This is a genomic window from Chryseobacterium sp. FR048 (genome assembly GCF_056844665.1).
Map to the genome: position 1 here is coordinate 126,397 of NZ_JBXDSE010000008.1, position 57,671 is coordinate 184,067.

Sequence of the window (57,671 nt, forward strand, 5' to 3'; positions counted from 1 at the left end):
CGCCCTTTTGCGTTAAAAACCAATACAATTAATCTTGTTGTAATTATCTAATAAGAAGCGATGTGGAAGAGAAAGACCAGAAGTTATTGAAGTACATTAAATACAAATGAAAGTATAAAACGCTACGGTCGCAAGTTTACTGATTACTTGCTTTATTTTACGATCGCAGAGGCACTTCGTTCAGCTAAGAATGCGAGCATTGCTAAGTGAAACGCCTTTGCGAGCTTTTTATAATCATTAGCCTGAAATTTCTTTGCGCCCTTTTGCGTTAAAAACCAATACAATTAATCTTGTTGTAATTATCTAATAAGAAGCGATGTGGAAGAGAAAGACCAGAAGTTATTGAAGTACATTAAATACAAATGAAAGTATAAAACGCTACGATCGCAAGTTACTGACTACATTCTTTATTTTTCGGTCGCAGAGGCACTTCGTTCAGCTAAGAATGCGAGCATTGCTGAGTGAAACGCCTTTGTGAGCCTTTTATAATCATTAGCTTGAAAATTCTTTGCGTTCTTTTGCGTTAAAAACCCAATACAATTAATCTTCAGTTGTATATCGCATTAAAGATTTTACTTTAAGAAGGCTTTTGTTTCAAGATTTTACTCTTTATTCTACTCAGATGTACTGTTGTAATACCCAGATAAGAAGCGATATAATGCTGGGGAATCCTTTTAATGATTTCCGGTTTTTCTTTAGCAAGATTGATATACCGCTGCTGAGGAGTGTCTTTAATAAAGGAAAAGAAATGTTTCATATAATCGAAAACTCTTTCAAAAAGAGCATCCATAAACAGGGTTCTGAGTTCGGGGTTTTCATACACCTCTTCCAGAAATGACTCTACATCAGGTTTTTTAACTTTATATAAAATACAGGGTTCTACGGTTTCAAAGGTGACCATGCTGGGCAAGCCTTTTTTAAAGCTTTCAAGGGAAGAAAACATGGTATTTTCCAGGAAAAACTGAAAGGTCACGTCTTTACCGTCATTATTATACCAGGCTCTTACAATTCCTTTTTCAATATAAAAAGCATTGTAAGAAATCTCTCCTTCTTTTAGCAGCAAAGTCTTGGCAGGAACTTCCATACGGTCGAAGCTGCCTAACAATTTCCGCCATTTTTCTTTTGGGAAAGGGAATCTGTTTTTGATGTGTTCAAACATTTTCGGTATAAAAAAAGAACGGAGCTTGCCCCGTTCTTTTGATGTATTTTAGATTAAAGTCTTGATTTTAGCAATAATATCATCTCCCAATTTATCGGCTTCTTCTTGTGATTTGGCTTCTGTATAAATTCTGATGATTGGTTCTGTATTGGATTTTCTAAGGTGAACCCAGTTGTTTTCGAAGTCTATTTTCACTCCGTCTACGGTAGAAACTTCTTCATTCTGGTATTCCTGTTCCATTTTGCTTAGAATAGCATCCACATCGATCTCAGGAGTCAGTTCTATTTTCTTTTTCCCCATAAAATAGCTTGGATACCCTGCTCTCAATTCGGAAACTGTTTTATTTTCTTTTGCCAGATGGGTTAAAAATAATGCCACTCCAACTAAAGAATCTCTTCCGTAGTGTAATTCAGGATAGATAATTCCTCCGTTTCCTTCTCCTCCGATCACTGCATTCTTTTCTTTCATCAGCGTAACAACGTTCACTTCTCCTACTGCACTGGCAAAGTATTCTGAGTTGTGGGCGTGGGCTACGTCTCTCAATGCGCGGCTTGAAGAAAGGTTAGAGATGGCTGCTCCGTTTTTGTTCTTCAAAAGGTAGTCTGCAACGGCAACCAATGTATATTCTTCACCGAACATTTCTCCTTTTTCATCGATCAGGGCTAATCTGTCTACATCCGGATCTACGACTACTCCCAGATCTGCATTTTCTTTTTTAACCAGCTCACAGATGTCTCCTAAATGCTCCTTCAAAGGCTCAGGATTGTGTGGAAAATGGCCTGTTGGTTCACAGTATAATTTAACAGTTTCACAGCCTAATTTATCTAAAAGCATGGGAATAGCAATCCCTCCTGTAGAATTTACCGCATCCAGTACTACTTTGAAATTCTTAGCTTTGATTGCTTCAACATCCACCATCGGCAGGTCTAAAATCTGCTGAATATGAATATCAAAGGCATCATCTCTTGTCTCATATTTTCCAAGGTCATCTACTTCAGCATAGTTGAAGTCTTCACTTTCTGCCAAAGCCAATACTTCAGCTCCATTCTCACCAGTGATGAATTCTCCTTTATCGTTCAGAAGTTTAAGGGCATTCCATTGTTTTGGATTGTGAGAAGCCGTAAGGATGATCCCTCCGTCTGCTTTAAGTTCCGGAACCATTACTTCAACGGTAGGCGTGGTAGAAAGTCCTAAATCAATAACATTGATTCCTAATCCCTGTAATGTAGCGGTCACTAAAGAAGAAACCATCTGACCTGATATTCTTGCGTCTCTACCGATCACAAGGGTCAAATCTTTTTTATTTTTATTATTCTGAAGCCAGGTTCCGAATGCGGAAGCAAATTTTACCACATCAAGCGGAGTAAGGTTATCATTTACTTTTCCGCCTATGGTTCCGCGAATTCCTGAAATAGATTTTATTAACGACATTATGCTTTTATATTTCTTTGTTAGTATAATAAATTGTCCGAAACAAAGATAATTAAAAAGACCTCAAGTTATAAAATCGGGATCTTTTTTTGAACTTTATCATAGGTGTTTTTTACAACCTTAGGAGGGGCAAAACGATAACCGATATACAGCAATCCGTATACATAGTTGTTCTGAACGGTCTGATCAGACCTTGGGTTATAGGCATAAGCACTAAAGTTCATTTTACCCCCAAACAGAAACCGGTCTGTATTGTATCCCACATGAAGCCCTCCCTCCATTCTTAAAGTCAGGTATTGTGCATTGGTTCTCGCTCCATTATCATCGATGTTTTTATAGCTGGAAAATTTTCCTCCAAGTCCGAGAGCAAATGAAGGAGCAATATTGACCTTTTTTCCGAGCACCCAATTGTAGAAGTAGCCCATATTCGCTCCAATTTTATATTGGGTTTCTTTGACGCTGTGATCATCAATCCTGTTACTGAAGAGACTCAGGTCATAGTCGATGAACGGAATCCAGCTGCCACAGCTTTTCTTCTGCCATTCTCCCTGGGTATTGATGCTTCTTGCGGAAAAGTTTTTATTCAGAATATAAGAAGTAGAACCTCCGAAACTCTGCACTCTCAGGTCCGGAAACTGCATATAAGGCTGCCCTTCCCTCCATTCGGGGAAAACTTCTTTCATATTTTCAATATAGAACCCTTTTACGTTTTTGTAATAAAGGTTTTGGATGATTCTTTTTGGGAAAAACCTGACACTGAAATCTGTGTAAGAACTGCTCCCTTTCAGTTCATTGTCTTTGTTTTCTGAAAAGAAGCGGGGTGCAAACGATAAGGTAGCACTGATGATCCTATAGTCTATGGATAAGGAGACCTTTGTTTTATTATTAATGGAAAATATCTGCTGTTTTTCTTTTCCTTCTTCTCCTTCTGAAAAGATGTAACTCTCGAGATTGGTATCAAGATTGGCACGAATCATGACCTGATTTGCGTAGGACTTGATGTCAGCAGTATCCTGTTGTGCGTTCACCAGCGTGGTAAAACATACAAATAATGAAAGAAATACGAGGCGTAAAGGATTCAAGCTGGATATTTTAAATTAAAAAAATGAAAATACTACATTTTTTTCAATTATCCATTGAAACCTATATTAAGAACAACCGCAATCTTTATCGCAATTCGTTCTTTTGGAGCTAAATCTTTTAGGTGCAAAATTCTTTTTAAGTACTTTAAACAGAGAGTAGCAGGCAAATGCCACGATCAATGCAATGAGTACGTATTGAAAAATAAGTGAAGAATCCATTACTTTAAAATTTGATATACAATCATCGACACAAAATATGCCAAACCGGTCATCATGACAACCTGAAAGCCAGTCCATTTCCAGCTTTTGGTCTCTCTGTAGACTACTGCAAGTGTAGAAACACACTGCATTGCAAATGCATAAAAAAGAAGAACGGAAATTCCTGTAGCAAAACTAAAGACTTTTTCTCCGTTGGGTTTTACGTCTCTTCTCATTTTATCGATCACCTTTACTTCCGGCGCATCGTCTTCCAAACTGTATAAAGTAGACATTGTTCCTACAAAAACTTCTCTGGCTACAAAGCTGGTAAGGATTCCTACTCCCATTTTCCAGTCGTAACCCAGCGGAGCGATAACAGGCTCTATTCCTTTCCCCATTTTTGCAAGATAGGAATGATCCAGATGAACGTCTGTCGCCACCAATTCATTTGTTTTCTGACTAGGTCCGAAGTAGCTCAGGAACCAGATAATGATACTTACGATGAATATTATTTTTCCGGCTCCGGTGATGAAGTCCCATACTTTACCTAAAACCATTTTAAAATCGTATCCGAAAAGTGGCTTTTTATAGGCTGGAAGGTCCATTACCAGGTATGTTTTTCCTTTGCTTTTAATAAATCTTTTAAGGATTGCTGCTGAGAATAGCGCAACCAGGAAGCCCAGAAGATACATTGCCATCAGAACCAGTGCTTTATATTTTATTCCCAGGAAGGTTCCTTCCGAAATAATAAGCCCGATGATGATACTGTATACCGGAAGTCTTGCCGAGCATGTCATAAATGGCGTTACAAGGATAGTCAGCAATCTCTCTCTAACGTTTTCAATGTTTCTTGTGGAAATAACGGCAGGGATTGCACAGGCTGTTCCTGAAACAAGGGGCACAATACTCTTCCCATTAAGCCCGAAAGGACGAAGCAATCTATCCATCAGGAAGACCACTCTTGCCATATATCCTGAATCTTCCAACAGATAAAGGAAGTATAATAAAATTCCGATCTGAGGGGCAAATACAACGATTCCTCCAATTCCCGGTACAATTCCGTTCGAAATCAGTGAATTGACAGGTCCTGCCGGAAGGTGCTGATTCGTAAATGCAGCGAGCCATGAGAATGTATCTTCAATCCAGCTCATAGGATATTCTGCAAGGAAGAATACGCTTTGGAAAATAATTAACAGGATCGCCATGAAGACCACATATCCCCAGAATTTATGTACTAAAACCCTGTCGAGTTTTTCGGTCAGCAGTTCTTTAAATTGTGGTTTTTTGGAAATAACATTTTCCAATATCTTATCAACGTTCTGGTACCTTCTCACAGTTTCCTGAACCTGCAGTCTTTTGGGTACCAAACTTTTAGCTTCAGCTTCATTGATCTGCTCCATCACAGATTCTATTCTTCCAAGATCTGTTCCCAATGAAAGGCTCATCCATGCTCTGTACTCATTGTCGAAGCCTTTGTGTGAAGCCAGCTTATTAATGAAATCTCTATGCTCGTTCGGAGTTTCAAAAGAAGCTTTATTGGTTTTTACAAATTCGTTGTTGTGAACAGCATTTCTTATTTCATCAATTCCAATTTGCTCTTTGGCATTGGTCTGAATGATTTTAATGCCTAACGATTCAGAAAACTTCTGAATATCAATAGAGACTCCTCTTCTTTCTGCCTGGTCAATCTGATTGACAACCAGAATCATCGGAATTCCAAGATCCTGAATCTGCTGAAACAGAAGAAGCCCTCTTTTTAGGCTTAATGCTTCAAGAATATAAACAACTCCAGCATAGTTTTTCTGCTCATCGATAAGGTATTTTGAAAATATAGCTTCATCTTCCGAGCTCGGATAAACACTGTAGGAACCTGGAAGATCAATTACTTCAATCTCCTCATTTTTATAGAGATAGTTTCCCGAATGACTGGCAACGGTAACCCCGGCATAGTTCCCTGTTTTCTGCTTTTTATTACAAAGCGAGTTGAAAACTGTTGACTTTCCTACATTGGGATTTCCGACTAAAAGTATCTGTTTTTTCTTGTTTTCCTGCATTAATTCAATTCTTCAACAATGATATAATCTCCTTCTTCCTCACGAAGAGCAATCCGGCTTTTCTCTGCGCCAAACTCCACATACATCGGCCCACTGAACGGAGCCTGGTACAAAATCCTGAAAACGGTCTCCGGTAGAAGCCCCATTTCAATGATTTTATTGGGCATTTTCAGATGGTCATTATCATATCCCAATATCTTCCCCATTTTGTTTTTAGGGAATCCACTTAATTTATGTAATCCTTTCTCTTTCAAAGCCTAATTTTTAGTGATGCAAATATACGCTATTTAAATTTAATCTAAATAACGTTTTGCCATAAAAGAAATCAACCCAGATACATTGCTGTACTTGGGTTGATTCAAAATATAATTTAGTTGATATGAATGCTTATTTTTTCTTCTTTTCTGTAACCTGATCTTTTTCAATCGGGTTATCATTGGATCCGAAGAAATCTTTTACCTGTTTTTCCAGTCTTTTCATAAAATCACCTACAGTCCCATCTGTTCCCGGCATAGGCTTACTCATATTCTCAGCAGTCATGAACGGCCTGGACTCAGCGAAAGGATCTGCTTTATACCCTTCATAGGATTTTAAAAACTTTTCCTTTGTAGTAGGTGTTACTGTATTGCTCATCATTCCCATTTTAGCATTGATCTTATCGGAATACGATAACTCGTCATAGTTCTCTATTTTTTTGTTTCCGCTTAGCTGCCATGAGTAATTTTTGTCTTCATCTTCAATTTTTACGATCAAGCCTGGAAGCCCTTTAAATTTATACGGTCCATCCTGAAAAGGAATATCTGAACTGAACCATGCAGTCCATTTTCTTCCCCCAAACTCTGTAGTTGCTTTCTGTGCGTTGTATGCTCCTATTTTCTGTTTTTCCGGTAAAATATTCCACTGCAACTTAGGGTCATCTTCATATGAGAATAAATTTCTGCTGATTCTGTCTACATACTGCTCTTTCATGTCCGGATAGTTCTTGATAATCTTGTAAGAAAACTTTGGCCATCTGATCATTTTAGTCATATCCTTAAAGGTTTTGGTTTTCTCCATTTCCTCTATCTGAACCTTAATAATCGAATCCTGAGCAGGCATTGTGTAATCCTGATATATAGATTTTTTCGGCGTAATGTCAAGGATCGTAATGATCTTATCCAATTTTGCAGAATCTTTCTTAGGCTTAAAAGTCAATTCATAAAAGAAACGGTTGGCTGTTTCTTTTGATTCCTGTGCCCCTGCGAAGGCAAAAAGAGCGATAAGAAATACTGAAAAAAGCTTTTTCATTGTATCAAGTTTATATAATTAGTACTCACATTTGTTATTTTGTTACAGTTTTTTTTAAATTTTATTTTTTACAGGATTTTTTTCTTTACTGAAGGGTAGCCCAATCTCAAAAATTATGATTCTGTTAAAACATTTTAGTTTTTAAAAATATTACCTTTAAGTTTCTAAAAAACAAAATAATATGGACACTTTATCCCAATTTAAAAATGAGTTTGAAGCCGAGTATCAGACGACCAGAAAGTTTTTTGAAGCGTATCCTGACGGAAAGAATGAGTATACTCCGCATGAAAAAAGCATGAAAATGATGCCTCTTTCCACTCATATTGCGGAAATCTTTGAATGGCCCAATACAATGCTCAGTACTTCTGAGCTTGATTTTGCCAATAATGACAATCAGCGCAAGCCATTATCTACCAGAGAAGACCTTCTGCAGGCTCTGGATCATAATTACAAATCCGGAAAAGAAGCCCTGGAAAATGCTCAGGAAGACCAACTGAATGATACTTGGGCCCTGAAACATAACGGTCATGAACTGGCAAAATGGACCAAATACGAATCTATACGCCATGCTCTGAATCAGATTACCCATCACAGGGCTCAATTGGGTGTATATTACCGACTGAATGATATTCCCTTGCCTGGAAGCTATGGCCCCTCTGCAGATCATCAAAGTTTTTAACTTATTCAACAACCTATATCTCAACAAAAAACCAATCCTGTGAGGATTGGTTTTTTGTTTTATTTGAAGTTGAATTTTACCGTAAACATAACCTGGCTTGGGCGGAGCTGAATTTTGGTATAATCATTATACGTTGCGTTGACATTATAGGTTTCGAATACTTTTCGATTAGCAATATTCATCCATTTCAATTCAAAATCGATTTTCTTTTTTGCCCATGAAAACTGATATGAAATATCATAGAATGCGTTATTATAGCTTTGGTTGATATTGCTGCTATTCACCTGATCCCAATTAAATCCTATCGTATGATTTTCCAACGGGTAGAAAAATAAGGCAAGATTATGGTTATATCCGTTTCTTTTACTTGTTCCGATAAGTTCAGGAATCAAACTTGTATTGGTTTGTTTTGTTCTGGAGATACTTCCGTTATAATCAAGACTCATCCAGCTGAAGTAAGTGTTATTTAATTTAAATCCATAAGTTTGTGCATTGTTTTCACTTGCAAAAGCTCCGCTGTTCTGATAGGCATCTGAACGGGAAGTAGTATTATTATAGCTTACAGAAGCATTTGTTTTAAATTTTGGAAAATATTTTCCAACCTCCAGACTATATACGTTACTTACTGCATGGTTATCCTGTTCGATATAATTGCCTACAATAAACCCTTGATCGTTTCGGGTTGGGCTGGAAATCAGGTTTCTTTTACTGTCACTGAAACGATAGTTCACATTAAAGAAAAGGTTATTAAGCGGGTTTCTATATTCTATTCTGGTTCCTGTAGATTTTGTATTGTTCTGAGGAATCGGGTTGGCTGGATTCATAGAGTTGATCCCGTTGGGAGACTGCATAAGAAAACCTGCATAAGCGGTGTTCACATCTCCAAAGTTATTATTGATATTTCCGCTAGCTGAAGCTTTCCAGAATGAAGCAAATGAATACTGTACAAAAATATTAGGTTCAAAAGTAACTTTATTTACCGATTTTGAAACGTTTCTTAATGGATCATCTGCTTTTATGTTATTTGAATTTACAGGAAGATTGGCAAATAACATCCATGATTCACTTTTGTAATTTACACCTAAGCTTCCGTAAGGGGTAGCTATTGAATAGGTAAGATCATTATCATATTTATCTCCATATCCAAAATACTGCCCTGCCTGAAGATTAGTCAGTGTGGAATTAAGGGTCGTTGTCTTATAATTGAATCCTACTTCCGGAGTAAATGTCCATCCTTTTGTAGAAAATCCAATATTGGCAGAATGATTGGCTTCAAAAGTTTTTAATCTGAAGTTCTGTCTTACGCTTTCAGAAATAACATCCGGCTTGAACCCCGGGATGTCCAGATAAGAAGCAGGTGTAATATCTAAAGTCTGTTTATCTGTCTGATAATTGATAAATGATTTCACGTTGACCATTTTCTCTTTCCACGGAATAATGGTGCTCAATGAGTTTTGGAAAGAAGATGTAGGAGATTCTAAAGCTTCCTCCCCATGTCTGCCTGATGTATTGGGTTTATTACTTGTCCTGTCTGCCAATGCTCTGTCAGCGTTCCAGAATTGAGAGAAACTTGTTGTATTTTTAAAGAATCCTTTTTTAGCATTTTTTGTAAAAATCAATTCTGCTTTTGCTTTGTCTGTATAAAAATTATTAAAAATATTCTGAGTTACCCTTGCAGCAGGTGTATTAGACGTTGCAAAATAATCGGTCTGTCTGTAGCTTTCTCTTTCTACAGCATTATTGGTATAATTAGCACTGGCTTTTAATTCCCATTCTTTTTTCTTATCAATATTGACTAAATAATTGGCAGACAGATAATGAACACTGTTCATTAAATATCTCCTTACAGGAAGGTCCGGTGTACTTGCGTTTTCCACATTCAGCCAGCTATTTTGCCCTGCATTGATTCTTCTTCCTTCCCATCCACTTCCAAACGCAAGAATATTCCCCTCATTTTCAACCTGTTCCCCTGTATTATTGGTTTTATAATTGACTACCCACTGGCTTTTCTGTCCGAAAAACATTGGGGTCAGTTTTACATTCCAGAGAAAAGGTTCTAAACCAACACCTACTTCACCTCTACCTGTCATGGTTACAGAGTTTTTAAGTTTAATATTGATGGCCGCCTGATCTGAAGGAACTTTATCCTGAAGGATTTTTACAGGTTGGTGGTTTTCAAGAACTTCCACTTTTTGTACGGCGTCTTTAGGAAGGGAGTTATTGATGGTTCCGTAGCCACCTTCCATCAGATCTTTTCCGTTGACGTAGAATTTATTGATTGCATTTCCCTGATATAGAATACTTCCGTCTTTGTTGACTTCAATTCCCGGAATTTTTCTCATAACGTCAGCCAGTGTTCTGTCGTTTTTATTGTTGAATGCTTTAAGGTCATAGGAAATGGTGTCGCCTCTGGCCGTGATCATTTTGGTTTTCAGTTGTACTTCCTTTATTTCTGTAGCTTCAGACTGCATTTTGAAATTCAGGGTCTGATCGCTGTTGCTTATTTGCTTCGTAAGGGGCTTCTGATTGAATGCTTTTACCTTAAGGTCTACATTGGCTTCTCCGGAGGTAAAGGTTACTTTATATTCCCCTTTTGAATTGGTAATTCCATAGGCCAGAATAGCATCTTTACCAGGTTCTTCAATGGTAACGCTTGCACTGGGTATTGCTACTCCATCATCATCTGTGATCTTTCCTGAAACCGTTTTCTGTGCAAAGGACAGCACAGTAAAAAAAAGCATCAGAAATAAGGAAATATTCTTTTTCATACTTATTATTTGCTCAATTAGTTAGTCATTATGACTTTTCGTTACACTTTTTTTAAAGATATATTTTATAAGTGAAGGTTAAATCTTCATCATACGGAGATGATATATTTTCTTGTCAGGAAAAAATCGCCTTCAAAGGCTTAAGATAATAATAAAACAGTATTTAGTAGAAATTAAGCGAAATGCTCTCCGAATGGTCACATAAAAAAAAACATACAGGTAATCAATAACTTAAATTGAAATTAAAAAAAATACAATTATTTTATTTTGTAAAAAAAATTTCTCAAGTCATTTGATTTTAAAATTATAATTTAAATTATCTCCCTATATTTTGAATTAAAATAATATATCCATTTCATATCATTGATTTTATCAACATTTATATGATTTTTCATTTGAAATAAAAATAATATTTTAGTAACAGAATGGATTATTATTCATCTAAATTTGTGTTTTTGCCCTGTAATTCTATTACAGGGCATTTTTGTTTTTATGCATAAAAAAAGGAATTATTTAAGTATACGTATAGGAATTAATATTTTTATTTAGACTAAATAATAAAAATTGAGTTGAATCAAAGATTAAAAAAAAATTAAATAAGGGTACATAAGTATTTATTTAATAATTTTGTAACATAAAATTTATAAAATGGGAATTATTTTAAAGCCTATAGATATTGTAGATGATATTTCTAAAGAAGATTTCTACGAAAAATATCTAAAGCCAAGAAGGCCCGTTGTCATCAAAAATATGGCAAAAAAATGGCCTGCTTACCAAAAATGGACGATGGAATATATGAAGGAGGTTGTAGGAGATGTAGAGGTCCCGTTATATGACAGTTCAAAAGCCGACCCTTCTGCTCCCATCAACTCTTCTGCAGCCAAAATGAAATTCGGAGATTATATAGATCTTATACAGCGAGAGCCTACCGATCTAAGAATTTTCCTCTTCGACCCGATAAAATTCGCCCCGAAACTTCTGGAAGATTATATTTCTCCTAAGGAACTGATGGGAGGTTTCCTTGACAAATACCCTAATATGTTCTTCGGAGGAAAAGGTTCGGTAACGTTCCTTCACTTTGATATTGATATGGCGCATATCTTCCATACCCACTTCAACGGAAGAAAGCATATTCTTCTTTTCGACTATAAGTGGAAAGAAAGATTGTATCAGATTCCTTATGCTACATATGCTTTGGAAGATTATGATATTGAGAACCCGGATTTCACAAAATTCCCGGCTCTGGATGGTGTAGAAGGTATTGAATGCTTCCTTGAACATGGAGATACCCTGTTTATGCCTACCGGATGGTGGCACTGGATGAAATATCTGGACGGAAGTTTCTCTATTTCTTTGAGAGCGTGGGACAAGTCGTGGGCGGTAAAAGCACATTCTTTATGGAATCTGACCGTACAGCGTAAGTTTGATGACATTATGAAGTCTAATTTCAAGAAGAAATACATGGACTGGAAAGAAAAAATGGCCATTAAAAGAGCTGAACTTGCTTTGAAAAGGGGTTTACCAAGATAAATAAAAAAGACGTTTCGGATGAAACGTCTTTTTTTATATTTACAAATTATTACAGGACTCTGTATACAGGATACTGCCTGAACGTTTTTTCTTCAAAATAAGGAGAGTGTCTGTAAATCCAATCCAACTGAGCTTCACCACTGTCAAGCAATTTTTTATCCGATGCTTTTGCTGCCTCGAAAGTTTCTTTCAGTTTTTGATCATTCTTCAGCAGTTCTGCCGCTGTATCTTCAAAAATGTATGCTGAATAATATTCTTTCTGGGCTAAAATTCCGTCGAAGAAATTCCAGTTGAAAAAAGAATCTAATGCTTCAGGTTCAAGGGTTTCAATAATATATTTTACACCGGGCTGATCTGTAGAAACCAGGTAATCTCCTGCTGAAAAGGTAAGATCTTTACGATTAGTGTCTACAGTCGTCTCATAATGCAGATAATGCCCTTCGTAAGGATTTTTGACGGTTTTAAAGTCTTTGATCTTATAAGACTCAACAGTGAAGGTACTATCCTTCTGAATCGGTCTCATTTGAATTTTATTTCTTTTAAATTCATCAATGATGCGGTATTGTGATTGCGGAATGACATAATATTTCGGAATGGTGATATATCCTGTTGGGACAGCCGTGGTAAAGAGTTTTATGTTTTTCGTGAAAGGTTTATTTCTGTCGTAGAACAGTCTTGGTTTACCGGAGATTTCACTCGGCTTGTATTTTCCTTCATAACCTTTAAAATCCATCGTAGAATATTTCGTGGAGTCTATTTTCCAACGGATTCCATATGGTTTTCCTGCCTGATATTGTTTTAGGTTGTCAAGGCGAAGCTGTTTTATTTTGCTGTATTCTTTATCTAAATTCTGAAGATTGACCAACATATATTTGTAGGTAGCATCTACTCTTTTATCATAAGGTTTCAGCATATGGGTTTCCGGAACGGTTCCCAAAGAGTTGAAAAGTGAGGTATAACCTGTAGAATATCTCGGAGAGTCTTCAAATGATGCAAAGCCAACCTCCGGAACATCGCCGTGAATGTTGACATAAGGAGTACTTTCATACCCCAGTTTCTTCATATCCTCAAGGTTTTTAGCCTGGTAGTCATTATAAAAATAAGCTCCTAACGTATTTCCCAGGCGTTCTTTAAAGGTAGAAATATAGGTAAATGTATATTGATAATCTGCCCCGTTACTTACGTGATTGTCTATGAAAACATCCGGTTTCAGCCATTGATAGATTTCCTGAAAGCTTCTGGCATTTTTAGAATCTGCCTTTATAAAATCTCTGTTCAAGTCATAATTCCTGGCATTTCCTCTGAAACCATATTGCTCCGGACCGTTCTGATTGGCTCTGGAATGTGCTCCTCTGTTCAGCATTCCGCTGACATTATAGGCTGAAATTGCTGCAATAATGAAGTTCTGAGGGGTTTTTATTTTCTTAGCGGCCAAATCACGCATCAGCATCATTGTGGCATCAATACCGTCCGGTTCTCCGGGATGAATCCCGTTATTGACAAAGAGAATGGCTTTATTCTTTCTTAGCTTTTCCAGATCTTTTTCAGGAAAAGGGTTGTAGATAACCACATAAATGGGTTTCCCGTTGTCATCTTCTCCTTTTTTAAGATATTGAATTGTATTAAAGTTTTTGGCCAGATCCTGGTAATAGGTATTCATTTCTTCATAGGTAACAGTTTGGTTACCATTTCCTTTTTCAAAAGGGGTCTGAAATGATTTCTGAGCAAACATCAGGGAAGAGCTCAGAAGCAACAGGAGGTATTTCAGTTTCATTGTTGACATAATTTTCGGGATTTAAAATTAGTCAATATGATTGGGGCAGAAAAGCAAAAGGGCAAAAATGCGGAAAAGCTTATCTGCAAATTTGTTTTTCTTCTATATGATTAGGTATGTTATAAAAACTGCTAGAGATTTCTTGCTTTAATTTCTTTATTGGCCAGATTCAGGTTCATCAATAAAGGAGCAAGGGTAACAGGCATTACAATAAACGGGATAAATGCTGCAAAAGGAAAGCCTTTGGCTCCTTTGATGGAAAGAAGTACAATAAATGCTATGATTCCGAGTATAAAAATGACTCCGAAGCCGATGGAAACGCCTTTGAGTGTATTTCTTTTTTTAATCAGTTCTTCATTGGATAATCCTTCATAGATATTTTTATTCATCCCTTCAGTTTTTTACAAATATAGGTTGTTTTCGAGATATACTCTATTATAAAATAAAACCTCATAGATTTGAGATCTTATGAGGCTGCATTTTTTATGTTCTGTTTTTGGGTCTTACATGATCATTATTTCTTCCGTTTTCATCGGGATATAAAGAGGTAAGCAGATCACTTTGCCAGTATTCTTTAGTGTCAATATCCATGATAGAAAGAGCGCCTGTAAAAGCCGCTCCTGTGTCCATATTCCAGACATTGGCTTTATGGACCGGGGTTTCCATCCCAATATATAGAGTTGGGGTATGCCCGATAAATATTTCGTTATACAAAAGCAGCCTTTTCGGATATAATTCTGATGTTTTTTTTAATTTTTTATCCATTGCTACCGCAGTTTCCCAAAGGGTTCTGTCCCAGCGGTAATTACTGGAATAGACTTCTTTTTCCGGACCGTGCATAGAAGAATATCCTGCATGGATAAACAGGCGATTTTCATCATCCACATGATAGTTTTTCATTCGCTGAAAAAATTCAAGATGGGTTTCAAGCTGGTCTAAAGAATAGTCTGCATAGCTTTCTACAGTACTTTTCCCACCATTGAAAAGCCATACATCCGGCTCATTTCCAAAAGCCAGCCAATCTTCAGTCCAGGCATCATGATTTCCTTTAATAAAAATACATTCCTGATTTTCCGATAATTCTATCAGAAACTGGATGGTCTGTGAAGATTCGCTCCAGCCGTCTACATAATCTCCAAGAAAGATCAATGTATCGTTTTGGGTGACTTCAGCCCGTTCCAATATCTGTTTCAAGGCCCTAAGCCCTCCGTGAATGTCTCCTATGACTAATGTTCTGCTCATCGGATTTTGTTTTTATCATATCTTTTGTGATAGTTCGGGCAGGATTCTGCGACTTCCAAAGCTTCTATTAAACGACAGTTCAGATGTTCTGTGATGAATTGAAAAATATAGGTAGTGTTGGCTCCTTTTGCAAAAAGCTCATCTGCTTTATCTCTGACCTTATCTTTTTCCGGAGAAAAGTTTTTTATTTCTTCATCAAACTCTTCTCTGGTCATTTTGAAATGTATTTTGCATCTACAAAATCTGTCAGCCAAACTCCGTTGGCAGATTGGTAAAACAGCAATCCATCTTCATGCATCTTTCCGGTTCTGATGGTCAGAATCACGGGTTTACCGTGTCTCATTCCCACCTTTGTAGCAGTCTCTTTATCAGCACTTAAGTGTACATGCTGACGGGTTCTTTTTTCAATTCCTTTTTCCAGAATGGAAGAGATATTGGCTTCTGCTGTTCCATGGTACAGGAAATCAGGTGGCGTCACTGTTTCCAAAGCCAGATCTATATCAATGGAATGTCCCTGGCTGGCTCTGATCATGGTTTTATCTTCGTTGAAGGCAAATCTCTTCTTATTATTGGTTTCAACCACCTCATCCAGTTCTTCTGGAGTGAAATACACTCTTCTTCCGGCTGATCTTGCTCTGAGATCTTCTACATCTGCCCAGCCGTTTTCATCCAGTTTCAAGCCAATCATTTCCGGCTGATGTCGCAGGATAAGGCTCAAAAATTTACTTATTCTTTTCTTTTCTATTTCGTTCATAATTTTTGTTCTATTTTAGATACAAGATTTTCTATGGTGGAATAATCTTTCCACAATTGATCATATATCAATAATTCATTCTCTGAAAGCTCCGCCAAAATAACTTTTTGCCGGTAAACATATTCCATATAATGTTCTTTATCAGCTTGCTTTTTTGTGTCCAGTTCAAGATACTGATTTATAATTTTATCCTCAAAGTTATAAGAGAGCAGCCTTGAATCTCTTGAAGGGGTCTTTTTCAGTGAACCTTCTTTTATCAGGGTAACAAACTCATCCATCAAATCATACTGAGCATCCGGTGAAAGATTTTCTGTATTTTTTTTATTATAAAATTCCTCCCAAATTTTTGTTGCGGCTTTCTGATTTTCAATAATTTCTTTCTGATTTTCAGCAGTTGTCTGACGATCATTCAAAATTCGCCACACTAAGTCTGCAATAATACCTTCGCCATGTTCTCCTCTATCTATTACATAATGAGCATCATAATTTCTCAGGTGGTCGAGGAATATTTTATTTTCATTGGGATAAATAAACAGGTTTCGCAAATACATTCGCAATCCAAAATGATCATATCCTCTTTTGAACTGAGTAACGATCGATTTATTTTTAATCTGTCTGATCTGATCTTCGTTCAGGTCTTCATTGATTAAAAAATAGGCCGCTTCTTCTACTGTGTTGATATTGGCGGTCTTCTTTTTCGCTATTCTGGCAAAAGTTTTTTGTTCTTCGGCAATTTCTTTAATGCTTTGTTCAATTTCTTTTTCCGTAGAATCTGTACAATCTGACTGGTCTAAATAATCGTAAGGAATCATTGTCCGGTCATTCGTTTCCAGAAAAATATCCAATCGGGTTTTAAAAAACCGTTCTTCTTTTTCCAATATCTCAAGACTCTCTTCGGTAAGATCTTCAGTCTTGCCAAAGAAGTCCAGAATTTTTATTTTATCTACGATTAAAGTATTGAAAAGAGGTACTTTATCTGTTTCTACCCTCAATTCTCCTGTATTCAAAGTTTTAAAACCGGAGATTTCATGCTCTTCGATTTCACATTGTATGAGAAACATTCCCGGATATTGCTGATGATTATCTGGTGGGATATTGACATCAAAGGTTAAAGGAAGTCCCGGCACAAATTTTTTAAATAAAGTTCCTCCGAGCTCCAGTAATTCTTTTTCTGAAATAAGTTTATATAGTGTTGTCAATGGTTTTTAGTTTTTTATAAATTTATAAAGAACTGTGAAATTGGCCACACAATTCTTCAATATCATCCTTTCTCACCAACACATCCAGCCACTCCTGAGGAATGCTTTCATATCCGTAATAAATTCCTGCCAGGCCTCCGGTAATGGCTCCCGTGGTATCTGTATCTTCCCCCAGATTGACCGCTTTTAAAACAGCCTCCGGATAAGTTTCTGAGTTTAGGAAGCACCATAGTGAAGCTTCTAAGCTGTGAAGTACATAGCCGCCAGAACTTATTTCATCTTCCTGATATTCAAAGATATTCTTATTTAAAATTCTTTCAAATTTATCCAATTCCGGCTGTGAACAAACCGGTTGATGATCTAAAAAGTGTTTTACAGACTTCTGAGTGTTTCGATAGGCTTCAAATTTTTCTTTTCCATTCAGTATTTCCAATAAAAGTTCCAGATAAATAAAACATGAAATCACGGAACGGATATGTGCATGAGTAATGGAAGATACTTCTTTAATTTTATCAAAACGTATTTCAACCGGGAAGTCTTTAATATAAAATAACAGCGGTAAAATCCTCATTAACGAGCCGTTACCATTATCAAATTCACTTGTCCCGCCACACAATTGAGGAGGAAATCCTTTACTGATTTTATAAATAGCCTGCCTTGTTGCTATTCCAATATCAAAGACTCTCCCGTGAGGAGTCCATATTTCAGCATTATACCATTGCAGAAATTTCAATGCTATATCTTCAGGGTCATATCCATTACACAAGCTGTCTGCAAGGCACAAGGTCAAAGATCCGTCATCACTCCAGGTTCCTGCAGGCTGATGATGGGTTCCCAAAGCACGCATTTTAGTAACAGGTGAGCGTTTAAGTTGCTCCCTGATTCTAAATTCTACCGGAACACCGAGAGCATCTCCTATGCAAACGCCTATTATTCCTGCCTGAACTTTATTCTTCATCACTTTTTTCAATATTGTTCTTAATATACTTTAATTAAGGCTTTTAAATAAATCCACACACAGCTTTTCAATATCATCTTTTCTTACTAATACATCCAGCCACTCCTGAGGAATGCTTTCATATCCGTAATAAATTCCTGCAAGGCCTCCGGTAATGGCTCCCGTGGTATCTGTATCTTCCCCCAGATTGACTGCTTTTAAAACGGCTTCCGGGTAAGTTTCTGAGTTTAGGAAGCACCATAGCGAAGCTTCTAAGCTGTGAAGTACATAGCCTCTGCTCTCAATTTCTTCTTCGGAATATTTTGAAATATCATTCTTTAAAACCCGATTAAAAAGCTCAATCTCTTTTGGGTTAAAATCTTGTTTTTCTGCATATTCCAAAGCTACATTCTGCATATGCGAATACGCTTCTTTTTTATTTTTCCCTTTGATCAGCTGAATGGTAAAAACCACATAGATAAAACAGGCAAATACGGAACGGAAATGTCCATGGGTAATGGAGGATACTTCTTTTACGTTAAGGTAAAGCTTTTGAATATCGTTTTCATTTTCAAGATAGAAAGCAAGGGGAAGAATCCTCATCAGAGAACCGTTCCCATTGTCTTCTGCAAAAATATTGCCTGAAAATCTGGCACTCTCTCCCTTGATCAGTCTTGCAATGGAATGTTTTGTGGTTCCGCCTATATCGAAAAGTCTTCCATGGGCAGTCCAGTGACCATATTTATTCCATCTTACAAAGCTCTGTCCTATTTCTTCCAGATGGTAACCCTTGGTAAGTTCTTCCGCAAGGCAAAGCGTAAGGGAGCTGTCATCACTCCAGGTTCCTTTGGGCTGATTCCAGGACATATACTCCAGCATTTTGGTGACCGGATTTATTTTCAGGTCTTCTCTCTTTTTGAACTCTACCGGAACACCGAGAGCATCTCCTATGCAAACGCCTACGATCCCTGCTTTTACCTTATTTCCCATCAGGCAAGATTTACCAGTTTATCAAATAACAACTTCATCCCCTGAGTCGCTGTTTCTTTCATCACAACCGCTCTCTGGCCATAGCCAAATCCTGTCTCATTAGGATTGATCACAATTAAAAGACAGTCATCTTTTATATCATGAATCAGTCCCGCTGCCGGATATACCTGTAAGGAAGTTCCGATGACCAGTAAAATATCGGATTCTTTTACGATTTCTCTCGCCGTCTGATACAGAGGAACATCTTCTCCGAACCAAACAATAAAAGGCCTTAACTGGGCTCCATCTTCGGCTTTATCTCCGATATTGATGTCGTCTTTCTGGTCATAGATCAGGTTTTTATTATTGCATGAGCATGATTTGAACAATTCGCCATGGATGTGAAGAATATTTGTAGAGCCAGCTCTTTCGTGCAAATCATCAATATTTTGGGTAATGATCTGAACTTCAAAATGTTTTTCCAGCTCTGCCAATAATCTATGGGCATCGTTAGGCTGTACTTCGTGGAGCTGACGTCTTCTCTGGTTGTAAAATTCTAATACCAGGGCTCTGTCTTTTCTCCAGCCTTCCGGGCTTGCCACATCTGTTACGTTATGATTTTCCCAGAGACCATCTCCGTCTCTGAAGGTTTGTATTCCGCTTTCTGCGCTGATTCCCGCACCGCTTAATATGGTTAATTTTTTCATTGGTTTTTATATTTTGTTTTGTACACTATGCTTTATTTTGCCACTAATGCACGAATATTATTGATCCTTAACAAAGAGGGGTTAAAAGGTTTTTATAAATTTCTTCATTTTCATCATCAAAGCATACAAAAATAACTTTCTTTAGGTGATCTGGCTGAAATTTCCTGACCTCATCTACAGCAATTCTTCCTGCTATTGTTTTGGGAAATCTATAGATTCCCGTACTGACATTGGGAAAAGCTATTGTTTTGACTCCCAGGCTGTCTGCCAGCTTTAAAGAGTTGATATAACAGTTGGATAAAAGCCCTGAGCATCTTTCTTCATCATCATTCCAGACCGGACCTACTGTATGAATGACATATTGCGCGGAAAGATTTCCGGCTGTCGTTACCACAGCTTCTCCTGTACTGCATTTTCCCTGTCTGTTTCTAATGGCTCTGCATTCTTCCAGAATCTCTGGTCCTCCTGCTCTATGAATGGCTCCATCTACACCGCCACCACCCAGTAAGGAAGAGTTGGCAGCATTAACGATCGCATCTGCAGAGATCTTTGTAATATCTCCTTTTATGATTTCAATTTCCATAAAACTGACTGTTTTTCCAATTTTCTACCTCTTTTACCCAGCCCGGAACTGTATTTTCTTCACAGCAAAGAATACTGACTCCGCCTGCCATGGCGCAGGTTGTATCTCTGTCTCCTAAAGCTGAAACGGTGTTCCAAAGGCATTCTTCAAAGTTCTTTCTGTATCTTGACAGCATCCAGATGACCAGTGGAACGGTATCCTGAGCAGTCATTTTCACTCCGTTTCCAAGTGTGCTTACCAATAATTCTACACTTGGATTTTTATCCAGATAAAGTGCTTTATTGAGCTTGCTTTTCATATCGGAGTCAGCTAATTCATTCTGAATTTTCTGAATAAATTCCTGCTGATCGAGCGTTATTAATCCTGATGCTTCCTGAACTGCAAAAGCTGCCGCCAGAGCTATTGCTTTTGTTCCTTCTATTGCTTCTCTGTTGGCATGAGTCACCTCGCAGGAAAGCTCTGCACTTTCTTTAAGCTTCTCAAAATCATCATAAAAGAAAGCTCCTATGGCCGTTGCTCTCATCGCTCCTCCATTTCCCATAGAACCCTGTCCTTCAAATTTTGAATAGGAAACTTCTTTCCAGCTTTCTCCGTCTTTCACTGCTCTGAAATACTGGTGCATGGATGGACCATAGCCCCGGTTCATATCCAGATAATAATTTTTCGTAAACTCTTCTGCCAAAAAACGCTGATCAATCTGTTCCCATTTTCTCAAAGAATTGAAAACGGCTATTGACATAATGGTATCATCAGTAAAATCCAGAGCCGTTTCGGGAAGAATTCTTTGGTGGATATAAGTCTTCATCAGACTTTCCTCTCCAAAAAAACTTTCTCCGAAAGCATCTCCTATGGATGTTCCAAGGACTGATTTTGAGGCAAGAAAGAGTTTATCATTTTTCATTGTATCTTCAGTTTTTTATTGAGATTTTCATCCTCAAATAATAAGGGTTTTTCTGCCGGAATGATCAGATTATCCAAATCGTCATTCAAAACAAACTGATATTGTTCTTTCACAAAGTCTGAAATATCTTCAATTAAAATCAGATCATCTTTAGCAAAAGATTTAATAAAATCTCCCCTTAAACCGATCTGTATTGCTCTCCGCTCGAGTTTGTTTCCAAAAGGATCATGATCCGGATCCCACTGTAATCTTACGGATGATTCTTTTACCTGATCCTGCCATTCTTCTCTGGATATTCCCAATCTTTCATTATAAGAAGAGTATACGCTGTTTTCCAGGTATTTTCTGAAGGCTTCTTTCTTTAAATGAATGGCCAATACGCATTCCTGCCCTTCTTTTGTTCCCCATCCGTTCCTGTACATCATCCAAAGAAAGTTTGGTTTGATCCAGGTCATTCTTTCAAGGCTGAAGTCTCCTCCAAAATATTGATTTTTAACGGCAAAATCACCTATTCTTTTTTTGTAAGACTGATAGACAATGATTTTCTCATCATCATATTGTGCCATGATATGGTATCCCTTTTGAGGCCATTCCAACAGCTGTTCTTTATATTTTTTTACCTTAATTTTCATTGTATTTCTTCGAATGGCTTCAGCATCTCTTCTTTCCTGGTAAGGACCGCAAAAACCACTCTTTTAAATTTGTTTTTATATTTCCCCTGAAGGTATTTTTTAAACAGTCCTGCAATCTCCTGCGGGTCGTTCTTGAATACTCCGCAGCCCCAGGCACCTAGGATCAATACTTCATTCCCCTGATGCAAAGCCAAAGAAAGCATTTTATCTGTTCTCACATCCATGGCATCCAGTATTTCACCTGCTCTTTCCGGTTCCTGCTTTTTGACAACGCCTGCATTTACGGCCGGGGAAGTGATGAAATTACATAAAACGGGCTTAGTAAGCAATTCTCCTTTATCTTTCCTGAAGACAGGAACTTTTGGGCTGTAAATCATGTTATCTGTATAAAAACAGGATTCCATAGCCCGGTGAATGGTATAATAATCCCATGCCTGAAGCAGGCTTTCATGGAGTCCTGAAGTTCTTGCCAGACTTTCTTCCTGGGCTTCTGCTCCGTTGATAAAGCCGCCACCCGGATTTTTGGCTGAAGCAAAATTCAGACACATCAGTTTCTCCTGGTCTTCTTCTTCCGCTAATTGTAAAATCGCTTTCAGTGAACTGCACTTCCAGGTTTCAAAATGGGTTTCGAAATGGGTTTCCGGCATTGCGGCTTCGGTCATTTCTGAAAGTTGTTCCGGAGAATACAAAATGGTCCCTTTTTTACTGACTTCCAGTTCGTTTTCTATATCTATTGTTTCGTTGTGTTCGTTTATATAATATTTTTTGGCAAGAATATCCAATGTATCTTTTGCCATTTCTTTATTGGTCATTGTTAGTTTTTTTATATTTAATAATAAATTCTCAACCTCATCATTTGCGGGCTTTTTGAAATCTTTTCCTATAAAGACCTTGATCACTTCAACTTTACCTACAATGGCAGCATTGAATGTATCAAGCTTTTCAGAAGGAACCCACAGCTCATTATGATTTCTCGCTCCTACATTCTGTGCAGGATATTGGATGGCTACTTCTTCCAAAACATCAAACTGCGTCACAAAACCGAGGTAATTCCCGAATTCATCTCTGGTATTCCACTTTTCGGCAATTTCAGAGGCATAGTCTTCATCGAGAACGGGATAAAAAATTGGCTGCCACTCTAATCTTGGTGGAAATCCTTTAAATCCGTTTTCTATGATCAGCAGCATTTCTTTTTCGCCCACCGGTCTGTAAAGTCTTGTTGTTTTCATTGGTTTATGTTATTATTTTTTTAAACTGTGGCTCCGATTTTCCGGGCCAGTTCATCTGATAAAGGATATACTTTTTCTACTGGCAGCAGTTTCTTTGCTTTGTCAAAGTCCCCCGATTTTGTAAAGTTGAGTATTTTCTTTACCAAAGGGGTATAATCCTCTATTTTCACAATCCATTCTTCATTGAAATCTTCTATCTATAGTCTGCCCTTATTTCAAATTCTTTCATGATTGCTCGTTTTATTCAAAATCATATACATATACCTCCACATTATTTTTAAGCAAAGTTCTTTCTATGATAGGTTCTATTTCTTCCCATTTTCCTCCTGCCAACCCACATCCGATCCGCGGCATATGAACACTGGCATTGAGTTCTGAAGCCTCATTAGCTAATGTTTCCAGACATTTCTCTATCGCATCGTATCGAACGGGAACTCCGTTGCTTCCGGTTTTGATTCCTTTTTGCCCGATCATATTGGCCACATAGATGTATTTTTCAACCTGTACGATCTGGATTTCACCCAAACCAAAATTATTTTCACTTCTGAAGCGGTGCCAGTTTCTGTACTCTTTTTCCGGAGCTTCCCATCTTTTGGAAACTGCCAGTACAAAGCCTTTGCCCCAACCTCCGATGTCATTACAGATATGGGCAATTATTTTTATACCTTTTGCCTGTGGGGACGTGGCATCTCCTTTTATATATTGTATCGTTTTCATTGTTATTCCGTTTTTTAATTCATTATCAATATTGCCCTTCTATTCCCACTCTAAATATAAAATTAATCCCTCTATCTGTGGCTATTAAGAAAGCTTTTTAAAATTTTCCGACCTCGGTGAATATGATCCGTAAAGGGTATCAAATTCTGTTGTCAGTTTTTCCGGTTCAAATTTTTCATCAGTCTGATCCAGGCAGGTTACCACCAGGTTTTTCCTGGCCGGATAAGAATAAGCACCGTCCAGTTTCAAAGCATAATTCAGCAGATCATAGTCTATTGTTCCCAGACGGAGCTCTTTCTGGTATTCATTAAATGTACAGGTTTCCTCTTCATTGTTTTTAAGACTGATTTTCTTTTCATTACTCATCCAGCCGCTTCCATGACGTGTTGCATAACTTCTGGTCACGTAATACATTTCAATGTCTTCAATCTTGAGAAGTTTACAGATCTCACAGGCATTTTTTGAGGTTGTGCTGGCATAGGTCACGTTGGGAAATACCCCATGGTCCATATCCAGTAAAATTCCCTGGCTACCCTCAAAAATAAGATGATCAAATGAGTCCAGATAGGTATAATCATCTATTTTCCAATCTATTTTATCCACTGCTTCCAAGAAAGTCTGAAGATATTCTCTGATTTCATTTTCTTCTATAAAACCATAGTAGTAAGCTATTCCTTTCAGCTTTTCTATCAGCATTTCTCTTGGAGCGATCAGGTCTATGGCAAATAGTTTATAAGGGCCCTCATTTCTTTTCATGGTGGCTCCTACTCCTTTTCCGCATGTTCCATGTTCCAGATTTCTGGCATTTGTTCTGTTTTGCCAGACATCAAAAGGGGTGGTTACTTTTGCCAACGGATGAATATGCAGTTCGATATTTCCTTTCTTTTCTTTCAGTTCTTCCTGTTCATTGAGCAGAAAAACCGGGTGAATTGTGCAATGTTCAGTAAAATAAGAAGGTAACCCGCGAAGTGCTCCACTTGCAAAACTGGAATGAACATGTTTTTGATCTCCAATCATCACGGTATGTGCTGCCTGCTGCCCTCCGGAAAACCTGATGACAACAGACTGCGGATTCTGACGAGCCAAAAAATCTGTGGTGATTCCTTTTCCTTCATCACCAAAACCAAGTCCTATAACGATTTGTGCCTTTTTCATGTTCTTCTGTTTTTCTTGTGAAACCTTATTCAATTCATTCTTATACTTTCGCGGAAGGTTTTATCTTCTAAAGCATGTGAAACCCATCCAATCCCTCCATTCCTGAGGTATCCGGGAATTGATCTTTAACCTGATCGCAAATGATATTTTTAATCACATTCGGAATTTCTCTGTAATCTTCTATTGATATACAGTTTTGCCCCAATAGTTCTTTCCATCCTTTGTCTGCTCTTATCGCCTGATCTGAATGCAGAACGCTGATATGGTAGACTTCATATTTTTTTCTTGCTTCTTCCAGTAATTCGTGATGGGTATACGTTTGCTGGCCTGTTCCCATAATTTCTCTGATGGCAGAGGCAGGAAGTGTCTTCAGGCAGGGTTCATCTCCTACGGTAAACAACAGCCCTTTCTGTTTTCTCTTTTCAAAAGCGTCGGTTCTTGTATGAAAAGCAGCAAAATACCATGCTAAAAGGTAGCTTTCTCCGGCATTTCCTCCACCTCCGGATTCTATATAGGTACGGGTAAGCCACATATCCAACTCTTCATCTCCTGATTCAAACTGCCCAGCCTGTAGAGGATAGCCATCACATTCATGATCTCCGATTCCCAGAAATAAAAGTGCCGGATCGGGAACGCCTCCCTGGATGATTCCTCCCATGAGTTTTGGCAGCCCCTCTCTGATCAATTCGTGGGGAATATGTCCCATACTTCCTGTTACATCCAATCCCAGAATAATAGGAACTGAATGTGGGTGAACTTCTGAGTCTCGGGATTCTCTGAAAGAAACTCCATAAGGATTCATTGATTCGTGTGCCATTCTTTTGGCATTCTGGGTGAAGATCTCACCTGCAGATTTTGTACGGTAGCCTGCTTTGCTTGCTCTGTCATAACGAGCGTCTATATCGTATCTTGTACTTCCCATAACTTAAAATGTTTTTCCAAATAAATATTCAAATCTCTTTCTGGTTACCTCGAGCTGAATATTCAGATTTCTGATTGTTAATGATAATTCCATGTCTTTCTGAACAAATGCTTCGGGATTGAAATCCGCAAAGGTTAAACTGTTCCTGTCCAAGGGACTGATGTCAATAAGACCATCCTGTTCTCTTTCCAGTCTTTTGATTTTCAATTCAAGATCTTCTACCCTTCGCCTGTAGATCAATTCTGAATCTGCTCCAATTGTTCTGGCGCGGTCTTCTCTGATCTGATCATTATTTCTCTGTAATGATTCAATAAATCTTGGTTTTAATTAATCTTCCATAAATCTATTATTTTGTGTTATAAGTACGCAAAAACAAAAGGACATAGTTTTACAGCCTTATTTTCTGTAATACAAGACATTTTTCAATATTCTTCTGTGTTCCGCTTGTTCTTTTTTCATCGGAATTAAAATCTGTTGCCAGGAAGTGGGTACACATAGCAATCCCCTGTTGATCTCTTTCTGCATCGGAACGAAAACCACCGATTTTTTTCCAGTTCCCAGCCTTGGTATTGAATGTATCGGCAAAATATCTGGGTCTTTCTCCCACATGAAGTATGGTTACTTTCGCTGTTTTATTTTTCAGAAACTCCATCATCATGACGTCTGCTCCTCTAAAGTCACCTATTAAAAATTCACATTCTGAAATCTCAATGGTATGTAAAGGTTCTATATACAACCGGTGAAAGTCTTCCCAGGAAAGGTTTCCGTTTCCAAAAACATATATTTTTTCATTTTCAATCTTTTATATACATCACATCTGTTCTCAGTACATATTTCAGCCCGTTGATCAGGGTCTTTCCTTCATGTCTCAGAGGATGAAAAAAAACCAGCGCAGTCCCTTTTTCGGGCGCTATAGTGAACAGGTTTTCAAATTCAGTTTCTCCTCCTTCAAAATCATCATTCAGATAGACCATAAATGTATAAAAGCTTTTTTCCTGTTCATTTCGGATATAGCTTCCATCTCTGTGCATTTTAAATTGCTGCCCGGGAGCATATTTGTAAACCCTAAGCATTTCATTAAAATTCAGAAGTTTATATCCTTCCTGTTCTTGCGGTAAAAATCCAGCTGCTTTTTTAAAAAGATCTTCAGCTGTATTTTCGTCAAACATCATCAGCCTGTCGTTATTTCTAACGCCTTTGTTCATCAGCTGACGTCCAAAAACATTGATTTTTGCTTCTTCAAATTTTCTGTCTTCCGATTCACTTATAAATCGGTCACATGATTCATGAGTCAGAAAGTTTTTAATCAGAAATATCTGTGGGTGTAATTCTATCTTTTCCATACTTAATATTTTGTGACTGGTTATTGTGTTTTTACCTTCTCAATTCATCTCTTACCTCCATCAGAGCAAATCCTAAAAGATTTTCACCATTCCATAATAAAGGATTTTCAGCTCTGGAATCTGTTTCCAGCATTCCGATTCCCCAAATGCCATCATAAGGACTGGCTTCTACCAGAATTTTATCATTTGTAGATAAAAGAAAGTCTCCGAATTTTTTATTTTGGGAAAATTTTAAAAGATTCCCCTGTTTTACAATCTCATATTTGTGCTCATCCCAACGTTTAGGATCAAAATTCTTCACTTTTCTTCCCAGGCTTTTGGCCTGATTAGGAGTTGCTGCCAGCAATATCTTTTCAAGGGTTTCAGGATCATCAAATAATCTTGCTTTGCCTGCCATCATATAATGTTCTGCTGTTTTATAAACAATTCCGTTTTCTTCAAATCTTCCTGTAAACCACTGGCTAAAGCATGATTTGGTAATTTCACTTTTAGCGGTATGACCCCAGAAAAACAAAAACTTTATTCTTTGTTTCTTTTGAAACTGATTTCTAATATTTTGTAAGGTGTATTTCATTATTGTGTTATTTTTACACAAATTTAAATGAATATCATTTTATCTGCCAAATTTATTTGTGTTAATTTTACACTAACAAACATAACATTCTGATTTTCAATTATAAAATTTAATTCTAAAAAATATTGATGGTACTAATTTTTTACATCAAAGACATAATGTATCAGGTTTCGGCTAAAGCCATCGGAATGTTGGGATATAAAAAAACGGGCTAAAACCCGTTTCTATTGAGTGCATATTTTGAATATATCTTTTGAATAAATTTCCTTTAAAAAATATACTTTAACATCATTCTTAACAATGCCTGAGCCATCACATTGGTGATCGTTCGTGTAAAATATTTGTGGTATTTGTGGTTAAAAACTATTTGATTTCAAAGTAAAAACCCTGTTCTTCCAGCTCTTTGTATTTTTCCTGATTGAAGGTAAAGAGTTTGCCGGGTCTGCCGCTGCCCTCTTTTTTCACGTTATTGGTTTCATTAAGCAATCCGTAGCTCATGATCTTTTTGCGGAAGTTTCTACGGTCTATTTCCTGGCCTACAATGGTTTTGTAAAGGTTTTCAAGGTCTGAAAAGGGAAATTCTTCATTGAGAAGATTAAAGCCAATCGGCTGGTATTGAATTTTGGTACGAAGTCTTTTTAAGGCTATATCAATAATGCTTTTATGGTCAAAAGCAACGGTGGGAAGATTATTGATACTGAACCATTGTGCATCATCTGCGTCAGAATCGGCAAACAGTTCATGATAAGAAGGGTTCACAAGGCCCAGATAAGCCACAGAAACCACTCTGTTTCTCGGATCACGTCCTACGTTCCCAAATGTATAGAGTTGTTCCAGAAAATCGGGCTTTATGCCAGCCTCTTCATGCAGCTCTCTTTTTACAGCATCATCCAGGTTTTCGTCGTCAAGAACCAGCCCGCCCGGAAGAGCCCATCCACCTTTAAAGGGTTCTATATTTCTTTTGATCAAAAGAATCTGCAGATCTTTTTTATCGAAATATCCGAAAATAACTGCATCTACGGCTACTTTTATATCCTGTATTTTTTTTGGAGACTCCATGAATTTTATTTGCGTTATGAATACGCAAAGTTATGAATAAATATTTACTATTTTTACTTAATTATGAAAAAGCTTTTTTACCTTATTCTTATCCTAGGGCTAATTTCTTGCAAAAAAGAACCCACTTTTGCAGATTCAATAGTCTTACATTATGAAAAAAAGGAGAAACTAAGCTTCCAGCATTTCAATGAAGGTCTTGGAGAAACAGGGACAGGAATAGTGTATATTGGAAAAGATACCTCACAAGTAAATGTAAAATATTTTCAAACGATGTTGGCTCCGCCACCTCCGCCGCCGTTTTTTAAAATACATAAGGATTCGGTAAGGGATCATATTCTTTCAAAATACTTTTATCCTTTTCCAGGCAGGGTTATTTTTTCTTATAAAAATATCATTTATGATTCGTTAGGTTCGGACAATGTAAAAATAGTAGTTAAAATACAAGATACAATTCCCAAGTATGCTTATAATTTTGAAACCGGAATATTAAAGAAGTACAAATCGTTTCCGGTATTTATAAAAAATATTTCCGGCCGTACACTCATTTTACCACAGTTTAAAAACTTACTTCCTGCTCTTTTAAATGACAAGAAAAAATGGCAATTAATCAAAAATGATAATGGATTAGTCTGCGCAGACCCATCTTGGAATCGTGTATACTGGGAATTTGGACCTGGCGAAATTATAGTTACTTCAGTAAATTTTCTCCCTGGAAAAGATAGAGGAAAATTCAAATTATCTTTCGGTAGTGCAACTTCGGAACCTTTTATGATGAATTATGATAAGAAAATAATTCAAAATCAGGACAGATACTTTGAAATTCAATAACAAAAAAGAGGCTGTCTCAAAAGGTAAACTAATGCTCTGAGAATCTCCTAAATGACAAAATTTGTCAGACAGGAGTCCGAGAGAGGGGGTACTTTTGAGACAGCCTCTTTTTGTTTTATAATGAATTAGTCATTAAGCTTTAATACAGCCATGAACGCAGACTGTGGTACTTCTACTCTTCCGATCTGCTTCATTTTCTTCTTACCTTCTTTCTGCTTTTCCAATAGCTTACGCTTTCTGGAAATATCTCCTCCGTAACATTTTGCGGTAACGTCTTTTCTCAATGCCTTGATGGTTTCTCTGGCAATAACTTTCGTTCCTAATGCTGCCTGAACTGCAATATCAAACTGCTGTCTCGGGATCAGCTCACGAAGCTTCTCACACATTCTTTTACCGATGTAATAAGCATTAGAATCGTGAATCAATGAAGACAAGGCATCTACCATATCTCCGTTGATCAGAATATCCATTTTCACAAGCTTGGAAGCTCTGAATCCGATCGGGTGATAATCGAATGATGCATATCCTTTAGAGATCGACTTCAATCTGTCATAGAAATCGAATACAACCTCAGCAAGAGGCATATTGAAGATTAATTCAACTCTTTCTGATGTTAAATAACTTTGGTTTACAATCTCTCCTCTTTTCTCGATACATAAAGTCATTACAGCCCCTACAAAGTCAGATTTCGTAATGATAGAAGCTTTAATGAAAGGCTCTTCTACTCTATCCATTGTAGAAGGATCCATCATTTCGGATGGGTTGTTGATCAGAATCGGAACTTCAGGTTCTTTTTTAGTATATCCAAAATAAGAAACGTTCGGTACTGTTGTAATTACGTTCATATTGAACTCTCTGTCAAGACGTTCCTGAACAATTTCCATGTGAAGCATTCCTAAGAATCCGCAACGGAATCCGAAACCAAGGGCTGCAGAACTTTCTGGTTCAAAAACCAGGGAAGCATCATTCAGTCTCAGTTTTTCAAGAGAGAATCTCAATTCTTCAAAATCTTCAGAATCGATAGGGTAAATCCCCGCAAATACCATTGGTTTTACTTCTTCGAATCCATCAATAGGTCCATCTGCCGGTTTTTCAAAAGAAGTGATGGTATCTCCTACTTTTACTTCACGGGCATCTTTGATCCCGGAAACCAAATATCCTACGTCTCCGCAATGGATGGTCTTTTTCGGAACCTGCTTAAGTTTAAGGGTACCTACTTCGTCTGCACCATATTCTTTTCCGGTAGCAAAGAATTTGATCTTTTCGTTTTTAGTAATACTTCCGTTCACTACTTTGAAATAAGCTTCAATTCCTCTGAACGGGTTGTATACAGAGTCAAAGATCAAAGCCTGTAGCGGACCGTCCGGATTTCCTACCGGTGCAGGAATTCTTTCTACGATCTGTTCCAATAGGTTATGTACTCCTTCTCCGGTCTTTCCTGAAACTCTTAATACATCTTCGTATTCGCAGCCGATAAGATTCATGATCTCGTCAGTTACTTCTTCAGGGTTGGCAGAAGGAAGGTCAATTTTATTCAGAATCGGGATGATCGTCAGATCATTTTCCAGTGCTAAGTACAGGTTACTGATTGTCTGTGCCTGGATACTCTGAGCAGCGTCTACAATAAGAAGAGCTCCTTCACAAGCTGCAATAGAACGGGATACTTCGTAAGAAAAGTCAACGTGTCCCGGTGTATCGATCAGGTTTAAAATATATTTTTCGCCTTTATACTCATAATCCATCTGAATAGCGTGAGATTTAATGGTGATCCCACGTTCTTTCTCCAAATCCATATCATCAAGCGTCTGAGACTGTAATTCTCTTTGGGTAACGGTATTTGTATACTCCAAAAGACGGTCTGCCAGGGTACTTTTACCATGGTCGATATGAGCGATTATGCAAAAATTTCGTATGTTTTTCATTTAAGAATCTTGTAATTTGCAAAGATAAAAAAAAGCGAGAGATTATTGTCTTTCATTATCTTATTGTATCAATTTATTTAATTTTTCATCAGAAAGATCGTATTCTCCGGTAAGCGGATCAATGTATATTTCCTGTTGTGTATCATTACTGAAAACTTCTGTTGCCACTGCATCTATTAATACACCCGCCAGACCAAGCATAGCAAAAGCCGGGTCAATGCCTTTCTGAAAAACATCTTTCGGCCTGGCCAGCAGATAAAATCCTTTTTCATTTCTGTTGAAATTTACGAGTTTATCATTCAGAATCTTGTAGCTTTTACCATTTTCAACATAGGCAAAAATTTTCTGGGCCGGAATTTTTTTTACCTTCCCGTTCTTTTGTATTATTCCTCTTGTAACGGTTCCCATAAATTCATTTTTCTCTAAAACGGAACCTTCTTCCGGAATCTGCTTAAAGAATGAAATATAGTCCAGATAAATTCCGTCTTTAAGGGATTCATTCTGAAAAACAGCGTACGAATTTTTAATATGGGCTTCGTAATCTGAAACTTCATTAGCTGATAAAATATCTTTATGAGGTACTTTATGATAAGTTAAAGCAAGAAGTCCGGAAAAAACATGATGAATATTTTTAACCATCATATCCGAAACGTTTTTATGACTGAATACAAAAGTGGTATCCTTTTTATACAGAAACTGATACTGATCTCCTTCTTTGGAAAAAGTCTGAGCAGAAAAACGCATAACTCCCAATTGTTTTTGATCGGAGGTTTCTTTTACAGATAATTTCAGTTCATTTAAAACCAAAACCAATTCTTTTTTCCCGCCTTTAAGATTGCTTTTACGATACCATTTTCTCAGATCCTCCTCTGGAGATCCTTCAAAAACGATCTCTCTCATTTCTTTTGGATGATCAAATGGCAGGATTCCGATGATTTTATCTTTTCTCTGATCAATGACGATCAGCTCTTTATATTCATTTTCGCTATTGTTAGGAATGCTTCCTTTTAGTTTAATCGTCTCTTTATTCTGGGCAAAAGAAATCAATATGATACAAGTCAGCGCAACTTGTAATAACTTTTTCATAATCATTTTTATGGTTTCTTTTTTTACACTTATTTCTCGAAAATATAAGCTCCGGTAAGAGAATCTAAATAAACATTCGACTCTAAAGTAGATCTGAACCCTACTCCGTTTACCGCTCCGGAATTAGTGTTTGATGAAGAATCAATGGCAGCGCCTATCAAAGCTCCTACCAATCCACCGGCTACTGCTCCTATCAATACTCCTCCGGTCTTTGTCTCCGCAAAGAGATTCGTTCTGGAAGAGTAAATGAAAAATCCCCGGTCATCTTTCCGGACTTCATCAAAACCAACAGGTGTCAGTTTATAAGCTTTCCCATTTTCTACATAACAGTACATTTTAGAAAGAGAAATTTCCTGTCCCTGATAGATCAGCTGGGTTACTTTTCCTTTCTTATTCTTTTTAATATAATAATCAAAGCCTGGTTCCTGATTACGGAAACTTTGAAAATCAGCATAGACGCCGTCTTTAAGACTTGCATTATTAAATGCTTTATATCCTTTATTCAGGTACTCATTGTATCTGTTTATTTCATTTTCAGGAATAAAATAATTCGAAGCAATATAAGGGTAATAAGAAGCTTTTATGAACTGAGTGATCAGATCAGCAATTTTTTCAGCCAGAAAGATTGAAGGATGCACTGTTGTTTTAGGATTACAGACAATTACATTATCATATCTTCCCATCAGATAATACCTGTCATTGCGTTTAATAAAACCTGAAAGTTTAATTTTGGCTTTTGCATAAGGAAATGGGCGGTTGTCATCCTGCTCTTCATAAACCTTAAGGTCTTCAAGCATCAGTACAATATCATTATTCCCAGTCTCTTTGTTATCTTCTGTAAACCGGTTTTCAATAAGTTTTTTGAGATTGTCATCAGCAAATTTCAGTTCAACGGTTTCGCTTTTATCGGGAATTGTTCCTACATTTTTATCAGGTCTGTTATCGATAAAAGTAAGAGATTTTGTAAGTCCTTTTTTATCTCTGAGATTCTCTTTGAGTTCGATTATTTCTGTCTTTTGAGCCGCTATTAGAGACGAAATCAAAAAACAGAAAAATAATTTTTTCATTATTTAATTTTTCGCAAAAGTATGAATTTAGCTTAAAATCAAACGGCTCCCACAAAAGATTTGTGAGAGCCGTCCAACATTAAAAAAATAAACTATTATGGGTTTTGTCTAGGTCCCTGAGCCGTATTATTGTTTCCGTGAGGTTTTCTTTCATTCATTTTATCCCGCATCATCCCTTCAGATTGAAACAGCTTCAGAACTTTCTGGCAGGGAATTACCTGCTGCATTTTATCTGCGTATCTTTTTCTGTTATCCAATAGTTTCTGTCCTACATCGAAGCTTTGCTGCAATTTAGCTTTAGCTTCGTCATCGGATAAGGTTTCAGGGTCAAAGCTTGGGTCAAACTGACTTTTAATCTGCTTCTGGCTGTCCAGGTATTCGTTATAAAGCTGGGTAAATTCAGCTTTATCACCCGGGTCAACATTCAGGTTATCCATAATCATATTGTTCCTGAATTTCTTTAGCAGCTCTTTTCTTTCTTCGGGAGAAAGATTATTGATGACTTCCTTTCTTTGTTTAGGATCCATCTTTTTCCAGTCATAGTCTGTCCTTTGGGCATTTAGGCCAAAACCATAGATAATCAAAAACGTGAATAATATCTTTTTCATCTTCTTATTTAATTGTATAAATCCAAATAAACATCCTGAGTTGAATTACTTGCCAATTCTGCAATTTCAGAATTAGAGAAAGAATCCAAATATTCATTCATCCGGGTTTCTTCTTTTTTAGCAGCAGTTCTCACCGGTTTTGGTGACTCTGTTGCTTTTTCATTTACATTTTCGCTTTTCAAAGCGTAGGTAGTATTATTTTTCTGATTTTCAATTGTTTGATTATTATTTTCAACAGAAGTTAAATCAGATTTTAAAGTTTCATAGGCTATTTCACTTTCAGTTTTCGGTTCTCCTTTAGCATAGGCTAATCTGGAGTTTAATGTATTCTCAACAGAATCATTATCAGAATTGAAAACATAAGTTGCTCCAAAGATCAGAGCCAGTGATGCCGCTGCTGCATACATCCAGTTCAGCTTAAAGACAGGTGCTTTTTTACTTGCCTTTATATCATTCATAACGCTCTCCTGAATATTTTCAAACAAATGATCAGGAACTGTGTAAATGTTCTTACGCTCTAATTTTTCTATGTCGAACTCTTTCATCTTTGTTGTATCAAAAATTATCTTTCGTAATTTTCTTTAATATAATCTTCTATTTTTTGTTTGGCATAATGATAATTGGTTTTTAAGGTTCCTACAGACATATCGACAATCTTTGATATTTCTTCGTAGGGCAAATCATCATAATACCGCATCATAAATACCAGTTTCTGCTTTTCGGGCAGGCTTTGTATGGCATTCTGTAATAGGATCTGTATTTCTTCAGCATCTCCTTCTACATTATCGGCTACCAGATTCTGCATATGATATTCCGGATCTTCATCGGTTTTCTGCATCTTCTTCATTTTGTTGACCTGCTGTAATGCTTCGTTGGTAGCAATTCTATACAGCCAGGTATACAGCTGGCTATCATTTTTAAACTGATGAAAATTCTGGTAAGCTTTAATAAAAGTTTCCTGCAGAGTATCCTGAGCAAGGTCTCCGTCTACAATAATTCTTCTTATGTGCCAGTACAATCTGCTTTGATAGGCATCCATCAAGGCACGGACACCTTTATCCTGGGTCCGTGGATTCTGCATCAACGAAATAATCTCCGCGTCCTTAATCTTCATAAGATGCCTTTCACTGTTTTGGATTACAAAAATAGCTGAAAGTTAAATTAATTATTCAATTTTCAGTTTAAATATTAAAAATAATATGAGACACTTACGCAATAAACGTGCCTCTATTGAACTTCCCGGCTTCTCTCCTGCCCTTCCTTTCCCGGCTCAGCTTAAAATCTTATATTTGTTAGATGCAAATTGTAATTATCGGTTCCGGAAATGTAGCCTATCATATGGCAAAAGCTTTCACTCTGAAAGGGATTTCCATTGCCAGAATGGTTGGCAGGAACGAAAAAGAATTGAGTAAAATTTCTGAAGAACTGAATATACCCTACTCTACCGGACCATTGGAAGACGCGGATCTTTATATCATCTGTGTAAGTGACAATGCTGTGGAGGAAATTTCCAGGATGATCACCAAAAAAGATTGTCTGGTTGCCCATACCTCAGGTTCATTGCCTAAAGAAATCCTGGCCGGCGAATACAGAAAATCCAGCTTCTACCCTTTACAAACCTTTTCCAGATCCAAAGAACTGGAATATGAAAAAATTCCGTTTTTTATCGAAGCGGAAAATGAGGCGGATAAAGAAACACTTTTTGAGCTAGCTTCTACCATTTCCAGCAATGTCATGGAAAGTAATCATGAGAAAAGAAAATACATTCACCTGACTGCGGTTTTCGCCTGTAACTTTGTGAATCATCTTTTTTCAAAAGCTAAAGAAATTTCAGATTCCCAGGAGATCCCGTTCGGATATTTTTTACCATTGATTGATGAAACGGTTCAGAAAATTCATGAAATTGATCCTAAACTGGCACAAACCGGACCTGCCGTAAGAAATGACCTAAGGATTTTACAATTGCACGAACAGCTATTAAAAGACCAAGAAAGTCTTGAAATTTATAAAACAATAAATCATTCTATTCAGAAAATGTATGAGCTATAAAGAGAAATTAAAAGATATTAAGGCATTTGTATTTGATGTGGACGGAGTTTTCACAGACGGGAGCGTTTATTTGCTTCCCGGAGGAAATATGTGCAGGGTCATGAATGTACTGGATGGCTATGCAGTCGTTAAAGCATTAAAAAACAATTATTTAATAGGAGTAATCACCGGAGGAAATGATGAAATGGTAAAACACAGGATCAACTACCTTGGTATTCAGGACTACTATCCGAAATCCCACAACAAAATTGAGGATTTTGAAGATTTTAAAAAGAAACATAACCTAAAAGACGAAGAGATCCTGACCATGGGTGATGATCTTCCGGACATTCATATCCTTGAACGTTCAGCTATTGCTGCCTGTCCTGAGAATGCTGTACCCGAAGTGAAAGGAGTTTCTGATTATATTTCTCCGAAAACAGGAGGAAGCGGTGCGGTACGTGACGTCATCGAACAGGTAATGAAAGTACAGGGAAACTGGCACGATGATAATACCCAATCTGTATAACTGATATTATGAAATTACTTTTAGCATCACAATCACCGAGAAGAAAAGAACTGCTTTCCAGCCTTGGCTTTGAGTTTGACGTTGTGAAAATAGATTGTGAGGAAATTCTTCCTGCCCATATCAAAATAGAAGAGGCAGCAGCGTATCTGGCTGAGCTGAAAGCATCTGCATTCCGAAATCTGACCGGTGATGAAGTATTACTGACTTCGGATACGGTGGTAGCTATCGATCATCAGTTCCTGGGAAAACCTAAGGATGAAGAGGATGCCTACCATATGCTTCAAAGCCTTTCCGGGAGAACTCATCAGGTATATACGGGAATTACGATTAAAACAACCGATAAAACTGTTACAGAAACCGATGTGGCCGATGTGACCTTTGATACCATCAGTGATGAAGAAATAAAATACTACGTTCAGCATTACAAACCTTTTGACAAAGCAGGCAGCTATGGTATCCAGGAATGGCTTGGAATGGCTAAAATCATCAGTATGAAGGGGAGCTATTATACCATTATGGGGCTTCCTACCCATCTTGTTTACAAAATTTTGAAAGAAATCTCCATGATTTAAAAAAATGATGGGAATTTCTCACGACTATAAAGAAGAAATAAAATATTTCCTGGAGAAATATAAATATTATTCATTATAAAATTTTATTATTTTTACAAAATCAGCAAACTGCTGATAATAAAAAGCAGATTAGCAAGTTATATTGAATAATGAAAAAGAATATTTTATTCCTTTTAGTGATATTTCTTGTTGCTTCCTGTGCTACTAAGACCAAAAAGCCGGAGCAACGATCAAAACTACTGAAAGGATTTTCCACATATTACAACACCCTTTTTAATGCCAAAGACGCATTAAACAGTGAATTTACGACCAGAGATAAAGGACATAAAGATAATTTTTATGCTCCTTATATTCCTATTCTTACTTATGAAGAACAGCCTTTGGGAAGTGACCTGGGACAGACTGAAGCTTTCGCTGAAAATTCTATGAAAATGGCGGAAGTTGTTAACAGACCTTCGGGAAGAGGCAACGCCGGAATTCCTAATATGCAGGGAGGGCCGGGAAGCAATCCTAATAGCCCTGAAGGAGCAGCCAAAGGAGCTACCACATTGGAAATTGCGGAAGCAAAAGCTTTAAAAGCCATCAATAAATATTCTGTGACCAGAAATGGGGAGGAAAAGAACAAACAGATCTTTGATGCCTATATGATCCTGGCCCAGGCAAGAATCTATCGTGGAAAATCTTTGGAAGCTCTTGATGCTCTCAATTATGTTTTCACCCATATGAAGGATGATAAAAGAATTGCTCTGGCAAGAATTTATCAGGGGCTGGCTTATGATAAAATCAAAGATTACCACAGAGCGCATGAAACTTTTGCCAAACTGAAAGGAGAAAAAATTGATAAGACCTATGCTAAGCTGCTAAGCATTTATTACGCTGAATCTCTGTTGGATGCAGGTAAAAAAGAAGATGCCGCCAAAGAGCTTGATATAGCTTATGAGCTGAACGGCAACAGAAAACTAAAAAGCAGAATTGCCTATCTGAGAGGCCAGGTGCTGGAAAATCTGGGCCAGAATGATAAGGCAAGAGAAAGCTATACAGCTGCTTATAAATACGCCAATGACTTCGAATTTGAAGTAAAATCCCAGATCGCTATTGCCAAAACCTTCAATGGAAAGGGAGATTACAACGGGGCCAAAAGCTATCTGGAAGGCATCAGTAAGAAAGGAACTTACGGCTCCAGAAAGAATGAATTTTATTATGCACTGGGCTTAATGGCCAATAAGGCAGGTAAAAAAGAGGAAGCACAGCAGTTTTTCAAAAAATCCCTGTTCGAAAAGGTTTCTGACCCTCAGATCCGTGGTCTGGCATACTATGAAATAGGAAAGAGCTATCTTGAGAAGAACGATTATATAGGAGCTGGAAGCTATTATGATTCTGCGCTTGCCGTGATGACTTATGAGCCTTCAAAAGTCTTGTTGAAAGACCAGTCTGCCTATATCAAAAAGATCTCTAAAAATTATTACCTGATCAAAAAGAATGACAGTATTCTTTCATTGGCTAAGATGGATAATGCTCAGAAAACAGAGTTTTTTTCCAAATATATTGCCAAACTGAAGATCAAAGAAGAGAAGGAAGAACAGGAAAGAAGGCGTGCGGAAAGAAATAAAGGATTTGATACCGGAGATTATAGTGCCAACTCTGTTTTCGCCAACAATTCGAATTCTTTTGAAGATTTTGGAGTAACCACTAAAGGCTTTTATTTCAGTAATACCGGAACTGTAAGCAAAGGAACATCCTCCTTTAAACAGATATGGGGAGACAGAGCTCTTGCTGACAACTGGCGTTTTTCCAAGAAAATGTCGACTCTTGAAGATATGAAAAACGAAGCTTTAGGAGTGACTTCTGCCCCTAATCCGAGACGTTTCGAACCTTCTTATTATATTGAGCAGATCCCTACAGATCAGGGCCAGCTGGGCCAGCTGAAGAAAGACAGGGACACCGCTTCTCTGGGACTGGGAATCATGTATCAGAATTACTTTACAAACACTCCCCTGGCTACTAAAACCCTATATGATCTTGTAGAAGTAAAGCCGGAAGAAAAAGTAATGCTGCAGGCATTATATGAAATTTTCGCCATGAATTATGAGAAAAATCCACAGGCTTCGGAAAGAGCAAAACAAATTCTTCTGACAGATTACCCCTATACTTCTTATGCAGAATTTGCCAGAAATCCAAAGAACAAAACTTTTGTAAAGTCAACGGAAGAAGTTGAAAATGAATATAAAAGAGCTTATGCTTTATACGAATCTGAAAAGTTTGGAGAAAGTAAAGAAATAATAGATCAGACAATTCAGAAATTTCCGAAAGATGCGCTGGTCCCTAAGCTTTATCTGTTGAATGCCTTCAATTCAGGAAAAGCGAGTGGGAAAGAGGTAATGATTCTGCAGCTTGAGCAGATTGCCCTCAATTATTCTAAAACTCCGGAAGGAATAAGGGCCAAAGAAATGCTGAATTACCTGAAAAGTGACCTCAGCTTCCAGGCAACAGACAATAAAGGAAATGCTATATCTCAGCAGCCGTCAGCACCTGTACAACCCAATAATCCTCAAAATGATAATTCTAACATAGGCATCGGTCCCAATAAAATGAAGAATATCGGAGCACCGGAAAAGCAGGTTAGTCCAGCTCCAAACGTACAACAATCTGTACCACAACAGCAAAAAGTGAAAAAGCCTGCTGATAAAAAAGCAGAGAGCAATACTCAATAAACTAAAAAAAGCGAAGATTTGATCTTCGCTTTTTTATTTGGTAGTCCCATGTACGGAATCTTACGGTTTATTTTTTTTCACCCCATGAAAGTCTTTGAGATAGAAAGGCTCAAAATAAGCCATATCCTCGAATTCTTTCTTTTCTATTTTCTTCAGGGTCTTTTTGATCAGATATTGAGCAGAAGGATAAATATCTTCTCTGAACACAGCATCGGGCAGATTCAGAATATCTTTGGCCTTCGTGGCACCGTCTCCTACAAATATTACTTTCTTGTCTCTGAATTCTTCAAAAGACGTCTCATCTAAAATCTTGGCTTCGGTCTCTGACAGTTCCTCCCCCGTATTACCATCATAAACGGCCGTATAAACCTCCATTCTCCTCGCATCGATCAAAGGGACTACCAGATCATAGTTATCGCCTAAAAAAGGCTCTATCATGCTTTCAAGAGAATTTACTGCAATAAACGGTACTTTCAATCCGTAGCAGAATCCTTTTGCAGAGGCTGCCCCTATTCTCAATCCGGTATAGGAACCGGGTCCTTTCCCTAAGGAAACTGCTTCAATGTCCTTAAGTGAAATTCCTGCTCCTTCCAGCGCCCACTCTACATAGGTATGAAGGCTTTCAGACTGCTTATAATTTTCAGAAACTTCTTCACACAGGCATAGTAACTTTTCATTATCGGATACAGCTACTGAGCAGTTTTTAGAAGAGGTTTCAAGATATAAAATTTTCATTTTTTTGTTTTAAGCTAATGCGAAATTGCAACCCGCAAAAACGCTTTAAATATGATGCAAATTTAAACCTTTATTTTGAGACTATTTTCTATAGATCGTTCTCGGTTCTGACTGGGCACTTGGGTAAATGGTCATATCAGAAATGGTAACATGCTTCGGTGCATTGATGCAATAAGCAATCGCATCTGCAATATCTTCTGCCTTCAAGGGTTCATAGCCTGCGTATACATTGGCCGCCTTTTCGCTGTCACCTTTGAATCTTACCATAGAAAAATCTGTTTCTACTGCACCCGGCTGGATATTGGTCACCCTGATTCCAAATTCGGTAAGCTCAAGTCTCATTCCTTCGGAGATTACATCTACAGCCTTTTTGGTGGCACAATACACCACTCCGTTGGCGTAAGTCTGTCTTGCTGCAACAGAACTGATGTTGATTACATGACCTAAATTTTTAGTTTTCATTGTCGGGATAATCATTTTAGAAACATAAAGAAGTCCCTTTACATTCCCATCGATCATAGAATCCCAATCATCCGTCTTACCGGCAGAAAGAGGGTCCAGTCCGTGAGCATTCCCGGCATTATTGACAAGAACATCAATATCGTTCCAGTTTTCAGGAAGGGAATTGATGGCAGCTTCCACCTCATCGAGGTTTCTCACATCAAACGTTAAACTAAATACTTCGGTATATTGTGATAATTCAGATTTTACAGCTTCAAGCACCTCGGCTCTCCTTCCACAGATAATGATTCTGTTTCCCTGTTTTGCCAGAAGTTCAGCTGTTGATTTTCCGATTCCGGAAGTTGCTCCGGTGATGAATATTGTCTTCATAAAATTATATTTAATTTAGCCATGTAGCGGTCTGTTGTTCGTCATTATATTGATTGGTCAGTTGGCATCCCATGCCTGGAAAGCATCCGGTATATGGTCAATAATCAGTTTTCTTTTTTCATCAGGAAGAACGGTAATAATATCAAACCTCACTTCATTATTTCTATCGAATTCTTCCAGGTAATGGTTGACTGCAGAAACAATCAGCTTTATCTTAGTCCTGGTAACGGCTTCCTGCGGCAGCATAAAGGCATCTGTAGATCTTGCCTTCACTTCAACAACAATAATCTGATTATCTTTTTCAGCAATAATATCGATCTCCGCTTTCTGAAAACGGAAATTTCTGACCAGAATCTTATAGCCGTTTTTCTGAAGATAATCAGCAGCCAGATCTTCTGCTATTTTTCCAAAATCATTGTGATCAGCCATAGCTCGAGTAATAGCATATTAAAACTCAATCTTTACTTTAGATTCGGCTTTTACCTTCACTTTTCCTCCAATGATAAGAGGTCTGTTGTCTTTGATATGTCCGTTCGGGAAACCGAATACTACCGGAAATTTATATTTTGAAATTCTTTCGGAAATCAGTTTGTAGGCAAATTCATCAAAGCTGGCTTCATAATCTTTATTGTCTTTTTCATCGCCCATATTGGTCATTCCGCCAACGATAAGTCCTTTGATCTTCCTGAAGACCCCAGCCAGTTCAAGGCTCATGATCATACGGTCCAGTGCGTAGAAGTTTTCGCCAATATCTTCGATGAATAAGATTTTATCTTTAAAGTCAAAAGAATATTGGGTTCCCAGAAGGGCGTAAATAAGGGCTAAATTCCCTCCTACTAATTCTCCTTCAATATTCCCTTCTCTGTTTAATTGATGAGATTTTAAGCTGTATTTAGGCATTTTCCCTTTCAGAGCATCAAAGATCAGGTCATAACTTTCTTCTGTAACGCCAAAACTGGATGTTTTGATGGTCTGCCCATGAATGGAAACGAAGCCTTTCTTCAACAGGTAGCTTTGTATAACCGTATTATCGGAATAACCGATATACCATTTAGGATTTTCTGTAAATCCTTTCAGTTTCAGGTGCTGAATCAGATGCTGACATCCGTAACCTCCTCTTGAGGCCCAGATTGCTCCGATCTCTTTATCATTTAATGCCCAGTTTATATCTTTTATTCTTTCCTTTTCTGTTCCGGCATAATTATATCCGTTTGAGAACTTCGTGTAAAGATGCTCACCCAATACAGGTTCGAATCCTTTACTTTTGATTAATTCTATTCCCTTTTCCAGTTGAGAAGCCTCTACAGCTCCGGCGGGGGAAATAACAGCAATTTTGGCCCCTTTTTTAAGGGCTTTCGGAAAGATTATTTTTTTCATTTTGTTTTTTGATATTTAACTTCTTTTTTCTCGGCTTCTTCCAGCTGTCTTTCAAACTGATTAAACTTCTTAAAGCTCTGCAGGAAGATGAAGAAACTGAAAATAATAAGAATTACACCAACCACTCTTCTGATCTGATTGGCCAGTTTCTGGGTAAGTTTATCATGGAATTGTTTGGCAAGGAATATTTTGGCAAGATCGATGCAAAGATAAGTCCCGATTACAATCCCTATGTATAAAATAAAACTGCTGGTGTCCGGATATTGATTCCTTACAGAAATTACCGTTACCAGCCAGAAAAGGATGACTCCTACATTCAAAAGATTAAAGAAAAACCCGTTAAAAAAGGTTTTAATATAATTTTGGCTTATGATCTTCTCTTCACCGGGCATATGCATTTTGGTCTTGGTAACCAGCATGACGATTCCGTAAATAAAGATCAGGATGGAAGTGATCCTGTAAAAGCCGGGATGTTTATCAATCAGAGTAACAATATCTGCACTGGCATAATAGGCTGCTACAATACACAGCAAATCTGCAGTGATCACTCCAAGATCCAGTGATAAGGCATGTCTGGGGCCTCTGGAAAAACTGGTTTCTATCAACAGGAAAAATATAGGTCCAATAAAAACCAGACTCAACATGAATCCTAAAATGATGGCAGATAGTACAAGTTCAAGCATTAAGTGGTATTTTAAAATGGAAAAAAATTCCATTCCGTTTAATACAAAGTTATACTTTATGATTTAATTATTCAATAAAGATGTGATATATCAAGTTTTATTTTATTTCCTATTGGATATGAATTTTTAGAAAGGAAGCAGGAAGAGGGAAGTACTGACAGACTGAATGGACAGATTAAACCTGTATTTATGATTTATGAAAGGAGATAAAAACAAAAGAGATCATTCCATTTCGAAATAATCTCTTTTTATTGTTACTATTTTTTTACTGCGATCAGAATACTGAAAACAATATATTTATCTATTTCTGTCATTAATCAACAATCTTGAAATCTAACTGTTTCTGGATCAGATTGGCTTGCACCACTTTGATCTGAACCTGATCTCCCAGCTGATATTTGTTTCCGTGTCTTATACCGTACACAGCATGGGTCTTAGCATCATACATATAAGAATCATCTACAAGATCTCTAAGTTTGATCAGACCTTCAGCTCCGTTTTCAGGAATTTCTACCCAGAATCCGAATTCTGCAACCCCGGAAATCACACCTGTGAAAGTTTCACCAAGGTGTTTTTCCATGAATTTCACCTGCATGTACTTGATGGAATCTCTTTCTGCATCAGCCGCCAGTCTTTCCATAGCGCTGCAATGTTTCGATTTTTCTTCCAGCTCCTGTCTGCTTGGAGATTTACCTCCATCCAGATAATGCTGAAGAAGACGGTGGGCAATCAAATCCGGATAACGACGGATAGGAGAGGTGAAGTGGGTATAATAAGCAAAACCCAGTCCGTAGTGGCCAATAGGTTCTGTAGAATACACCGCCTTACTCATACTTCTCATCGCAAGGGTTTCGATCATATTTTCTTCGCCTTTTCCTTTCACATCGTGAAGAAGCTTGTTCAAAGATTCCGCCACTTTTTTCGTATTGGCAAGATTCATTTTATATCCGAAGGTAGCCACAAAGTCTCTCAATGATTCCAGTTTTGCCGGATCCGGATCATCGTGAACCCTATAGATAAATGTATTATTGGTGATTTCACCTTTCCTTGTCAGGGATACAAATTCAGATACTTTTTTATTGGCCAAAAGCATGAATTCTTCGATCAGGTGATTGGAATCTTTACTGATCTTGAAATAAACGCCGATCGGCTCATTATTTTCATCCAGATTGAATCTTACTTCACTTCTGTCAAAAGTGATCGCTCCTTTTCTGATACGTTCGTTACGCATGATCTTCGCCAATTTGTCAAGAGCATTGATCTCTTCAGCCAAATCTCCTTTACCGGTTTCGATACGTTCCTGAGCTTCTTCATAGGTAAATCTTCTGTCCGAGTGAATTACTGTTCTTCCGAACCACTGTTTCTGAATTTCTGCCTGATCATTCAGTTCAAAAACTGCTGAGAAGGTATATTTATCTTCGTGTGGACGAAGGGAACAAACATCATTACTCAATACTTCGGGTAACATCGGAACCACTCGGTCTACCAAATAAACCGAAGTTGCTCTCTGATAGGCTTCATCATCCAGCATCGTTCCCGGAACCACATAGTGGGATACATCGGCAATATGAACTCCAATCTCCCAGTTTCCGTTTTCTAACTTTCTTATTGATAAAGCATCATCAAAGTCTTTGGCATCTTTAGGGTCAATGGTAAATGTACAGATATTACGCATATCCCAACGTTTTGCCACTTCCTCATCTGTAATGCTTCTGTCGATTTTATCTGCATCCAGTTCCACTTCCTGTGGAAATTCATAAGGAAGACCATATTCTGCAAGAATAGAGTGGATCTCCGTCTCATGTTCTCCCGGTGCCCCCAATACCTGTGTAATTTCTCCTTCAGGATTTTTATCTCCAGGTCTCCATTCGGTCATCTTTACAATAACCTTGTCACCATCCTCCGCATTATTGAATTTTCCTTTCGGAATAAAGATGTCTGTATTGATTGATTTTTTATCACAAACTACAAACCCGAAATCCTTGTGGGCAACCTTCTGAAAAGTTCCTACAAATTCCGTTCTTGTTCTTTCCAAAACCTCCAAAACGGAGCCTTCCAATTTCTTTCCTTTATAATGATAAGTTATAATAAGAACCTTGTCTCCCTGAAGTGCATCCTTCACATTTTTGGAGTGAATGAAGACATCATCTTCCATTCCTTCCACATTTACGTAAGCATTTCCGCTCTGGTTGAAATCGATAATTCCAGTAAGTGTTCCTGCAATTTTCAGGTTCACGATATACTTTCCTCTTTCCACTTCTTTGATCTTTTCAGATCCCTGAAGTTTGTGCAGGGCTTGAATTACAAGCTCTCTTTGTCTCGGGTTTTTGTAATCGATTCCATCAGCGATCTGCTTATAATTATAAATCTTTGATGAATTTGCATTCATGAAACGTAAGATCAGTCTTCCGATCTCCATCAGTTTCAAATCATTTTTATGACTTATATATTTTCTTTTTTTTGGCATTTTTAATGTTCTTTTTTTATTAATTCTTCATATTCTAAACGAGGGATCTCCTTAGCTCCGGATCCCTTAAATTTAAAATAATACGTTTCTTCATTTAGACGGGCTGCAGCAGTTTTGTTTTTTATATGAAAAGACAAATCTATATAATTATTATCAGGATTTTTGACATTCGCCATATTTATATTCCTGTCAAAATTTCCTTTTGCATTATAAATCATTACATATTCAGTTTCCATCTGAGGAATATCCTTAAAACTGATGATCTCTCTCAGCTCTGAATAAAGATCTTCATTATAACCATCATATCTCCTTGCTACAGGCACTATAGTCCTGTCAGGAAAAAGATTGACAAACTTCTTGAAATTTCTATGATCCCAAAATGTTTTAAAGATCAGCTCATTGATCAGCCTATTATCAGAATAATCGGTATCATCTGATCCGCATCCCGGTACCGAAACATCCAATACTGTAATATAGATGATCTTATTCTTTTTTAAAGGCTTAGTAAGTATCTTCTTAAAAATAAGATCTGCTACTGCATGATAATTATTATTTTGAATCTGCTTCAAAAAGTCTTCTTTTATTTTTTGTAGCTCTTCCTGGCTAAACCTGTGAGGATTTCTACGGGCCGGGCAGCCATCATTTTCTACCACACCCGGTACAGTAGGACATCGATCATCTTTGTCCAAAATTCCGTCACCATCGGTATCCGGCCAAGGGCACCCCATATTTTCTATGGGTCCGGCTATTGTAGGACAGGCATCATCTTTATCAACCACACCATCACCATCAGTATCCGGCCACGGGCAGCCGCTATTTTCCCCAGGGCCTGATTCTTTAGGACACTGATCCAGATATAATGGAATTGTATCACCGTCTTCGTCAGAAAGACAAACCTTTTTACTGAATTCCTTTCTGCACTTTTTGAAAAGATCCTTATCTGTTATTTCCTGGGCATAGGCAACGTTTATGCCTAACAGTAATAATAAAGAAGCTTTTATTTTCATGGTTATTTAGTGTTCGTTAATATTAGTCTATCAATTTTCTCTCCAAATCCGTTTACTCAATGATCAAGTCAGAATAATTCATCTATCACAGAATCGGTCTGACCCGACCCGGATCTTTTGTAAGCAATTTAATGATGACAATAATTTTGATTTTTGTTCAATCTTAATTTTTAGTTTTTCTTTTCAATCCAATACAAAACTATAATTTTAGTTTTAAAAGCACAATACAAGATATGAGGAAAATTTCGGGAGAAACCTTTGATCTATTTTTAAAAATAAATAAAGGACCGGTATGGAAATAATAGAGTGGTAAATTCTATCTCTGGTGATGCAAATGTACGAATAAAAAATAAATAAGGTCTGCAATTCAAATTACAGACCTTAGTATATTTAGCAAACTGCGATTTTATCAACCCGGTTTTGGTGTCTTCCTCCTTCGAATTCTGTTGAAAGAAATTTATCTACAATTTCTATCGCCAGTTCCTTTGATATAAACCTTGCCGGCATGGAAATCATATTGGCATCATTATGTTGTCTTGCCAATGTTGCGATCTCCGGCATCCAGCAAAGTGCACATCTGATCTTCTGATGTTTGTTGGCCGTGATCTGAACCCCGTTTCCGCTTCCACAGATCAAAATTCCCAGCTCATTTTCTCCGTTTTCCACAGAGGTTGCAGCAGGGTGTACAAAATCCGGATAATCCACACTGTTTGTGGAAAACGTGCCAAAATCTTGAACCTCAAACTGTTCTGAAAGGTAGTTTTTAACAATCTCCTTATATTCATAGCCTGCATGGTCCGCTGCGATAGCAATTTTTCTTTTCATAATACTCTTATTAAGCTTTTATAGATTTTATTTCCTTACAAAGGTAAGAATAATAACAATTCGTGTTAGTAAACCGGGGGTTAATTGTTAAAAGGTATGTTAATAAGTGTGGAAAACTTTTATCAACTTTCTATTTTTAAAGATCAATTTATTTCGTATTAGAAAATCTTTCTGAAAGTTTTCACCACAACTTTCCAGATGTTTTCTTCAGCTATCCCCAGATTTCTCCATAGTAAAATAACTAATATTGATTTTTGCCCAAAGTTATCAACAATTGTGAATAAGTGTGTGAAATAGCAGGTTTACAGATATTTATATTGTGAGTTAAATATGAATTCCCTACCAGTTGAGTATGGTCAACTTTAAGCTAAAAACTTATCCCCGTTACTAACAATACATAACAACAACAGCTTTCTTTTTTTTTATAAAGAGAAAAGATTTGTTGATTAATGGGTGATTGGGTTCGGGGAAAGTTTTTGAAAACTTTTATTTTAATCAAAGTGTTGAAAAAGTTTAAAACCTTACATTTGTGAAACGAAAAATCAAAGAAGTTTATGGAATTGTCCCTGCCGAAATTTGCTGCAATGCCATCTGAGGCTGATGGGGGATTCTCTGAGATCTCAGAAAAAAATAAATCTAAATATAAAAATGAAAACAATTAACGACTTCAATTTTAAAGATAAGAAAGCTCTTGTAAGAGTTGACTTCAATGTTCCACAGGATGACCAGTTGAATGTGACTGACAATACCAGAATTGTTGCGGTGAAACCAACGGTTGAAAAAATCCTTAGCGATGGCGGTTCTGTTATTTTGATGACACACCTTGGAAGACCAAAAGGAGAAGTTAAGGATGAGTTTTCTCTTAAGCATATTCTAGGTGAAGTTTCCAGCGTTCTTGGACAGGAAGTAAAATTTGTTGACGAGTGTATTGGTGCAAAAGCTGAGCAGGCTGCTGCGGATCTTAAACCGGGTGAAATTTTATTGTTAGAGAATGTACGTTTCCACAATGAAGAAGAAAAAGGGGATGAAGGTTTTGCTGAGCAACTTTCGAAATTAGGAGATGCTTATGTAAACGATGCCTTCGGAACTGCTCACAGAGCTCATGCTTCAACGGCTGTAATTGCAAAATATTTTCCATCAACTAAATATTTCGGTTTACTAATGGCTAAAGAGCTTCAGGCAATCGATAAAGTATTGAAAAGCGGCGAAAGACCAGTTACAGCAATCCTTGGTGGATCTAAGGTTTCAACTAAAATCACTATTATAGAAAATATTCTTCCTGCAGTAGACAATCTGATCATTGGTGGAGGAATGGCGTTTACATTTATTAAAGCACTTGGTGGAAAAATCGGAAACTCTTTAGTAGAAGAAGATAAACTTCCTCTTGCTCTTGAGATCTTAGGAAAAGCTAAAGAACATAAAGTAAAAGTATACTTACCGTCTGATGCAATCATTGCAGAAAGTTTCAGTAATGATGTTGAAAGAAAAGAAGCAGATATTTATGCTATTCCTGAAGGATGGATGGGACTGGATGCAGGTCATAAATCAAGAGATCAGTTCAATGATGTATTACTGAATTCAAGAACAATTCTTTGGAATGGCCCGATCGGAGTTTTTGAAATGTCTCACTTTGCCGGAGGAACTGTTGCTCTTGGAGAAAGTATTGCTGAAGCAACAAGGTTAGGTGCTTTCTCTTTAGTAGGAGGTGGAGACAGTGTGGCATTCGTTAAGCAATTCGGATATGCAGATCAGGTAAGTTATGTTTCTACCGGAGGTGGTGCAATGCTTGAAAGTCTGGAAGGACTTGAGCTTCCAGGAGTAGCTGCAATCAACAATTAATAGAGAATAAAATTCAATATTTCGAAGCCTGCTAATAATATTAGCAGGCTTTTTTATATCCAAATTCTCATTGTGAAATCCTGAATTGATAGTGGTTTCTTTTATTATTAGATATAACCTAAGGTTATGATGTTTAATAGTCAATTCATTTCGTGGAACTTATGTTTTTCTAAGCTTCAGACCTGTTAGATTTTCAATTATTTCTCAATATTTATTCGTGAACTTCAGCTTTATTTTATGTTTTTTTTTGGAATAAAGGGTATTGAAATCTTAGCTAAAAAACTGTAATTTTTAATTGTTTTGGAGAGCTATTTTTTATACTTTTCAAGTACATTTTAACTAATAACCATTTAACCAGTGAGCTTGAAATTAAAGAAAATAATAGAGAATATTGTTATTAAAGGTCTATTTCCTGAAGCGGCATATTTATACGATAAAGAGAAAAAACATACTTTTAAGACATTAGATTTTGACCATACGATATGGACAAATTCACAAACTCGAGGAGAAATCATCAGGAATGGAGCATTTGCAATTCTTGCCTTGTCTGATGATAAAGTTGAATTTATAGATGATACGAATGGGGAAGTAGTATCTATTGAAGACTTCCAGGCCTATGATGTGCAGCTTAAAACAGATGTTGAAAAGGACTTTATTTTTGGCTATAAGAACGCTACTTATTTAAACCATACTTTTTACATGGATATTGGCTATTTTTCGGCTTCTGAGGATGATTTTATTATTCTTAAAGAGCAATATGAAAATGGCAGAATTATCTGGATCTCAAGTAAAAATATTCTATTTTTAAAAAGTAATTCAGTAGAGTTTTTAGATTATAATTTTGATAAGCTATGGGATCTGCCTTTTGATTCATTAGGTATTGAGAACGTTACAGATTGTATTGATTATCATGATTATATTTTTATTATTGGAGAGGAGGGTAGAATAGTACAAATCAGTAAGAAGACTGGTGAAATTCTGAAAAATTTTCAAAATGAAGTGATGGGATTCTACAAGAATTATTTTATCAATAATCATGGTGATATTGTGTTCTTAGGTCGTGATTTTTATATGGAAATCTCTTCTTCTGATCTAAGTATCCTTAAAAGTATCAATTTTGCTGATCAGAATATTCTTGTTAAAAATTGTCATTATTCGGAAGAAAACCAATGTATTTATTTCTTTGGCTACTATGGGAACACTTTTCCCAATCTTATCGGAAGTTTTGATCTTAAGTCTCTTTCTTTTACCTGGACTTTTATTCTGGAAAATAAAAATAGTGGGAATGCATTTTATAAGTGCCCCCAGAACGTAGGAGATTATATAGCGGCTATAGATGGGCAGAACAACTTACACATTTTTGAGAAGGGATAGTTTGAATTACAAAGCTAATGGTTTAGTATTAAATTGTTTTTATTTAGAATTGATTTTCTGTGTTTTAGCTTGTATTTTTAAATCTTATTATTTGCCTGTTTTACATGATTTATTTATTGTAATAATTAATATTTCATATAGGAGTGATGGCTTTGTAATTATTTGTTAATCAATATTTAAAGTTGTTTTAAATATTTTTTTTTGTTTTTATTTTTTCAATTTACTATAATTATTTTTTTTTATTCACTTAACCTGTTTTGTTTCTTATTTATGCATTGATTATAAGTTAACTAAGTGTTTTTTTAAAAATTAACTTATATATTTTTCTTGCTGGATTGTCTCTGCAGAAAATTATTTTTTTAATCTTGGTACAGCTTTGCTTCTTTATAGTCTGAGAAAACTAAAAATTTTTTGAATTGATTTTCATTAATTTTTTTTATGATCACTTCAGTTAGTTTTAATTTTTAATTAGAATGTTTGTTTTCTGTTTTTTGAAAATTTTTATCAGCGTACAGTTTTTATAAAAATTCTGATTTTTTAATAATTGCAGTAAATAATTTTTTTAAGATTTTTATTTTAATTGAAAGAGTAGTGGGTGTAATTTTTTCTGAGATTTTTTTCGTTGGAACTTTTAAGGTTAGAAATTAATAAGAAAATTATTGAGTTGTTATTTTATAAATATTCAGTTTGTTTAAATTTTGAGTTCATTTTGTAATTTCAATTAAAAACGCTAAAAATTGACCTCCAGAAATGCTTCAAAAATCGATTTTCTTAACTTTTCCGAGTATTTGTATATAAAATAAAAATGAGTCTTAAAATAAGGTGTTTCTGTTGGATTTAGCTTTTGAAATCTGAATTTTTCTCCTTTTTCTCTCAAATTTTCTATAAGTGCCCTCTCAAAACAAAATTGTTTCAAATTTGAAATTAAAATTTGATGTGGATTGGTTTTTTAGAATTTGATGTTTTTAAAAATTTTTATTTTAAGATGGAGTAGGGGAGTTGTATAGGTACTGTGTCCAAATTTTGAATTTTGGCTTCTAAATTTTTTTTTCGAAAGTATATTTTTTTGATGCAGGGTTATATTATAAAAAAACTCAGGAATAATTTCCTGAGTTTTTAATTTTTTTGGTTCGAAATACTGAAAATTGGCCTTCAGAAACGGCTTAAAAATCGATTTTCTATCTTTTTTCGATAATATATATCAAACTTGAAAATTCATTCGAAAAAAGGGCTTTTACGTTCGAAATTGTTCCGTAGATCGTTGCTTTTAGCCAAAATAGAGGTGATTTTTTATATTTTTCGCTGAGCATTGAGATGTAGTACGAATCCAGGACCAAAGGTTTGATCTTTCTCATTTTCCAATCTGATTTTTTAGAAATGAGATTTTCCATTCCGTTTTTAGAAAAATGATAGATGTGTCTCGGTACATCATAAGCTGCCCAATATTCTTTATAATGTTTCGCATCATAGGAAGTAGGGTTGGGAACAGCAATAACAAGAAGACCTTTGTCTTTTAATTTCGTGTGAAAAATATTCAACATTTCATCCTGATTTTCTATATGCTCAAATACATGCCATAAGGTAATTGCATCTAAGCTTTTGTCTTCAATTTTTTGAACATCATCCAGAATCTTTGCTTTTGTTATTTTTCCCTGTGCTGCTTTTCTTGCATCTGCATCCGGTTCGAAACCTAAAGTTTCAAAATCATTTTCTATATACTTTACAAACTCTCCGGCACCACATCCATAGTCTAAAACTTTTGATCCTTTTTTGATTCTGTCTACCAGAATATTTTTCTTATACTGCAGATTGAAAGACTGAAGAAATTTATATAATTTTTCTTTCAGGCTTCCGGAATCCTGGTGATGGGAAATGTAATCTTCACTTTCGTAGTATCTGGAAATATTGGATGGGATAGGGGAGGTTTTGTACACTCCTTTGGTTTCTGTTTCCTTTATTTCGAATATTTCCTGTGAAAGAAAATGATCTTTTATTTTCATTGAAGTCGTTATCTGTTATATTTAAAAAATTAAGATATTCATAAATCTTGATAAGCTTTATAAATACCTTAATTTTCGTTTTTATTATTGGAAATGTTTCACGTGAAACATTTTCTTTTTAACGTCCTAAATACACTAGTAAAACGTTAATGTCAGCCGGAGAAACCCCGCTTATTCTTCCTGCCTGTGCAATTGTCTTCGGGCGTACGTTAGACATTTTCTGTTTTGCTTCTGCAGAAAGGCTTGAAATCTTCGTGTAATCGAAGTCTTCTGGGATTTTTATGTTTTCCAGACGGTTTAGCTTGGCTACGTTCTCCTTTTCTTTTTCAATATAACCTCTGTACTTGATGTTGATCTCAGCCTGCTCTCTTACTTCTTCATTGTATTTTGATGAAGTTTCTTTAATGAAGTCGATCTCATCCAGTTTCTCTAAAGTCATATTAGGTCTGGTAAGAATCTGAGCTGCTCTGTAGGCCTGATCTACAGGACTGCTGTCAATAGATCCAAGGATAGGGTTGATAATGCCTGGTTTTAAAGAAGTTTCTCGAAGAAATTCTTCAAGTGACTGACTTTCAGATAGTTTGGTTTCAACTCGTCTTAATCTGTCTTCTTTAGCCAATCCTAGCTGATAAGCTTTCTCAGTTAACCTTATATCTGCGTTATCCTGTCTCAATAGAAGTCTGTATTCGGCACGTGAAGTAAACATTCTGTAAGGTTCTTCAGTTCCTTTGGTAATCAGGTCATCAATAAGTACTCCGATATAAGCTTCATCACGGTTTAAGATAAATTCATCTTTTTCGTGAATTTTATTGTGAGCATTGATTCCGGCAATTAAGCCTTGGCCTGCTGCTTCTTCGTATCCTGTGGTTCCGTTGATCTGTCCTGCGAAATATAAATTGTCTATCAATTTTGTTTCTAAGGTATGCTTCAGTTGGGTAGGAGGGAAGTAGTCGTATTCAATAGCGTAACCTGGACGGAAAACTTTTACATTTTCAAATCCTGGAATATGTTTCATTGCTTTGATCTGTACATCCTCCGGAAGAGAAGAGCTGAATCCGTTGACATAGATCTCAACTGTTCTCCATCCTTCCGGTTCTACGAAAAGCTGGTGTCTGTTTCTTTCTGCAAAACGGTTGATCTTATCTTCAATACTTGGGCAGTATCTTGGACCTAAACTTTGAATGGTTCCATTGAACATTGGACTCCTGTCAAAACCTTCACGCAAAATATCGTGTACCGTTTCATTGGTATATACAATATGGCAGCTTAATTGTTTTGTCAGTTTTGGTGTATCAAGATAGCTGAACTTTTGAGGATTTTCATCTCCTTTCTGTTCTTCCATTTTTGAATAATCAAGACTTCTTCCATCCACTCTCGGTGGAGTACCGGTTTTCATTCTTCCGGCTTCGAAGCCTAAAGTCACCAATTGTTCCGTGATACCAAATGCTCTTGGCTCACCCATTCTTCCACCACCTAGTTGTTTGTCTCCAACGTGAATTAATCCGTTTAGAAAAGTTCCGTTAGTAAGAACTACAGATTTTGCTTTAATCTCAATTCCTAAAGAAGTAATTACTCCGGTTACTTTATTGTTCTCAACAACCAGTTGTTTTACCATATCCTGAAAGAAATCAAGATTGGGAGTATTCTCTAAAGCTAATCGCCATTCTTCGGCAAAAAGCATTCTGTCATTTTGGGTTCTTGGGGACCACATGGCAGGACCTTTTGAAAGATTCAGCATCTTGAATTGGATAGCAGATTTGTCTGCCACAATTCCGGAATATCCACCCATTGCATCAATCTCTCTTACGATCTGCCCTTTTGCGATTCCACCCATTGCGGGGTTGCAACTCATCTGTCCGATGGTCTGCATATTCATGGTGATGAGTAGTGTTTTTGAACCCAGGTTGGCTGCCGCTGCTGCTGCTTCGCAACCCGCGTGTCCGGCACCTACTACGATCACATCATATATTTCTGAAATCATTTTTATCTCGCTTGTTTTAAGCTTTAAACCTTATCTTTATAACCAATGTTTCACGTGAAACATTTTTGAAGAATGCACTCTAGGTAAAGTTATATTATTACTATAATTGAGTACTTTACATATCGGACTTTAAGTGATTGTTCAATTTTAAATCTTTAAATCCCGATACTTGGCTAAGTACAAATCTTCCATTCTTCGCATCTCTTTTTCCTCTTCTTCCGTCTTGTCTTTATAGCCTATAAGGTGCAAAATACCATGGGCTAAAACTCTTCTTAATTCATCTTCATAATCTCGGGAAAGGGTAGAGGCGTTGTCTGAAATGCGCTGCAAAGATACGAAAATCTCAGCGCTAATTGTCTTCCCTTTTACATAATCAAAAGTGATAATATCTGTATAATAATCATGCTGTAAATAATCCTGATTGATCTTAAGCAGATATTCATCATCACAGAAAATGTAATTGATTTCACCTGTTTTTTTTCCTTCTGAAAGAATCAGATCTTCCAGCCATTTTTTGTAATCCGTATTTACCGATTCCGGTAAATTTTCATAAAAGAACTGTATCATTTTTTTAAAACCAGTGTCCTAAAATAACACTGAATATCCCTTTTTGGTTGTTTTTTAGTGAGTGGCTAAAGTTGACTTTGATCTGCCCGAAAGGAGATTTGTAACCTGCCGTAAGTCCCAGTGAGCTATAATTTACTTTAACTGCATCTTCAAATTTTATATCGTTTGATAGGTTAGCAAAGCTGAAATTACCACTGATAAAATAGTTTTTATTAAACTTAAACTGAATATCGTTTGAAGCTAATATGACATTATTTGTATAAAGCTGGGCGAAGTAAAACCCGCCGAAGCTTTTAAAATTAATTAAGTTTTGTTCAAAAATTCCTCCCAATCTGTATTGATAATAGGCAGGGAGATGATCCCCAATAGTAATGCCTCCGAAGAGATTAAGACGGTAAGTAAACTGTTTTCCAAGAGGAATATTGACCTTAAGATCTGCCTTGATCTGAATGATTCTCTTATCAACTTCAGACTTTAAAAGATCCACTACCTTTCCTTCTGCTGCAAAGTAAACCCCTTTGGTAGGGAATTCCTTATCATCCTGAGTATCGGTTTTGATAAAAATATAAGGATTTAAAAAACGGCTGTAACGTCTGTTGTCTCCATTGCTGTTTTCCGCCTTGAAATAATCGTGGCTTATACCACCTCCAATGGCAAATTTATCCTTCCATATAGACTGTATATAAGCTTCATTTCTGATCCATTCCCATCGATCTACTACATAATTGTCTACATTTTTAATATCAAAGCTCATTCCTGAAGAATAAAGCCCAAACCCCGGAATATATCCGTTATCAATAAAGTAGTTCAGATAATATCTTAAACGGTCTCCTACGACCACGTCAAGAGAAAGGTTTGAGTTCTTAAATAAAAGTCTTTTGGCAGAATAGTTCAAAAGAAGTCCCGTCTTGAAAACTTCATCATAATGTAGACCGAATTTTAAAAAATGTCGGGCATCATCTTCAGTGACGTAAAGCTTCAGATAATTGGCATCATTCTCCTGAACAATATCATAATTGATAAAACGGTAGTTGTTTGTGGCAACCAGTTTATCTATCATTTTATTGATGCTTCCATACGTTTGTAAAGAGGGGAGGCGGAGTCCCATTTTCCCCAGGGTGTAGTTTTTACCGTAAATTTTACTGCCTTCAATAGAAATACTATCAATCTTATAAACGTTGGAATAAATAGGATTGATGCGCTGTCTGAGGCGGTCAAACGGCCGTTTTGGAAGCTGGTCTAGGATTTGGGAATATTTCAGTCCTTCCACATAGCCGCTATCCAGTATTTTTTTCTTGTCATCATAGCTTGTAGCAGACATGCCTTTAAGATTGGGCTTGATATTAATGTCTGTATACCTGTATTGTTTTCTGGTATCCCTTTTTATTCCAAAATCAATAACCTGGTTCAGAATCGCTATAATGTTGTTTAAATCTTCTCTTTTGGATAGATCCTGGTTAAGGTCTATACCGATTACAATATCGATTCCTTTATCCTTTAATGGCTTTGAAGGATAGTTTACCGTCATTGCTCCGTCGATATAAATACTGTCACCAATTTTTACGGGATCCATTAAAGAAGGAAAGGCAGAGCTGGCCATGATAGACTGTACAAGGTCTCCTTTCTCAAATATTTCCATATTTCCGCTTTCCAGGTTGGTAGCAACACATAGAAAAGGAATAGGCAGTTTAGAAAAATCTTCAATATTCGAAACATTTTTGAAAAGCTCTTTAAGAAGATAGACATTTC

55 protein-coding genes and 1 pseudogene (1 of these 56 running past the window's edge) are annotated in these 57,671 nt (G+C 36.8%); 9 read left to right on the top strand and 47 right to left on the bottom strand.

Annotated features, from left to right (window positions below):
* Positions 1–577: 577 nt before the first annotated feature.
* The 6 genes from AC106K_RS21045 to AC106K_RS21070 form a co-directional block, all read right to left on the bottom strand.
* Positions 578–1,159, bottom strand: a complete 582-nt coding sequence (locus tag AC106K_RS21045; RefSeq protein ID WP_482447404.1) for a Crp/Fnr family transcriptional regulator — start codon at positions 1,157–1,159, stop codon at positions 578–580.
* Positions 1,160–1,207: 48 nt separating this feature from the next.
* A complete protein-coding gene (glmM, locus tag AC106K_RS21050; protein WP_482447405.1) occupies positions 1,208–2,590 on the bottom strand; it encodes a phosphoglucosamine mutase in 1,383 nt (460 codons plus the stop codon).
* 68 nt (positions 2,591–2,658) lie between these two features.
* Positions 2,659–3,672, bottom strand: coding sequence for a DUF4421 family protein (locus AC106K_RS21055; RefSeq protein WP_482447406.1), 1,014 nt, complete (start codon positions 3,670–3,672; stop codon positions 2,659–2,661).
* A gap of 218 nt (positions 3,673–3,890) precedes the next feature.
* Positions 3,891–5,924 carry a ferrous iron transport protein B gene (gene feoB / locus AC106K_RS21060; protein WP_482447407.1) on the bottom strand — a complete coding sequence of 678 codons (2,034 nt, stop codon included), beginning with the start codon at positions 5,922–5,924 and terminating at the stop codon, positions 3,891–3,893.
* Positions 5,924–6,178, bottom strand: coding sequence for a FeoA family protein (locus tag AC106K_RS21065; RefSeq protein ID WP_482447408.1), 255 nt, complete (start codon positions 6,176–6,178; stop codon positions 5,924–5,926). The genes feoB and AC106K_RS21065 overlap by 1 nt, the downstream gene beginning before the upstream one ends.
* A gap of 133 nt (positions 6,179–6,311) precedes the next feature.
* On the bottom strand, positions 6,312–7,211 hold the full coding sequence (locus AC106K_RS21070; RefSeq protein ID WP_482447409.1) for a GLPGLI family protein: 900 nt from the start codon (positions 7,209–7,211) through the stop codon (positions 6,312–6,314).
* A gap of 181 nt (positions 7,212–7,392) precedes the next feature.
* On the opposite strand from AC106K_RS21070, the gene AC106K_RS21075 reads away from it, so the two are divergent.
* Entirely contained in the window at positions 7,393–7,890 is a 498-nt protein-coding gene (locus AC106K_RS21075) for a DinB family protein (RefSeq protein ID WP_482447410.1), read from the top strand.
* Between the two features lie 59 nt (positions 7,891–7,949).
* Here AC106K_RS21075 and AC106K_RS21080 read toward each other — a convergent pair whose 3' ends face one another.
* Positions 7,950–10,658 carry a hypothetical protein gene (locus AC106K_RS21080; protein ID WP_482447411.1) on the bottom strand — a complete coding sequence of 903 codons (2,709 nt, stop codon included), beginning with the start codon at positions 10,656–10,658 and terminating at the stop codon, positions 7,950–7,952.
* Between the two features lie 648 nt (positions 10,659–11,306).
* On the opposite strand from AC106K_RS21080, the gene AC106K_RS21085 reads away from it, so the two are divergent.
* Entirely contained in the window at positions 11,307–12,188 is an 882-nt protein-coding gene (locus AC106K_RS21085; protein ID WP_482447412.1) for a cupin-like domain-containing protein, read from the top strand.
* Positions 12,189–12,237: 49 nt separating this feature from the next.
* Here AC106K_RS21085 and AC106K_RS21090 read toward each other — a convergent pair whose 3' ends face one another.
* From AC106K_RS21090 to AC106K_RS21195, 22 genes are all read right to left on the bottom strand, one after another.
* Positions 12,238–13,962 (bottom strand): M14 family metallopeptidase, encoded by a 1,725-nt coding sequence (locus AC106K_RS21090; protein WP_482447635.1) that lies wholly within the window; start codon positions 13,960–13,962, stop codon positions 12,238–12,240.
* A gap of 131 nt (positions 13,963–14,093) precedes the next feature.
* Positions 14,094–14,351, bottom strand: coding sequence for a hypothetical protein (locus AC106K_RS21095; RefSeq protein WP_482447414.1), 258 nt, complete (start codon positions 14,349–14,351; stop codon positions 14,094–14,096).
* Positions 14,352–14,445: 94 nt separating this feature from the next.
* Positions 14,446–15,204 (bottom strand): metallophosphoesterase family protein, encoded by a 759-nt coding sequence (locus AC106K_RS21100; protein ID WP_482447415.1) that lies wholly within the window; start codon positions 15,202–15,204, stop codon positions 14,446–14,448.
* On the bottom strand, positions 15,201–15,419 hold the full coding sequence (locus AC106K_RS21105; protein WP_482447416.1) for a hypothetical protein: 219 nt from the start codon (positions 15,417–15,419) through the stop codon (positions 15,201–15,203). The genes AC106K_RS21100 and AC106K_RS21105 overlap by 4 nt, the downstream gene beginning before the upstream one ends.
* The gene (locus AC106K_RS21110) at positions 15,416–15,958 is read right to left on the bottom strand and encodes an RNA 2'-phosphotransferase (protein WP_482447417.1); all 543 of its coding nucleotides are present in this window, start codon (positions 15,956–15,958) and stop codon (positions 15,416–15,418) included. Before AC106K_RS21110 ends, AC106K_RS21105 begins: the two co-directional genes overlap by 4 nt.
* Positions 15,955–17,157, bottom strand: coding sequence for a hypothetical protein (locus tag AC106K_RS21115; RefSeq protein WP_482447418.1), 1,203 nt, complete (start codon positions 17,155–17,157; stop codon positions 15,955–15,957). The genes AC106K_RS21110 and AC106K_RS21115 overlap by 4 nt, the downstream gene beginning before the upstream one ends.
* Before the next feature lie 22 nt (positions 17,158–17,179).
* Positions 17,180–18,115 (bottom strand): ADP-ribosylglycohydrolase family protein, encoded by a 936-nt coding sequence (locus AC106K_RS21120; RefSeq protein WP_482447419.1) that lies wholly within the window; start codon positions 18,113–18,115, stop codon positions 17,180–17,182.
* A gap of 30 nt (positions 18,116–18,145) precedes the next feature.
* Positions 18,146–19,084 (bottom strand): ADP-ribosylglycohydrolase family protein, encoded by a 939-nt coding sequence (locus tag AC106K_RS21125; protein ID WP_482447420.1) that lies wholly within the window; start codon positions 19,082–19,084, stop codon positions 18,146–18,148.
* Positions 19,084–19,770, bottom strand: coding sequence for an SIR2 family NAD-dependent protein deacylase (locus AC106K_RS21130; RefSeq protein ID WP_482447421.1), 687 nt, complete (start codon positions 19,768–19,770; stop codon positions 19,084–19,086). Before AC106K_RS21130 ends, AC106K_RS21125 begins: the two co-directional genes overlap by 1 nt.
* A 67-nt stretch (positions 19,771–19,837) precedes the next feature.
* Positions 19,838–20,353, bottom strand: a complete 516-nt coding sequence (locus tag AC106K_RS21135; protein WP_482447422.1) for an O-acetyl-ADP-ribose deacetylase — start codon at positions 20,351–20,353, stop codon at positions 19,838–19,840.
* Positions 20,343–21,254, bottom strand: coding sequence for an ADP-ribosylglycohydrolase family protein (locus AC106K_RS21140; protein WP_482447423.1), 912 nt, complete (start codon positions 21,252–21,254; stop codon positions 20,343–20,345). Before AC106K_RS21140 ends, AC106K_RS21135 begins: the two co-directional genes overlap by 11 nt.
* Entirely contained in the window at positions 21,251–21,886 is a 636-nt protein-coding gene (locus tag AC106K_RS21145; protein WP_482447424.1) for a DUF4291 domain-containing protein, read from the bottom strand. Before AC106K_RS21145 ends, AC106K_RS21140 begins: the two co-directional genes overlap by 4 nt.
* Positions 21,883–23,115 carry a TIGR02452 family protein gene (locus AC106K_RS21150; protein WP_482447425.1) on the bottom strand — a complete coding sequence of 411 codons (1,233 nt, stop codon included), beginning with the start codon at positions 23,113–23,115 and terminating at the stop codon, positions 21,883–21,885. Before AC106K_RS21150 ends, AC106K_RS21145 begins: the two co-directional genes overlap by 4 nt.
* A 20-nt stretch (positions 23,116–23,135) precedes the next feature.
* Positions 23,136–23,312, bottom strand: a complete 177-nt coding sequence (locus AC106K_RS21155) for a DUF4291 family protein (RefSeq protein ID WP_482447636.1) — start codon at positions 23,310–23,312, stop codon at positions 23,136–23,138.
* A 43-nt stretch (positions 23,313–23,355) separates the two neighbouring features.
* A complete protein-coding gene (locus AC106K_RS21160) occupies positions 23,356–23,832 on the bottom strand; it encodes a macro domain-containing protein (RefSeq protein ID WP_482447426.1) in 477 nt (158 codons plus the stop codon).
* 84 nt (positions 23,833–23,916) lie between these two features.
* On the bottom strand, positions 23,917–24,987 hold the full coding sequence (locus tag AC106K_RS21165; protein WP_482447427.1) for an adenylosuccinate synthetase: 1,071 nt from the start codon (positions 24,985–24,987) through the stop codon (positions 23,917–23,919).
* 67 nt (positions 24,988–25,054) lie between these two features.
* Complete coding sequence (locus AC106K_RS21170) at positions 25,055–25,909, bottom strand: hypothetical protein (protein WP_482447428.1); 855 nt, start codon at positions 25,907–25,909, stop codon at positions 25,055–25,057.
* 3 nt (positions 25,910–25,912) lie between these two features.
* Entirely contained in the window at positions 25,913–26,116 is a 204-nt protein-coding gene (locus AC106K_RS21175) for a hypothetical protein (protein WP_482447429.1), read from the bottom strand.
* Between the two features lie 181 nt (positions 26,117–26,297).
* The gene (locus AC106K_RS21180; RefSeq protein ID WP_482447430.1) at positions 26,298–26,645 is read right to left on the bottom strand and encodes a hypothetical protein; all 348 of its coding nucleotides are present in this window, start codon (positions 26,643–26,645) and stop codon (positions 26,298–26,300) included.
* A 58-nt stretch (positions 26,646–26,703) separates the two neighbouring features.
* Positions 26,704–27,252, bottom strand: a complete 549-nt coding sequence (locus AC106K_RS21185) for a 2OG-Fe(II) oxygenase (protein WP_482447431.1) — start codon at positions 27,250–27,252, stop codon at positions 26,704–26,706.
* Between the two features lie 31 nt (positions 27,253–27,283).
* On the bottom strand, positions 27,284–27,826 hold the full coding sequence (locus AC106K_RS21190; protein ID WP_482447432.1) for an NADAR family protein: 543 nt from the start codon (positions 27,824–27,826) through the stop codon (positions 27,284–27,286).
* 363 nt (positions 27,827–28,189) lie between these two features.
* Positions 28,190–28,867, bottom strand: a complete 678-nt coding sequence (locus tag AC106K_RS21195; RefSeq protein WP_482447637.1) for an NUDIX hydrolase — start codon at positions 28,865–28,867, stop codon at positions 28,190–28,192.
* Positions 28,868–28,948: 81 nt separating this feature from the next.
* Here AC106K_RS21195 and AC106K_RS21200 point away from each other — a divergent pair, with 81 nt between their 5' ends.
* Complete coding sequence (locus AC106K_RS21200; RefSeq protein WP_482447433.1) at positions 28,949–29,713, top strand: hypothetical protein; 765 nt, start codon at positions 28,949–28,951, stop codon at positions 29,711–29,713.
* A gap of 125 nt (positions 29,714–29,838) precedes the next feature.
* On the opposite strand, the gene lepA is transcribed toward AC106K_RS21200, so the two are convergent.
* The 6 genes from lepA to AC106K_RS21230 all read right to left on the bottom strand — a co-directional run bounded on the left by lepA (position 29,839) and on the right by AC106K_RS21230 (position 35,510).
* On the bottom strand, positions 29,839–31,635 hold the full coding sequence (lepA, locus tag AC106K_RS21205) for a translation elongation factor 4 (protein WP_482447434.1): 1,797 nt from the start codon (positions 31,633–31,635) through the stop codon (positions 29,839–29,841).
* Positions 31,636–31,695: 60 nt separating this feature from the next.
* Positions 31,696–32,721 (bottom strand): hypothetical protein, encoded by a 1,026-nt coding sequence (locus AC106K_RS21210; protein ID WP_482447435.1) that lies wholly within the window; start codon positions 32,719–32,721, stop codon positions 31,696–31,698.
* Positions 32,722–32,750: 29 nt separating this feature from the next.
* Entirely contained in the window at positions 32,751–33,788 is a 1,038-nt protein-coding gene (locus AC106K_RS21215) for a hypothetical protein (RefSeq protein ID WP_482447436.1), read from the bottom strand.
* Between the two features lie 95 nt (positions 33,789–33,883).
* Entirely contained in the window at positions 33,884–34,396 is a 513-nt protein-coding gene (locus tag AC106K_RS21220; protein WP_482447437.1) for a hypothetical protein, read from the bottom strand.
* Between the two features lie 8 nt (positions 34,397–34,404).
* Positions 34,405–34,941, bottom strand: a complete 537-nt coding sequence (locus AC106K_RS21225) for a hypothetical protein (protein ID WP_482447438.1) — start codon at positions 34,939–34,941, stop codon at positions 34,405–34,407.
* A gap of 17 nt (positions 34,942–34,958) precedes the next feature.
* The gene (locus AC106K_RS21230; protein ID WP_047095117.1) at positions 34,959–35,510 is read right to left on the bottom strand and encodes an RNA polymerase sigma factor; all 552 of its coding nucleotides are present in this window, start codon (positions 35,508–35,510) and stop codon (positions 34,959–34,961) included.
* 182 nt (positions 35,511–35,692) lie between these two features.
* Here AC106K_RS21230 and AC106K_RS21235 point away from each other — a divergent pair, with 182 nt between their 5' ends.
* The 4 genes from AC106K_RS21235 to porW all read left to right on the top strand — a co-directional run bounded on the left by AC106K_RS21235 (position 35,693) and on the right by porW (position 40,236).
* Positions 35,693–36,445: a Rossmann-like and DUF2520 domain-containing protein gene (locus tag AC106K_RS21235; protein ID WP_482447439.1), complete on the top strand. Its 753-nt coding sequence runs from the start codon at positions 35,693–35,695 to the stop codon at positions 36,443–36,445.
* On the top strand, positions 36,435–36,953 hold the full coding sequence (locus AC106K_RS21240) for a KdsC family phosphatase (RefSeq protein WP_482447440.1): 519 nt from the start codon (positions 36,435–36,437) through the stop codon (positions 36,951–36,953). Before AC106K_RS21235 ends, AC106K_RS21240 begins: the two co-directional genes overlap by 11 nt.
* 8 nt (positions 36,954–36,961) lie before the next feature.
* The gene (locus AC106K_RS21245; protein ID WP_482447441.1) at positions 36,962–37,525 is read left to right on the top strand and encodes a Maf family protein; all 564 of its coding nucleotides are present in this window, start codon (positions 36,962–36,964) and stop codon (positions 37,523–37,525) included.
* Positions 37,526–37,674: 149 nt separating this feature from the next.
* On the top strand, positions 37,675–40,236 hold the full coding sequence (porW, locus tag AC106K_RS21250; RefSeq protein ID WP_482447442.1) for a type IX secretion system periplasmic lipoprotein PorW/SprE: 2,562 nt from the start codon (positions 37,675–37,677) through the stop codon (positions 40,234–40,236).
* Positions 40,237–40,296: 60 nt separating this feature from the next.
* On the opposite strand, the gene tsaB is transcribed toward porW, so the two are convergent.
* The 8 genes and pseudogenes from tsaB to rpiB form a co-directional block, all read right to left on the bottom strand.
* Positions 40,297–40,971 (bottom strand): tRNA (adenosine(37)-N6)-threonylcarbamoyltransferase complex dimerization subunit type 1 TsaB, encoded by a 675-nt coding sequence (gene tsaB / locus AC106K_RS21255; protein ID WP_482447443.1) that lies wholly within the window; start codon positions 40,969–40,971, stop codon positions 40,297–40,299.
* Between the two features lie 81 nt (positions 40,972–41,052).
* Positions 41,053–41,802: an SDR family NAD(P)-dependent oxidoreductase gene (locus tag AC106K_RS21260; protein WP_482447444.1), complete on the bottom strand. Its 750-nt coding sequence runs from the start codon at positions 41,800–41,802 to the stop codon at positions 41,053–41,055.
* 57 nt (positions 41,803–41,859) lie between these two features.
* On the bottom strand, positions 41,860–42,231 hold the full coding sequence (locus tag AC106K_RS21265; RefSeq protein WP_482447445.1) for a YraN family protein: 372 nt from the start codon (positions 42,229–42,231) through the stop codon (positions 41,860–41,862).
* 18 nt (positions 42,232–42,249) lie between these two features.
* Positions 42,250–43,179, bottom strand: a complete 930-nt coding sequence (locus tag AC106K_RS21270) for a S66 peptidase family protein (protein WP_482447446.1) — start codon at positions 43,177–43,179, stop codon at positions 42,250–42,252.
* On the bottom strand, positions 43,176–43,862 hold the full coding sequence (locus AC106K_RS21275) for a LysE family transporter (RefSeq protein ID WP_047095158.1): 687 nt from the start codon (positions 43,860–43,862) through the stop codon (positions 43,176–43,178). The genes AC106K_RS21270 and AC106K_RS21275 overlap by 4 nt, the downstream gene beginning before the upstream one ends.
* Positions 43,863–44,175: 313 nt before the next feature.
* Complete coding sequence (rnr, locus tag AC106K_RS21280; RefSeq protein WP_482447448.1) at positions 44,176–46,329, bottom strand: ribonuclease R; 2,154 nt, start codon at positions 46,327–46,329, stop codon at positions 44,176–44,178.
* Between the two features lie 629 nt (positions 46,330–46,958).
* Positions 46,959–47,213: pseudogene (locus AC106K_RS21285) on the bottom strand (thrombospondin type 3 repeat-containing protein); the annotation flags it as partial.
* Positions 47,214–47,726: 513 nt separating this feature from the next.
* Positions 47,727–48,161 carry a ribose 5-phosphate isomerase B gene (gene rpiB, locus AC106K_RS21290; protein WP_167027954.1) on the bottom strand — a complete coding sequence of 145 codons (435 nt, stop codon included), beginning with the start codon at positions 48,159–48,161 and terminating at the stop codon, positions 47,727–47,729.
* 648 nt (positions 48,162–48,809) lie between these two features.
* On the opposite strand from rpiB, the gene AC106K_RS21295 reads away from it, so the two are divergent.
* Both AC106K_RS21295 and AC106K_RS21300 read left to right on the top strand, forming a co-directional pair.
* Positions 48,810–50,000: a phosphoglycerate kinase gene (locus tag AC106K_RS21295; protein WP_482447449.1), complete on the top strand. Its 1,191-nt coding sequence runs from the start codon at positions 48,810–48,812 to the stop codon at positions 49,998–50,000.
* A 363-nt stretch (positions 50,001–50,363) separates the two neighbouring features.
* The gene (locus tag AC106K_RS21300; protein ID WP_482447450.1) at positions 50,364–51,374 is read left to right on the top strand and encodes a hypothetical protein; all 1,011 of its coding nucleotides are present in this window, start codon (positions 50,364–50,366) and stop codon (positions 51,372–51,374) included.
* A 1,178-nt stretch (positions 51,375–52,552) separates the two neighbouring features.
* Here AC106K_RS21300 and AC106K_RS21305 read toward each other — a convergent pair.
* The 4 genes from AC106K_RS21305 to AC106K_RS21320 form a co-directional block, all read right to left on the bottom strand.
* The gene (locus tag AC106K_RS21305) at positions 52,553–53,374 is read right to left on the bottom strand and encodes a class I SAM-dependent methyltransferase (protein WP_482447451.1); all 822 of its coding nucleotides are present in this window, start codon (positions 53,372–53,374) and stop codon (positions 52,553–52,555) included.
* A gap of 118 nt (positions 53,375–53,492) precedes the next feature.
* Positions 53,493–55,355 carry a tRNA uridine-5-carboxymethylaminomethyl(34) synthesis enzyme MnmG gene (gene mnmG, locus AC106K_RS21310; protein WP_482447452.1) on the bottom strand — a complete coding sequence of 621 codons (1,863 nt, stop codon included), beginning with the start codon at positions 55,353–55,355 and terminating at the stop codon, positions 53,493–53,495.
* A 147-nt stretch (positions 55,356–55,502) separates the two neighbouring features.
* Entirely contained in the window at positions 55,503–55,922 is a 420-nt protein-coding gene (gene ybeY, locus AC106K_RS21315; protein WP_047095101.1) for an rRNA maturation RNase YbeY, read from the bottom strand.
* 4 nt (positions 55,923–55,926) lie between these two features.
* Positions 55,927–57,671, bottom strand: partial view of a patatin-like phospholipase family protein gene (locus AC106K_RS21320; protein WP_482447453.1) — the 3' portion only. It continues 415 nt past the right edge of the window; the window shows 1,745 of its 2,160 coding nt (coding positions 416–2,160); its start codon lies beyond the right edge, outside the window; its stop codon occupies positions 55,927–55,929.

Coding starts and splice junctions, on each gene's coding strand:
- AC106K_RS21240 (WP_482447440.1), top strand. CDS start 36,435: ATGAGCTATAAAGAGAAATTAAAAGATATTAAGGCATTTGTATTTGAT.
- AC106K_RS21230 (WP_047095117.1), bottom strand. CDS start 35,510: ATGAAGATTAAGGACGCGGAGATTATTTCGTTGATGCAGAATCCACGG.
- AC106K_RS21270 (WP_482447446.1), bottom strand. CDS start 43,179: ATGAAAAAAATAATCTTTCCGAAAGCCCTTAAAAAAGGGGCCAAAATT.
- AC106K_RS21095 (WP_482447414.1), bottom strand. CDS start 14,351: ATGAATAAAAATATCTATGAAGGATTATCCAATGAAGAACTGATTAAA.
- rnr (WP_482447448.1), bottom strand. CDS start 46,329: ATGCCAAAAAAAAGAAAATATATAAGTCATAAAAATGATTTGAAACTG.
- AC106K_RS21165 (WP_482447427.1), bottom strand. CDS start 24,987: ATGAAAAAGGCACAAATCGTTATAGGACTTGGTTTTGGTGATGAAGGA.
- tsaB (WP_482447443.1), bottom strand. CDS start 40,971: ATGAAAATTTTATATCTTGAAACCTCTTCTAAAAACTGCTCAGTAGCT.
- AC106K_RS21220 (WP_482447437.1), bottom strand. CDS start 34,396: ATGAAAAAGATATTATTCACGTTTTTGATTATCTATGGTTTTGGCCTA.
- AC106K_RS21135 (WP_482447422.1), bottom strand. CDS start 20,353: ATGGAAATTGAAATCATAAAAGGAGATATTACAAAGATCTCTGCAGAT.
- AC106K_RS21275 (WP_047095158.1), bottom strand. CDS start 43,862: ATGCTTGAACTTGTACTATCTGCCATCATTTTAGGATTCATGTTGAGT.
- porW (WP_482447442.1), top strand. CDS start 37,675: ATGAAAAAGAATATTTTATTCCTTTTAGTGATATTTCTTGTTGCTTCC.
- AC106K_RS21170 (WP_482447428.1), bottom strand. CDS start 25,909: ATGGGAAGTACAAGATACGATATAGACGCTCGTTATGACAGAGCAAGC.
- AC106K_RS21105 (WP_482447416.1), bottom strand. CDS start 15,419: ATGACCAGAGAAGAGTTTGATGAAGAAATAAAAAACTTTTCTCCGGAA.
- ybeY (WP_047095101.1), bottom strand. CDS start 55,922: ATGATACAGTTCTTTTATGAAAATTTACCGGAATCGGTAAATACGGAT.
- AC106K_RS21200 (WP_482447433.1), top strand. CDS start 28,949: ATGAAAAAGCTTTTTTACCTTATTCTTATCCTAGGGCTAATTTCTTGC.
- AC106K_RS21080 (WP_482447411.1), bottom strand. CDS start 10,658: ATGAAAAAGAATATTTCCTTATTTCTGATGCTTTTTTTTACTGTGCTG.
- AC106K_RS21225 (WP_482447438.1), bottom strand. CDS start 34,941: ATGAAAGAGTTCGACATAGAAAAATTAGAGCGTAAGAACATTTACACA.
- AC106K_RS21190 (WP_482447432.1), bottom strand. CDS start 27,826: ATGAAATACACCTTACAAAATATTAGAAATCAGTTTCAAAAGAAACAA.
- AC106K_RS21160 (WP_482447426.1), bottom strand. CDS start 23,832: ATGAAAACGATACAATATATAAAAGGAGATGCCACGTCCCCACAGGCA.
- AC106K_RS21045 (WP_482447404.1), bottom strand. CDS start 1,159: ATGTTTGAACACATCAAAAACAGATTCCCTTTCCCAAAAGAAAAATGG.
- AC106K_RS21145 (WP_482447424.1), bottom strand. CDS start 21,886: ATGAAAATTAAGGTAAAAAAATATAAAGAACAGCTGTTGGAATGGCCT.
- AC106K_RS21130 (WP_482447421.1), bottom strand. CDS start 19,770: ATGAAAAAATTAACCATATTAAGCGGTGCGGGAATCAGCGCAGAAAGC.
- AC106K_RS21085 (WP_482447412.1), top strand. CDS start 11,307: ATGGGAATTATTTTAAAGCCTATAGATATTGTAGATGATATTTCTAAA.
- AC106K_RS21265 (WP_482447445.1), bottom strand. CDS start 42,231: ATGGCTGATCACAATGATTTTGGAAAAATAGCAGAAGATCTGGCTGCT.
- AC106K_RS21150 (WP_482447425.1), bottom strand. CDS start 23,115: ATGAAAACAACAAGACTTTACAGACCGGTGGGCGAAAAAGAAATGCTG.
- AC106K_RS21075 (WP_482447410.1), top strand. CDS start 7,393: ATGGACACTTTATCCCAATTTAAAAATGAGTTTGAAGCCGAGTATCAG.
- lepA (WP_482447434.1), bottom strand. CDS start 31,635: ATGAAAAACATACGAAATTTTTGCATAATCGCTCATATCGACCATGGT.
- glmM (WP_482447405.1), bottom strand. CDS start 2,590: ATGTCGTTAATAAAATCTATTTCAGGAATTCGCGGAACCATAGGCGGA.
- AC106K_RS21185 (WP_482447431.1), bottom strand. CDS start 27,252: ATGGAAAAGATAGAATTACACCCACAGATATTTCTGATTAAAAACTTT.
- AC106K_RS21110 (WP_482447417.1), bottom strand. CDS start 15,958: ATGAACGAAATAGAAAAGAAAAGAATAAGTAAATTTTTGAGCCTTATC.
- AC106K_RS21100 (WP_482447415.1), bottom strand. CDS start 15,204: ATGAGCAGAACATTAGTCATAGGAGACATTCACGGAGGGCTTAGGGCC.
- AC106K_RS21090 (WP_482447635.1), bottom strand. CDS start 13,962: ATGAAACTGAAATACCTCCTGTTGCTTCTGAGCTCTTCCCTGATGTTT.
- AC106K_RS21140 (WP_482447423.1), bottom strand. CDS start 21,254: ATGAAAAATGATAAACTCTTTCTTGCCTCAAAATCAGTCCTTGGAACA.
- AC106K_RS21070 (WP_482447409.1), bottom strand. CDS start 7,211: ATGAAAAAGCTTTTTTCAGTATTTCTTATCGCTCTTTTTGCCTTCGCA.
- mnmG (WP_482447452.1), bottom strand. CDS start 55,355: ATGATTTCAGAAATATATGATGTGATCGTAGTAGGTGCCGGACACGCG.
- feoB (WP_482447407.1), bottom strand. CDS start 5,924: ATGCAGGAAAACAAGAAAAAACAGATACTTTTAGTCGGAAATCCCAAT.
- AC106K_RS21260 (WP_482447444.1), bottom strand. CDS start 41,802: ATGAAGACAATATTCATCACCGGAGCAACTTCCGGAATCGGAAAATCA.
- AC106K_RS21245 (WP_482447441.1), top strand. CDS start 36,962: ATGAAATTACTTTTAGCATCACAATCACCGAGAAGAAAAGAACTGCTT.
- AC106K_RS21120 (WP_482447419.1), bottom strand. CDS start 18,115: ATGAAGAATAAAGTTCAGGCAGGAATAATAGGCGTTTGCATAGGAGAT.
- AC106K_RS21215 (WP_482447436.1), bottom strand. CDS start 33,788: ATGAAAAAATTATTTTTCTGTTTTTTGATTTCGTCTCTAATAGCGGCT.
- rpiB (WP_167027954.1), bottom strand. CDS start 48,161: ATGAAAAGAAAAATTGCTATCGCAGCGGACCATGCAGGCTATGAATAT.
- AC106K_RS21210 (WP_482447435.1), bottom strand. CDS start 32,721: ATGAAAAAGTTATTACAAGTTGCGCTGACTTGTATCATATTGATTTCT.
- AC106K_RS21295 (WP_482447449.1), top strand. CDS start 48,810: ATGAAAACAATTAACGACTTCAATTTTAAAGATAAGAAAGCTCTTGTA.
- AC106K_RS21125 (WP_482447420.1), bottom strand. CDS start 19,084: ATGGGAAATAAGGTAAAAGCAGGGATCGTAGGCGTTTGCATAGGAGAT.
- AC106K_RS21305 (WP_482447451.1), bottom strand. CDS start 53,374: ATGAAAATAAAAGATCATTTTCTTTCACAGGAAATATTCGAAATAAAG.
- AC106K_RS21235 (WP_482447439.1), top strand. CDS start 35,693: ATGCAAATTGTAATTATCGGTTCCGGAAATGTAGCCTATCATATGGCA.